This is a genomic window from Ascidiimonas aurantiaca (assembly GCF_037646345.1).
Lineage (GTDB): Bacteria > Bacteroidota > Bacteroidia > Flavobacteriales > Flavobacteriaceae > Ascidiimonas > Ascidiimonas aurantiaca.
Map to the genome: position 1 here is coordinate 1 of NZ_JBBEWR010000019.1, position 47,270 is coordinate 47,270.

47 protein-coding genes are annotated in these 47,270 nt (G+C 39.7%); 30 read left to right on the forward strand and 17 right to left on the reverse strand.

Features of this window, described 5'->3' with window-relative positions; all coding sequences use genetic code 11:
* Nucleotides 1–74: 74 nt before the first annotated feature.
* Together WAO84_RS16140 and WAO84_RS16145 are read right to left on the reverse strand one after the other, a co-directional pair.
* Nucleotides 75–2,141 carry a M16 family metallopeptidase gene (locus WAO84_RS16140; RefSeq protein WP_340067112.1) on the reverse strand — a complete coding sequence of 689 codons (2,067 nt, stop codon included), beginning with the start codon at nt 2,139–2,141 and terminating at the stop codon, nt 75–77.
* A 5-nt stretch (nt 2,142–2,146) separates the two neighbouring features.
* Nucleotides 2,147–3,469 (reverse strand): M16 family metallopeptidase, encoded by a 1,323-nt coding sequence (locus WAO84_RS16145; RefSeq protein ID WP_340067113.1) that lies wholly within the window; start codon nt 3,467–3,469, stop codon nt 2,147–2,149.
* 213 nt (nt 3,470–3,682) lie between these two features.
* Between WAO84_RS16145 and WAO84_RS16150 the strand changes: the two genes are divergently transcribed.
* The 6 genes from WAO84_RS16150 to WAO84_RS16175 all read left to right on the forward strand — a co-directional run bounded on the left by WAO84_RS16150 (nt 3,683) and on the right by WAO84_RS16175 (nt 11,204).
* Nucleotides 3,683–4,147, forward strand: a complete 465-nt coding sequence (locus tag WAO84_RS16150) for a DUF4199 domain-containing protein (protein WP_340067114.1) — start codon at nt 3,683–3,685, stop codon at nt 4,145–4,147.
* Between the two features lie 167 nt (nt 4,148–4,314).
* Nucleotides 4,315–5,004 carry a 50S ribosomal protein L21 gene (rplU, locus tag WAO84_RS16155; protein WP_340067116.1) on the forward strand — a complete coding sequence of 230 codons (690 nt, stop codon included), beginning with the start codon at nt 4,315–4,317 and terminating at the stop codon, nt 5,002–5,004.
* A gap of 58 nt (nt 5,005–5,062) precedes the next feature.
* Complete coding sequence (gene rpmA / locus WAO84_RS16160; protein ID WP_340067118.1) at nt 5,063–5,323, forward strand: 50S ribosomal protein L27; 261 nt, start codon at nt 5,063–5,065, stop codon at nt 5,321–5,323.
* Between the two features lie 175 nt (nt 5,324–5,498).
* Nucleotides 5,499–7,094 carry a tetratricopeptide repeat protein gene (locus WAO84_RS16165; RefSeq protein ID WP_340067119.1) on the forward strand — a complete coding sequence of 532 codons (1,596 nt, stop codon included), beginning with the start codon at nt 5,499–5,501 and terminating at the stop codon, nt 7,092–7,094.
* A gap of 171 nt (nt 7,095–7,265) precedes the next feature.
* A complete protein-coding gene (locus WAO84_RS16170) occupies nt 7,266–10,127 on the forward strand; it encodes a TonB-dependent receptor (protein ID WP_340067121.1) in 2,862 nt (953 codons plus the stop codon).
* Nucleotides 10,128–10,136: 9 nt separating this feature from the next.
* Nucleotides 10,137–11,204 (forward strand): phytase, encoded by a 1,068-nt coding sequence (locus WAO84_RS16175; RefSeq protein WP_340067122.1) that lies wholly within the window; start codon nt 10,137–10,139, stop codon nt 11,202–11,204.
* Nucleotides 11,205–11,304: 100 nt separating this feature from the next.
* On the opposite strand, the gene ahcY is transcribed toward WAO84_RS16175, so the two are convergent.
* Nucleotides 11,305–12,621 carry an adenosylhomocysteinase gene (gene ahcY, locus WAO84_RS16180; protein WP_340067123.1) on the reverse strand — a complete coding sequence of 439 codons (1,317 nt, stop codon included), beginning with the start codon at nt 12,619–12,621 and terminating at the stop codon, nt 11,305–11,307.
* Between the two features lie 73 nt (nt 12,622–12,694).
* On the opposite strand from ahcY, the gene WAO84_RS16185 reads away from it, so the two are divergent.
* The 7 genes from WAO84_RS16185 (at nt 12,695) to WAO84_RS16215 (ending at nt 19,789) form a co-directional block, all read left to right on the forward strand.
* On the forward strand, nt 12,695–13,363 hold the full coding sequence (locus WAO84_RS16185; RefSeq protein ID WP_340067124.1) for a 4'-phosphopantetheinyl transferase family protein: 669 nt from the start codon (nt 12,695–12,697) through the stop codon (nt 13,361–13,363).
* Complete coding sequence (locus tag WAO84_RS16190; RefSeq protein ID WP_340067125.1) at nt 13,360–14,097, forward strand: phosphoglycerol geranylgeranyltransferase; 738 nt, start codon at nt 13,360–13,362, stop codon at nt 14,095–14,097. Before WAO84_RS16185 ends, WAO84_RS16190 begins: the two co-directional genes overlap by 4 nt.
* Complete coding sequence (locus tag WAO84_RS16195) at nt 14,094–14,354, forward strand: thiamine-binding protein (RefSeq protein ID WP_340067126.1); 261 nt, start codon at nt 14,094–14,096, stop codon at nt 14,352–14,354. The genes WAO84_RS16190 and WAO84_RS16195 overlap by 4 nt, the downstream gene beginning before the upstream one ends.
* A complete protein-coding gene (gene pnuC / locus WAO84_RS16200; RefSeq protein ID WP_340067128.1) occupies nt 14,338–14,967 on the forward strand; it encodes a nicotinamide riboside transporter PnuC in 630 nt (209 codons plus the stop codon). The genes WAO84_RS16195 and pnuC overlap by 17 nt, the downstream gene beginning before the upstream one ends.
* Nucleotides 14,931–15,509, forward strand: a complete 579-nt coding sequence (locus WAO84_RS16205; protein ID WP_340067130.1) for an AAA family ATPase — start codon at nt 14,931–14,933, stop codon at nt 15,507–15,509. The genes pnuC and WAO84_RS16205 overlap by 37 nt, the downstream gene beginning before the upstream one ends.
* The gene (locus tag WAO84_RS16210) at nt 15,499–17,055 is read left to right on the forward strand and encodes a DUF4301 family protein (RefSeq protein ID WP_340067131.1); all 1,557 of its coding nucleotides are present in this window, start codon (nt 15,499–15,501) and stop codon (nt 17,053–17,055) included. Before WAO84_RS16205 ends, WAO84_RS16210 begins: the two co-directional genes overlap by 11 nt.
* 307 nt (nt 17,056–17,362) lie before the next feature.
* Nucleotides 17,363–19,789, forward strand: coding sequence for a TonB-dependent receptor (locus tag WAO84_RS16215; protein ID WP_340067132.1), 2,427 nt, complete (start codon nt 17,363–17,365; stop codon nt 19,787–19,789).
* Between the two features lie 42 nt (nt 19,790–19,831).
* Here WAO84_RS16215 and WAO84_RS16220 read toward each other — a convergent pair whose 3' ends face one another.
* On the reverse strand, nt 19,832–20,287 hold the full coding sequence (locus WAO84_RS16220) for a Rieske (2Fe-2S) protein (RefSeq protein WP_340067134.1): 456 nt from the start codon (nt 20,285–20,287) through the stop codon (nt 19,832–19,834).
* A gap of 110 nt (nt 20,288–20,397) precedes the next feature.
* On the opposite strand from WAO84_RS16220, the gene greA reads away from it, so the two are divergent.
* Together greA and WAO84_RS16230 are read left to right on the forward strand one after the other, a co-directional pair.
* Nucleotides 20,398–20,874: a transcription elongation factor GreA gene (greA, locus tag WAO84_RS16225; RefSeq protein WP_340067136.1), complete on the forward strand. Its 477-nt coding sequence runs from the start codon at nt 20,398–20,400 to the stop codon at nt 20,872–20,874.
* Between the two features lie 82 nt (nt 20,875–20,956).
* A complete protein-coding gene (locus tag WAO84_RS16230) occupies nt 20,957–21,349 on the forward strand; it encodes an HIT family protein (RefSeq protein ID WP_340067138.1) in 393 nt (130 codons plus the stop codon).
* Here the strand turns inward: WAO84_RS16230 and WAO84_RS16235 are convergent.
* Both WAO84_RS16235 and WAO84_RS16240 read right to left on the reverse strand, forming a co-directional pair.
* Nucleotides 21,342–21,710 carry a hypothetical protein gene (locus WAO84_RS16235; protein ID WP_340067139.1) on the reverse strand — a complete coding sequence of 123 codons (369 nt, stop codon included), beginning with the start codon at nt 21,708–21,710 and terminating at the stop codon, nt 21,342–21,344. The two genes, WAO84_RS16230 and WAO84_RS16235, sit on opposite strands and share 8 nt — an antisense overlap.
* 9 nt (nt 21,711–21,719) lie before the next feature.
* On the reverse strand, nt 21,720–22,868 hold the full coding sequence (locus tag WAO84_RS16240; protein ID WP_340067141.1) for a sensor histidine kinase: 1,149 nt from the start codon (nt 22,866–22,868) through the stop codon (nt 21,720–21,722).
* Between the two features lie 120 nt (nt 22,869–22,988).
* Here WAO84_RS16240 and WAO84_RS16245 point away from each other — a divergent pair, with 120 nt between their 5' ends.
* From WAO84_RS16245 to aat, 4 genes are all read left to right on the forward strand, one after another.
* A complete protein-coding gene (locus WAO84_RS16245; protein ID WP_340067143.1) occupies nt 22,989–23,864 on the forward strand; it encodes a flavin reductase family protein in 876 nt (291 codons plus the stop codon).
* A 5-nt stretch (nt 23,865–23,869) separates the two neighbouring features.
* Entirely contained in the window at nt 23,870–24,244 is a 375-nt protein-coding gene (locus tag WAO84_RS16250) for a DUF3127 domain-containing protein (protein ID WP_340067144.1), read from the forward strand.
* Nucleotides 24,245–24,335: 91 nt separating this feature from the next.
* Nucleotides 24,336–25,715, forward strand: coding sequence for a short-chain fatty acid transporter (locus WAO84_RS16255; protein WP_340067145.1), 1,380 nt, complete (start codon nt 24,336–24,338; stop codon nt 25,713–25,715).
* 204 nt (nt 25,716–25,919) lie between these two features.
* Complete coding sequence (aat, locus tag WAO84_RS16260) at nt 25,920–26,564, forward strand: leucyl/phenylalanyl-tRNA--protein transferase (RefSeq protein WP_340067146.1); 645 nt, start codon at nt 25,920–25,922, stop codon at nt 26,562–26,564.
* On the opposite strand, the gene WAO84_RS16265 is transcribed toward aat, so the two are convergent.
* From WAO84_RS16265 to WAO84_RS16275, 3 genes are read right to left on the reverse strand one after another with little or no spacing between them, the layout of a single operon-like run.
* Nucleotides 26,544–27,185, reverse strand: coding sequence for a DUF2490 domain-containing protein (locus tag WAO84_RS16265; protein WP_340067147.1), 642 nt, complete (start codon nt 27,183–27,185; stop codon nt 26,544–26,546). The genes aat and WAO84_RS16265 overlap by 21 nt on opposite strands.
* A gap of 28 nt (nt 27,186–27,213) precedes the next feature.
* A complete protein-coding gene (locus tag WAO84_RS16270) occupies nt 27,214–27,792 on the reverse strand; it encodes a hypothetical protein (RefSeq protein ID WP_340067148.1) in 579 nt (192 codons plus the stop codon).
* Nucleotide 27,793: 1 nt separating this feature from the next.
* Nucleotides 27,794–28,369 carry a DNA-3-methyladenine glycosylase I gene (locus WAO84_RS16275; protein WP_340067150.1) on the reverse strand — a complete coding sequence of 192 codons (576 nt, stop codon included), beginning with the start codon at nt 28,367–28,369 and terminating at the stop codon, nt 27,794–27,796.
* Nucleotides 28,370–28,488: 119 nt separating this feature from the next.
* Between WAO84_RS16275 and WAO84_RS16280 the strand changes: the two genes are divergently transcribed.
* The gene (locus WAO84_RS16280; protein ID WP_340067152.1) at nt 28,489–29,085 is read left to right on the forward strand and encodes a thioredoxin family protein; all 597 of its coding nucleotides are present in this window, start codon (nt 28,489–28,491) and stop codon (nt 29,083–29,085) included.
* Here WAO84_RS16280 and WAO84_RS16285 read toward each other — a convergent pair.
* The 5 genes from WAO84_RS16285 to WAO84_RS16305 are packed head-to-tail and all read right to left on the reverse strand — an operon-like array spanning nt 29,082 to nt 32,591.
* A complete protein-coding gene (locus WAO84_RS16285) occupies nt 29,082–29,846 on the reverse strand; it encodes a hypothetical protein (protein WP_340067153.1) in 765 nt (254 codons plus the stop codon). The two genes, WAO84_RS16280 and WAO84_RS16285, sit on opposite strands and share 4 nt — an antisense overlap.
* A 56-nt stretch (nt 29,847–29,902) precedes the next feature.
* Entirely contained in the window at nt 29,903–30,595 is a 693-nt protein-coding gene (truB, locus tag WAO84_RS16290) for a tRNA pseudouridine(55) synthase TruB (protein WP_340067154.1), read from the reverse strand.
* An 8-nt stretch (nt 30,596–30,603) separates the two neighbouring features.
* Nucleotides 30,604–31,401, reverse strand: coding sequence for an undecaprenyl-diphosphate phosphatase (locus WAO84_RS16295; RefSeq protein WP_340067155.1), 798 nt, complete (start codon nt 31,399–31,401; stop codon nt 30,604–30,606).
* Nucleotides 31,402–31,408: 7 nt separating this feature from the next.
* Nucleotides 31,409–31,681 carry a DUF3098 domain-containing protein gene (locus WAO84_RS16300; RefSeq protein WP_340067157.1) on the reverse strand — a complete coding sequence of 91 codons (273 nt, stop codon included), beginning with the start codon at nt 31,679–31,681 and terminating at the stop codon, nt 31,409–31,411.
* 31 nt (nt 31,682–31,712) lie between these two features.
* On the reverse strand, nt 31,713–32,591 hold the full coding sequence (locus WAO84_RS16305; RefSeq protein WP_340067158.1) for a cell division protein FtsX: 879 nt from the start codon (nt 32,589–32,591) through the stop codon (nt 31,713–31,715).
* Nucleotides 32,592–32,662: 71 nt separating this feature from the next.
* Here WAO84_RS16305 and WAO84_RS16310 point away from each other — a divergent pair, with 71 nt between their 5' ends.
* Both WAO84_RS16310 and leuS read left to right on the forward strand, forming a co-directional pair.
* Nucleotides 32,663–33,595, forward strand: coding sequence for a ketopantoate reductase family protein (locus WAO84_RS16310; RefSeq protein WP_340067159.1), 933 nt, complete (start codon nt 32,663–32,665; stop codon nt 33,593–33,595).
* 151 nt (nt 33,596–33,746) lie between these two features.
* Nucleotides 33,747–36,584 (forward strand): leucine--tRNA ligase, encoded by a 2,838-nt coding sequence (gene leuS, locus WAO84_RS16315; protein ID WP_340067161.1) that lies wholly within the window; start codon nt 33,747–33,749, stop codon nt 36,582–36,584.
* 126 nt (nt 36,585–36,710) lie between these two features.
* On the opposite strand, the gene WAO84_RS16320 is transcribed toward leuS, so the two are convergent.
* Nucleotides 36,711–37,277 (reverse strand): fasciclin domain-containing protein, encoded by a 567-nt coding sequence (locus tag WAO84_RS16320; protein ID WP_340067162.1) that lies wholly within the window; start codon nt 37,275–37,277, stop codon nt 36,711–36,713.
* A 298-nt stretch (nt 37,278–37,575) separates the two neighbouring features.
* Between WAO84_RS16320 and WAO84_RS16325 the strand changes: the two genes are divergently transcribed.
* From WAO84_RS16325 to WAO84_RS16350, 6 genes are all read left to right on the forward strand, one after another.
* Nucleotides 37,576–38,748 (forward strand): DmpA family aminopeptidase, encoded by a 1,173-nt coding sequence (locus tag WAO84_RS16325; protein WP_340067163.1) that lies wholly within the window; start codon nt 37,576–37,578, stop codon nt 38,746–38,748.
* Between the two features lie 794 nt (nt 38,749–39,542).
* A complete protein-coding gene (locus WAO84_RS16330) occupies nt 39,543–40,328 on the forward strand; it encodes a sporulation delaying protein family toxin (RefSeq protein ID WP_340067165.1) in 786 nt (261 codons plus the stop codon).
* A complete protein-coding gene (locus WAO84_RS16335) occupies nt 40,300–40,881 on the forward strand; it encodes an SdpA family antimicrobial peptide system protein (RefSeq protein WP_340067167.1) in 582 nt (193 codons plus the stop codon). The genes WAO84_RS16330 and WAO84_RS16335 overlap by 29 nt, the downstream gene beginning before the upstream one ends.
* Nucleotides 40,878–41,768: a sporulation-delaying protein SdpB family protein gene (locus tag WAO84_RS16340; RefSeq protein WP_340067169.1), complete on the forward strand. Its 891-nt coding sequence runs from the start codon at nt 40,878–40,880 to the stop codon at nt 41,766–41,768. Before WAO84_RS16335 ends, WAO84_RS16340 begins: the two co-directional genes overlap by 4 nt.
* Nucleotides 41,743–42,099, forward strand: a complete 357-nt coding sequence (locus WAO84_RS16345) for an SdpI family protein (protein WP_340067170.1) — start codon at nt 41,743–41,745, stop codon at nt 42,097–42,099. Before WAO84_RS16340 ends, WAO84_RS16345 begins: the two co-directional genes overlap by 26 nt.
* A gap of 140 nt (nt 42,100–42,239) precedes the next feature.
* A complete protein-coding gene (locus WAO84_RS16350) occupies nt 42,240–42,941 on the forward strand; it encodes a zinc metallopeptidase (protein ID WP_340067171.1) in 702 nt (233 codons plus the stop codon).
* Between the two features lie 57 nt (nt 42,942–42,998).
* Here the strand turns inward: WAO84_RS16350 and WAO84_RS16355 are convergent, their stop codons facing one another.
* Nucleotides 42,999–43,469, reverse strand: a complete 471-nt coding sequence (locus tag WAO84_RS16355; protein ID WP_340067172.1) for an Lrp/AsnC ligand binding domain-containing protein — start codon at nt 43,467–43,469, stop codon at nt 42,999–43,001.
* 52 nt (nt 43,470–43,521) lie between these two features.
* Nucleotides 43,522–44,892: a saccharopine dehydrogenase family protein gene (locus WAO84_RS16360; RefSeq protein WP_340067173.1), complete on the reverse strand. Its 1,371-nt coding sequence runs from the start codon at nt 44,890–44,892 to the stop codon at nt 43,522–43,524.
* Between the two features lie 91 nt (nt 44,893–44,983).
* Between WAO84_RS16360 and WAO84_RS16365 the strand changes: the two genes are divergently transcribed.
* Both WAO84_RS16365 and pckA read left to right on the forward strand, forming a co-directional pair.
* Nucleotides 44,984–45,373, forward strand: coding sequence for a DUF423 domain-containing protein (locus tag WAO84_RS16365; protein ID WP_340067174.1), 390 nt, complete (start codon nt 44,984–44,986; stop codon nt 45,371–45,373).
* A 78-nt stretch (nt 45,374–45,451) separates the two neighbouring features.
* The gene (gene pckA, locus WAO84_RS16370) at nt 45,452–47,062 is read left to right on the forward strand and encodes a phosphoenolpyruvate carboxykinase (ATP) (RefSeq protein ID WP_340067175.1); all 1,611 of its coding nucleotides are present in this window, start codon (nt 45,452–45,454) and stop codon (nt 47,060–47,062) included.
* The last annotated feature ends 208 nt before the right edge of the window (nt 47,063–47,270 follow it).

Genomic DNA, 47,270 nt, shown 5'->3' on the forward strand with positions numbered 1-47,270 from the left:
AGCTAGCTTCACAGGACTAAATTAAATCTTTAAAAACTGTCAACCTATTTTAGGACGACTCACGCAAACCTTTTTTATTTAAAATCTTCTTCTGTTACGCCTTCATTCACTTTAATCTCTTTCACCATAAAGTCGATACTTTGCGGCCCAAAGGACTGACTTAGTGTAAAAGGGAAAAGAATGCCTGAAACTTCTTGGTAATTGTCAAGAGCAACTGCCTGGGTTACGGTTTGCCCCTGCGCCTCCATAGTAATTACTTCTTTTACCTTAAGGCCACTTTCCACATCGTAGAAATTGGTCCGTGAATCAGAAACTTTTACGGCATATGCTTTTTTACCATTTACCTCCTGGATGCCTTCAAGACTGAGATCACTACTGTTTTGTAGTTCAAGTTCAGGGAAAGGTACAGATTGTTTTTTCATTTCTCCAATTTGATCTTCAGGGATAGGCTGTTTTTGCCCCTGGGCAATTATAAATCCTTGTGAACCGTCGAATACCTGACGCATCATAGAGTTACCGCCCATTTTCATATCCATAGAGAACTTATTTGAAGAGGTGGTCTTAAGCTCCAGGTTTAAGACCATGCCTTGTGTGGAAGCTTCTGCATTAATAAGTACAGAATTCACAGCTTTTAGCTTTCCTTCTCCGCCAATAGCATTAATGTAATTCTGGATTATAGAACCGGCACTAACCCCTTCAGGAACTGAAGCAGTGTAATCTGGCTTTTCAACGCTGGTGGCATATTTGTCAAAATAACTTACGGGTATCTTTTTCCCGTTGTACTGAAAGTTTTCCAGCGATTCAATCACATCACTACCTTTTCCTGTAATTACAATACGCGCATTGTCAATGGTAAAATATTTGCGAGCAGCTTCCTGAACCTGCTCGACAGTTACCGCATTTATTTTTTGAAGGTACGTAGTGTAAAAATCGGCTGGCAGTTTATTGGTTTCAATACTAAGGGCATAACGGGCTATGGTAGCAGGTTGCTCCAGGGCCATAATGAAATTTCCCGAGTAGTCTGCTTTAGCAAGCACGAGATCCTGCTTAGATACTTTTAGATCGCGTATTTTGTATATCTCATCTAAAAAGGCAGTCACAGCACTATCGGTCACTGCATTCCTTACGCTGGCACGAGCGGTGAAGCGAGCGATATATTTATCTGCTCCTATTCCTGAATAAGCCCCGTATGTAAAGCCTTTGTCTTCTCGCAAGTTTGCAAAGAGCCTGCCTTGTGAACCACCGCCCAGAATATTGTTGGCTATAAGTGCCGGGAAATAGTCGGGGCTGGTCATTTTAAGGTCCACTACATTTTGTACCGTGATCTCAGACTGTACTGCATTTGGCATATCTACAAAATTGATCTGGGTGAATTGTGCATTGGCCGGTTTTGAATAGCTTACATTTAACGGTGTATTAGGTTTCCAGTTGCTAAAAAGCTCGGTTACATTTCTTTTCAGGTCTTTATAATCAACATCTCCTACTACAACCAGGTAAGCGTTCTTAGGCAGAAAGAAATTGTTGTAAAAGCTTTTTACATCAGAAAGAGTTACGTTGTTTACAGTTTCCTGAGTAACAAACTCTCCGTAAGGATGATTTTTACCATAGGCAAGTGCTGCCTCTACTCTCCTGGCGGCTGATGTAACACTTTTCTCATCAGATTTAAGATTGTCAAGGAGAATGTTTTTTTCTTTTTGGAATTCTTCTTCCGTGAAATTGGGATATATAGCAGCTTCTGCCATTAATTCCAGAATCCTGTCTGCATATCTTGAAAGACCCCTGGCGCTACCTCCTGTAGGACCAAAATTAATGGAAGCTCCCATGTAATCAACTTCTTCGTTAAAAGCATCTTTATCAATGTTTACAGAGCCCTTACCCAACAGGTTACCCATTAAACTTGACATTCCTGCTTTATCTCCTTCAGCATACGGAGGGTTATCAATAGTAAGTGTATAGGAAACTCTTGGTAATTTGTGGTTTTCTACCAACAGTACTTTTAAGCCGTTTTCTAACTCAAAAGACTGAGGGGTTCCCAGTTTAATCTTAGGAGCAGGGCCGGCCACGGGTTGTTTGCTTCTGTCAATTTGGGCCTGGGCCACAAGTGCACAAACCATAAATAAACTAAAAAATATTTTTTTCATCACAATTACTGATTTTCTTGTTCTTTAGGCAAATATTCAAGTATAAGCCTTTGGTTAGGCTTAAGGTATTTATTAGCAACTTCTTTTATGTCTTCCCGGGTAATAGAGCGGTAAATGTCTATTTCGGTATTAATAAGATTGGTATCACCGTAAAGAAGGTAATAAGTAGCTAAAGAACCTGCGATACCCTCTAAACTTGCATTTGAATTTACAAACTGGTTCTCAAATTGGTTTTGAAGTTTCTCAAGATCTTTTTCAGAAATAAGTTCGGTCTGGAGTTTGGTGATTTCTTCATCAAAACCTTTTACCAGATCTTCCAGTGAAGTCTCTCCTTGAGGAAGTGCAAACAGGGCATATACTCCATAGTCTTCCTGGCTTAGGTTTACGGCTTGTACCACAAGTGCCTTTTTCTCTTCATCTACCAGTTTTTTGTAGAGTTTTGAACTGTTACCACCGCTTAAATAGGTAGAGATCATATCTAATATACGTGCATCTCTGGTGGTAAAAGAAGGAGTTCTGTAGGTGGCTACCACGGCAGGGATCTGGATATTGGGATCATATGCCTTTGCTCGAAACTCTTCAGTTATAGGATCTTCTTTGGGATAGTTTCTGGTAATGTCTGCTCCTCTTGGAATAGGGCCAAAATAGTCTTCCACCATTTTTTTGGTTTCGGCAATGTCAATATCACCTGCTACTACCAATACACCGTTATTGGGAACATAGAACTTGTCGTTAAAAGCGAGGAACTCTTCAAGAGTAGCAGCATCCAGGTGATCCATAGAGCCTATGGTAGTCCATCGATACGGATGTTTTTTAAACATTTCTTTCTTGATAGCTTCCAGAATGCGCCCATAAGGCTGGTTATCTATTCGTAATCTTTTTTCTTCTTTCACTACTTCATTTTGCGTATCGACCCCTACCTGTTCAATAACCGGGTGCAGTAAACGCTCAGACTCTAACCATAAACCTACTTCCAGTGCATTAGAAGGAAATACTTCGTAATAATAGGTACGGTCATCATTCGTAGTAGCATTATTTCTTCCTCCGTTAGAAGTAACTATTTTGTCCCACTGCCCTCTTTTAATGTTTTTGGTACCCTCAAATAAGAGGTGTTCAAAAAAGTGTGCAAAACCCGTACGCTCAGGATCTTCATCCTTAGCACCTACATGATATGCAATAGAAGTGACAACAATAGGAGCGGTTTTGTCCTGATGCAAAATAACGTGTAAACCATTGTCGAGCTTATACTCTTCAAAGGTTACCTGTTGCGCCGGAGCCGCCACGCACATTAGGAAGGTCAGAAAGACCAACAGAATCTTGTTTTTCATTTTTGTTTTAGCTTTAAATAATTTTAATATCGGTTTGACATAAAAATGCACAATTTGTTACAGATTTTGATAAATTTTCTGAAACTGCTCAAAAGTAGGGAATATGGTAGGTAAAAAGAAACATTCATTAAAATTAATGGATTCTAATGGGATTATTTAAATTTTTTGTACCTTATTGGTTACTAATGGGTAATAATCAAACCAATGTAAATCATGAATGTAAAACGAATACATATACGATACGGCTTAATTGTAGCAGTAATTCTGATTTTTTATTTTCTTTTTGTAAAACTTTTCGGACTTCATGAGAATCCGTGGTTGCGCCTCTTGAACGGGGCGATCGTGGCTTATGGTATTTATGCATCGATAAGATTTCGAAGACTGGTGGAGGGCAGTAAATTTGATTATTACGGAGGTTTTAAAACCGGCCTTTATACAGGTTTTATCGCCACTTTTGTTTTTGTAGGCTTTATGGCCATATATATGTTTCATTTAAACCCCGGTTTTCCGGAGCTCATTATGGAATCCTGGATCAAGGATTATTATCAGGGGCCAGGGATTCTTATTTTTGTTCTCGCCATAGAAGGAATTACCTCTTCACTGGTACTTACTTTAACTTTTATGCAAAAATTTAAACCCAGTTGGAACACCTCTAAGAAAGCAACTCAAAACAGCTAATCAAGTACCTGTTTGAAGTGAAATTATACAAAATACGTATCAAAATCCATTTTTTTATAAAATGGAGTTGTTTAGCCTTTCAAAACATTTGCAGTTTAACGATTTAGCATTATATTTGCACCCGCCTTTAAAATAAGAAGGCAATTATAAAATTTAATTTATAAGCTATGTATGCAATTGTAGAGATAGCAGGGCAGCAATTTAAAGTGCAAAAAGACCAAAAGGTTTATGTGCACCGTTTGGCTGAGGAAGAGGGTAAACCGGTTTCTTTTAACCACGTACTTCTACTCGATGACAACGGTAATGTAACCATAGGCGCCCCGGCTATAGACGGTGCTTCAGTAGAAGCAAAAGTCCTGAAACACCTTAAGGGTGATAAAGTAATTGTTTTTAAGAAAAAAAGACGAAAAGGTTACAAGGTAAAAAGAGGTCACAGGCAATTTCTTACACAGATCCATATCGAAGACATTCTGACTTCGGGAGCTAAAAAAACTGCCAAAAAAGCAGCGCCTAAAAAAGCTGCAAAAACAGAAGAGACTGTTGCAAAACCTGTAGCCGAAACGGCTAAAAAAGAGCCTACAGCGGCAGTAAAGACCAAAGAAGCAGACGATCTCAAGAAAATAGAAGGTATTGGCCCTAAGATTGCCGAATTACTGGCTGCTGCAGGTATAGATACCTATGCAAAACTTGCAGATACCTCTGTAGAAAAATTAAAAGAAGTCCTTACCGAAGCAGGATCCAGATATGCCTCTAAAGTTCCTGATACCTGGCCTCAGCAGGCAGCACTGGCCTCAGCAGGAAAGTGGGATGAGCTTGCTAAGTTACAAGACGAACTTAAAGGAGGAATCGCTAAGTAAAATAAAAGTATAACAAAGCTTCTGTATAAAGAAGCTACCATATTAAAACCGAAACAAAATGGCACACAAAAAAGGTGTTGGTAGTTCCAAAAACGGTAGAGAGTCAGAATCGAAACGTCTGGGTGTTAAGATTTTTGGCGGACAGGCTGCCATAGCTGGAAATATCATCGTAAGACAACGTGGTACCGCTCACTATCCTGGTGAGAATGTGTACATGGGTAAAGATCATACATTACATGCCAGAGTAGATGGTGTTGTAAAATTTGAAAAGAAAAAAAACAATAAGTCTTATGTCTCTATAGAACCTTTTGAGGCATAACACAAGTTTATTTTTTTAAGTATATAAAAGCCTTTTGTCAAAACAAAAGGCTTTTTTTATGGTCGATCTTCAAATTTTTTACCTGCCTTTTCTTAACAATCTTCTAATACACTCATAATACATACTCCTTTTATATTCAATACCTTGCCCTATGTAAATTTCAATCTTCTGCTATTTGAAAAGTATTTTTCATCGTGAAAATTTAGGGAGCTTATTTTTTTTTGCTTTTTTACAGAGTATTTTTTGCCAAAATATAACCACAGACTCCGTTTTCCTGAAAAGAATAAACGATACTTTTCTAAAACTCAACCATCAACTGGAAGTTGCTAAAAGTGCAAACAATGAAAATGCTTTGGTACACAACCATCTTATGCTGGGAGATTTTTATAAAAGTATTGAGGTTTTCAATGAGGCAATATACCATTACCATGAAGCCCTGCTTCAGAAAGGGGCTGTAGATACCTTAACAATACGTATTTACCAAAACCTGGGAACAGTTTATTTCATGCAGGAACAGTTTGTGAAAGCAGAAATGCATTTTAGGGAAGCCTACCAGGCTTCTATGGAAATTGCCTTTTTGCCCGGTCAGGCTGCAGCATATGGGGCTATAGGCAGTTGTTTTGAAAAAGTAGAAAAATATAAGGAAGCTCTCAAATTTCAACATAAAAGCCTCGATGTTTTTACACTTTTAAAAGATAGCACCGGCATAGCACTGGCATTTGAAAACCTGGGAAGTATTTATGAGGATCTTGCGCAATACGATGAAGCTTATATATACTTTAAAAAAGCAGTAAACTACATTATAAACAGCCCGGATACTAATCGATATATTAATATTCTAAACAACCTGGGAGACGTAAACCGAAAAAGAGGCGATTTTGAAAAAGCCTTTTTTTATACCCGTCAGGCTCAGGAATTTGCTGTAAAAACAGAGAACCGTTACCAGTTACAAAGTGTACTCAAGGATCTTGCCAAAACCTACCGATTACAGGGGGATCATGAAAACGCCTATAGCATGCTCGAAGCCTCTAATAACGTTCACGATGAGATCCGGTCGTTCAAAAATATAAGACAGTTAAATACCCTTCAGGTCTTATACGGCGCAAAAGAGAAAAAAAACCAAATAGCCCTTCTTACTAAACAAAATGAAGTAACTCATGCTAACCAGAGACTGTTAGCAGGTAGTATTTTTGTAATAGGGACTATTATGGCGATACTTTTTTATGGTTATAAAAAGAAAAAGCAGCATGATACCCGTATTCAGCAATACAGGCAACAGGCACTAAAAGCAGACCTTGAAAAGAAAATACTGAAAGAAGAGAGCCTCCAAAGGGAGATACATATTAAGACAACCGCCCTTTCCAATTACAGCTTACATCTGGCCCATAAGAACAAAATACTTCGCAGCGTTATGCAAAAACTGACACATTTAAAAGATCGAAAAAACATGGACATGCGTACTTGCCTGGAATCATTAGCTTCAGAAATAAAAGAAGGTCTTTCTGAAAAGAACGATTGGCTGGAAGTAATTCGTTTTTTTGAACAGATACACCCCCATTTCTTTAAAAACCTGAATGCCAAAGCACGTGCTGCCCTTTCCTCAACAGAAGTAAGGTTGTGTATGTTATTACGCCTCAATCTTTCTTCCAGAGAAATTGCCTCTGTTTTGCATGTTACGCCAGATAGTGTTCGTATAGCCCGTTACCGACTTCGTAAAAAACTTCCTCTGGAGAAGGGCGAAGAGTTAACCAGATTCATTTTTGCACTTTAAAGCCCACAAAAGAAAGGTTTTTTAAGCATATGTTAGCTAACTGTTCCTTAATTATAAATGTTGCCTTGTGGTAGAAGGTGTATTCGCAGTTTTTTTACATTTTGTTTTTATCTGCTTTAACCTTTAACCTGCTGTAAATTATAGCTTTGAGTAGTGAAAAAATCTAACTCAATGAAATCAAGCAAACTTTTAAAATTTCTTTTTTTAACGGTCGTAGTAGCCCTTAATACCGCTTCAACCTATAGCCAGAACGGAACCATTACCGGTACCATTTCAGATGAATATAGGATCTACGTTCCCGGAGCTACTATATTTATAACAGACTTAAATAAAGGAGTCGTATCAGATCAGGACGGTAAGTTTATTCTCGTTGATGTTCCGGTTGGCAATCATACCCTTTTAATTAAATATCTGGGATTTGCCGATAAAACCATAGAGGTTATGGTCAATGAAAAAGAAACCACCTCAGTAGAAATTATACTCACAACTCAAGATGTAAAACTTCAAGGAGTAGAAGTAATTGGTAATGCATTGGGGGGTCAGGCCAGAGCGCTTAACACGCAAAAAAACAAACAGAACATTACCAATATTGTATCTACAGATCAAATAGGAAAGTTCCCTGATGCGAATATTGGTGATGCCGTAAAGAGAATTCCCGGTATCACCATGCAGGTGGACCAGGGAGAGGCCCGTAATATCATTATTCGTGGTTTGGCACCACAGCTAAACTCAGTTACCCTTAATGGGAGTCGTATTCCTTCTGCAGAAGGTGATAACAGGAATATTCAAATGGATCTTATTCCTTCTGATATGATCCAGACCATAGAAGTTAACAAAGCTGTAACACCAGATATGGATGCCGATGCCCTGGGAGGCTCAGTAAACCTTATTACCCGTTCTTCCCCCAGAAATTTTCGATTTTCTGCCAACTTAGGTTCGGGGCTCAACTTTATAACCGATAAACGTATCTGGACCGGTTCCTTTCTCCTGGGCGATCGTACAAAAGACGGAAAATTTGGCTGGATGATCTCCGCATCTGTAAATGACAATGACTTTGGTTCTGATAATATTGAAGCAGAGTGGTCTAACGAATTTGAATACAATACCGGTGTGCAGGATAATAACGGTGATGATATCATAGCGTCTGCAGACGTAAATCCGTATGCAGATACCTTTGAAATAAGAACGTATCTCGTGCAACGTGTACGGCGCAGTTTTTCGGCTAATTTTGATTATGCGTTTAATGACAATCACTCTTTTTTCTTTAAATCAATGTATAACTGGAGAGATGATCGTGAAAATCGTTTTCGTTTAGAGCACGAAATACTCGATGCCGAAGATATAGGGCCCGATGATTTTGAGATAAGTAATGGTAACCTCGTTCGGTTTCCGGTAGAATCCAAGCGTCAGACCAAAGGAGGTATCCCGGGAGGCAGAATACAAAATACCCGTTTGGAAGATCAGCGTATGCAAAACTATACGTTGGGAGGAAATCATTTATTTGGAAATGTAAAGCTGGACTGGATGACCTCTTTTGCGAAAGCGTCCGAAGAGCGTCCTAATGAACGTTATATTACTTATGAAAGTGAATTTCTCATCAATAATGACCGCAGCACCCGTTTCCCGCTCCATAGTCCGGTAAATGCCTCTTCATTAGATCTCGATAACTTTGAACTGGATGAGATCTCAGAAGAGAACCAATTTACCGAAGAAGAAGATATTAACTTTTTTGCCAATGTAGAGTGGCCGGCCGACTTATTTGGTAAAGGAAATGGAAACGTTAAAGCAGGCCTAAGAGCACGTTTGAAATCCAAAACAAGAAATAATGAATTTTTTGAGTTTGAGCCTCTATCCGGTTTTGAAACTATGGCTGATGTAGCCACCAGAGACTATACAGACCCTAATTACCTGGCCGGAAGCAAATATCGAGCCGGGTTTTATGTAACTCCTGAGTTTTTAGGAGATCTTGACCTGGGCAATACCGATCTTTTTGAAGGGGAAAGTATTCCCGATGAATTTCTTACAGCCAATTTTGACGTAAACGAAGACGTATATGCCGGATACCTCATGACAAACCAAAAACTCTCAGATAAACTGAGTGTGCTGGCAGGGATAAGACTGGAGCATACACAAATTGAAAGTATTGGTAATGAGATTGTGTTTAACGAAGATGGCGATTTTGACGGAAGCAATCAGTTAAGAGATCAGAGTTCATATACCAATATTCTACCCGGCTTGCATTTTAAATACGATATTACCCCCAATACGATCTTGCGATTTGCCTGGACCAATACCCTTGCAAGACCTAACTATGTAGATCTGGTGCCATTTAGAGAAGTAAACAATGAGGATGAAGAGATCGTTTTGGGAAATGCGACTCTGGAGCCTACTACTTCCATGAATTTTGATTTTATGGCTGAGCATTACTTTAAGTCAGTAGGGATCTTGTCCGGAGGTGTTTTTTACAAGCGCCTTAACGATTTTGTGTATGTATTTGTATCCAGGGATGAAGAATCCGATTTTGAAGTATTTCAACCCTTAAACGGAGACGATGCCACTATTTTTGGCGCAGAAGTAGCTTTCCAGCGCCAACTGGACTTCCTTCCCGGTTTTGCTAAAAACTTTGGTATCTATCTTAATTATACATTTCTTACCTCCAGCGCCAATGGTATAAGAAACGAAGATGGCGATGAACGAGGCGATCTGGAATTGCCGGGTACCGCTCCTAATATGTTTAACGGCTCTTTAGCATACTCTACCGATAAGTTCAGTGCACGACTATCAGTGAATTTTTCAGACGCATATCTGGATGAGCTTGGAGGAAACAGCTTTGAAGACCGTTTTTATGATGAACAGTTTTTTCTTGATTTCAACATATCACTGGCCATTAACAGAAACCTGAGGTTATATGCAGATCTCAATAATATAGCTAACCAGCCATTGCGTTATTACCAGGGAACCAAAGACAGGACCATGCAACTGGAATACTATGACAGGCGACTTACTTTTGGTTTGAAATACGATCTTTTCTAAATAGCGCATATGGATTTTAATAATACGAAAGAAGAATTCAGGTTAGTGAAAAAGAATATGCTTTTTTATATATTCCTGGTTTTGGTGGTTTCCTGCAAGCAGCTAACAGATGTTAAAATAGAACCCGACGTTATTACAGAAACGACCGCATATGACGCAGATGATCCTGCCATATGGATAAACAGAGATGACCCTTCAAAAAGCATTGTTTTTGGAACAGACAAAGATACCAACGGGTCTATCTATGCTTTTAACCTGAAAGGTAAGATATTAAGAGATAAAACCATTGAAAATGTACGAAGGCCCAACAATGTAGATCTGCGATATGATTTCAGATTAAACGATTCTACAGTTACTGATATCCTTGTTTTTACCGAAAGAGAAAAAAAGCAGATACGCATATTTTCTGTTCCCGATATGACACCTTTGGACAACGGAGGAATACCGGTATTTGCAGATGAAAATAATCCCGGTTTCTCTTTTCCTATGGGAGTGAGTTTTTATAAATCACCTAAAGACCAAACGTTTTACGTGATCGTGAGTAGAAAAGAAGGCCCGCTTACCGGATATCTATATCAATACAGATTGGCGGCCAATGACAGTGTGCCGGGAGTAACCGCTACATTTGTGAGGAAGTTTGGTAACTTTAGCGGGAAAAAAGAAATTGAAGCTATAGCGGTTGATGATGAAATGGGATACGTTTATTATTCAGATGAACAGCATTGTATTCGTAAATATCACGCAGAGCCTTCTATGGGAGGTACCGAGCTGGCGTGTTTTGGAGAAACCACTTTTACCGAAGATATTGAAGGCATAGCCATAGCCTCTTTTCCCGGAAATAAAGGGTATATTATTGTCTCCAATCAACAGAAAGGAACTTTTAATTTCTTTTCCAGAACTACCAATGAATTTGTAAAAGAGCTGAACCTTTCAACTCTGGAAACAGATGGTTGTGATATAGTAACCGTTCCGCTGGACAGTACTTTTAGTAAAGGCCTTTTTGTTGCGATGAATGATGCCAGGAACTTTTACTTTTACAATGTGGATAAACTTGGTATCACTCATGATGCAAAGTAAGTAATAAAAAAAGCCTTAAAGGTCAAAAAATGCTTTAAGGCTTAGAATTTAATTTGTTTTGAAATAAAAAAGGGTTCGGGTTAAGAACCCTTTTTTTAATTTAGTATCTGTAATATTCAGGCTTGTATGGCCCCTCAACCGGTACACCTATATAATCTGCCTGTTCTTCATTAAGTGTTTCCAGCTCTACCCCAATTTTCTCAAGGTGTAGTTTGGCTACTTTCTCATCGAGATGTTTAGGTAGGGTATATACTTTGTTCTCATAGTCTTCGGGATGGTTCCAAAGTTCTATTTGTGCAAGGGTTTGATTGGTAAATGAATTACTCATTACAAAACTGGGGTGTCCTGTAGCGCAACCAAGGTTTACCAGTCGTCCTTCGGCCAATAAAATGATATCGTTACCATTTATGGTAAACTTGTCAACCTGAGGCTTTATATTTACATGTGTGTGGCCATGGTTAGACTTTAGCCAGGCAACATCAATTTCATTGTCAAAATGTCCAATATTGCAAACAATGGTCTTATCTTTCATTTTCTCAAAATGAGAACCGTTTACAATGTCTTTATTTCCTGTAGCGGTTATTACAATATCAGCCTTGCCAATTACAGTATCCAGCTTTTTTACCTCGTAACCGTCCATAGCTGCCTGTAAGGCACAGATGGGGTCTATTTCGGTAACAGTTACGATGGAGCCAGCACCTCTAAACGAAGCAGCACTTCCTTTACCTACATCACCATACCCGCAAACCACTACTCTTTTACCGGCAAGCATGACATCGGTAGCTCTTCTTATTGCATCAACAGCACTTTCACGGCATCCGTATTTGTTATCAAATTTTGATTTGGTAACCGAGTCGTTTACATTAATGGCAGGCATAGGCAGGGTACCTTTTTTCATACGGTCATAAAGCCTTAATACACCCGTAGTAGTTTCTTCCGACAATCCTTTAATTCCCGATGCCAGTTCGGGATAATTATCCAGTACCATGTTGGTAAGATCACCTCCGTCATCCAGTATCATATTAAGAGGTTGTCTGTCTTCTCCAAAGAAAAGGGTTTGTTCTATACACCAGTTAAATTCTTCTTCATTCATTCCTTTCCAGGCATAAACCGGTATTCCGGCAGCGGCTATGGCAGCTGCTGCGTGGTCTTGTGTTGAAAATATGTTACATGAACTCCAGGTAACTTCTGCTCCCAGATCTATTAATGTTTCTATAAGTACCGCAGTTTGGATAGTCATATGTAAACATCCTGCAATACGGGCGCCTTTTAGAGGGTGTTTTCCTTTATATTCTTCTCGGAGCGCCATAAGCCCCGGCATTTCAGCTTCGGCAAGTTCAATTTCTTTTCTACCCCACTCAGCTAAAGACATATCTTTTACTTTATAAGGTACGTAAGGGATGGTTTTTGTGCTCATATCATTATCTTTGTTAACCTTTTACATCAGTTCAAAATGTGCATGCAAAGGTACGTAATAACTTTGAAAATCAATGCCTCTCTATAAAACAATACCCGTGAATACGGCTACTACCGTATATATATGGAAAATAGAAGAATCAGTACAAGAACTCGAAAAAAATATTGAGCTTACATCAAGGTGTCGGTCACGTATTGACGATATGAGATCTGAGATCCATCAAAAGGGGTTTTTAAGTGTGAGGCAACTTTTAAAAATAGCCGGCTATAAACCATCCGATCTTTTTTACAATACCTCGGGCAAACCACACCTTACAAACGGATATCAGATATCCATCACGCATTCTTTTATTTTTTCGGCCATTATTATAAGTTCAGAGAATGAAATAGGTATCGATATTGAGAAAGAGCGTGAAAAAATACAAATCATTGCACCCAGATTTATGAGATATGAACTTAACTACCTCAAAAATGGTAATTTGGTAAAACCTATGAGCGTGATTTGGTGTGTTAAAGAAAGTCTTTATAAGGCATTTGCTGCCAAAGGACTCAGTTTCAGGCAACATATTAAAGTGGTACCTTTTTTAGGATCCTCGGAAAATCAAGGAGTAGCCTGGATACATTATGGGAAGTCAGTTGAAAAATACCGGTTTTCACACTTTTCCTTTGAAGGTTTTACCTGTGCGTATGCCTTAAAAGAAAAGTTTGAACGACCTTTACAGCAGAAGAGAAATTTTTCATGAATGCAGTGTATGAGAATATTTTAGAAGCGGTTTCCGCCGGAGAAAAACTATTGGCCGTACTCATCGATCCCGAAAAAACCACTCCGCACCAGGTGCCTTTCCTGTTTGAAAACATTCAACATACTCCCGTAACGCATGTTTTTTTAGGAGGGAGTGAGGTAGAAAAAGGAAAAACAGATATACTGGTCAAAGTACTAAAAGAAAATACAAACCTGCCGGTGGTTTTGTTTCCCGGGTGTGAAAACCAAATAAGCGAAAATGCTGATGCATTGTTGTTTCTTTCCCTTCTTTCGGGACGAAACCCTGAATATCTAATAGGAAAACAAGTGCAATCTGTACCCAGACTGCACAAAACAAGACTGGAGATCATACCTACGGCATACCTTCTTATTGACGGCGGGAAAAAAACATCGGTTCAACGGGTTAGTAAAACCGAGCCAATCAAACCATCATCTGTAGATGAAATAGTTCATACAGCTCTTGCCGGTCAGTTTCTGGGGATGAAACTTATTTATCTCGAAGCCGGGAGTGGAGCCTTGCAGAGTGTCCCGCAACAGGTGGTTCGGGAAGTGAAGAAAAATACAAACCTACCTTTGATCGTTGGTGGAGGCATAAGGACAGTTACAGGTATTACATCAGCTTATCGTGCCGGCGCAGATATAGTGGTCATAGGTACTGCTTTTGAAAATAACCCTCATTTTTTTAATCAGTTAAAAACAGTTAGATCATCATGAATATTTCGGTTGAATTAACATTAAGCCCGCTTCAGGATACTTTTGAAGAGCCTATCATTCATTTTATCAAACGGCTCAGAGAATCAGGGTTTACAGTTATGGAAAATCCATTAAGTACTCAAATTTACGGGCCGTATGATGAGATTATGTCATTTCTTACTACCGAAATACGGTTGGCTTTTGAGCGTTCGGAAAATGTACTTTTACACATGAAAATTGTAAAGACCGACCGAAGCGATTATGAGCCCAATTATTGATTTTTTTCTCGAGGCATATCAGGAGGTTCCCGTATTGTATATTGTACTGGAGGGCATTGCTTTCGTTTTTGGAATACTGAGTGTGTTTTATGCGAAAAAAGAAAACATTCTTGTCTATCCTACCGGGCTAATTGCCACCGTAATTACAGTGTACCTGCTTTATAAAGCAGGATTTTTAGGAGATATGACCATGAATGTATATTATTCCTTAATGAGTATATACGGTTGGTATAACTGGTCCAGAAAGAAAGACAATCGCCGTGCGGTGCCAATTTCAAGAACTAATTTTAATGAAAAAGTGATAGGAATTGCATTTTTTTTCCTGACTGTAGGGGTGACCTATATGGTATATGTGCTTTTTGATCATACGATACAAACAGAGAACTATATAGATATTTTTACCTCGGGCATTTTTTTCACAGGCATGTGGTACATGGCGAATAAGAAAATTGAGAACTGGACCCTCTGGATCATAGGAGATTTGATAACTGTGCCTTTATATGCTTACAGAGGATTAGGAATGTTATCTTTGCAGTATTTAATTTTTACCATTCTTGCTATTCAAGGATATCTGGCATGGAAGAAAAGCTTAAACAGCAACCTGGCAACATAGTAAAAATTGTGTTATACGGGCCGGAATCAACCGGAAAAACCACATTGGCACAACAGTTGGCTACTCATTATCATACTTTATGGGTGCCGGAGTACGCCCGTGAATATTTACAGGATAAGTGGGATCGCGAAAAAAAAATATGTGAACCTGAAGATCTGTTACCCATTGCCATAGGGCAGATGAAATTGGAAAATGAAATGACCCCCAAGGCAAACCGTTTGCTCATTTGCGATACTGATCTTTTGGAAACCAAAGTGTACTCTGAAGCCTACTATACAGGCTCCTGTGACCCGTTATTGCACAAATATGCACTGGCAAACATCTATGATCTTTATCTGCTTACCGATATTGATATTCCCTGGGTACAGGACGATCTCAGGGATAAACCCGACCAGAGAGAACATATGTTCGCCTACTTTAAAAAGGCTTTAGATATGTACAAACGCCGGTACGTAATTATTAAAGGAGATAAAAAAAGCAGATTTGATAACGCAGTAAAAGCAATTGATAAACTCTTAACCCACCAGGAACATGATCACTAATACAGACTTTGACCTTATTAAAAAGAAGGGTATAAAGAAAGAAGAAATAGAAAAGCAAATAGCAATATTTAAAAAAGGAATACCCTTTGTTACCCTGGAAGATTCGGCAACCGTGGGTAACGGGATATTAAAATTTACTTCTGAAGAGGAGACTACATACGAGAAAATCTTTAATGAAAAGGCAAAAAAAGCCTCTCTGCTTAAGTTTGTGCCTGCTTCTGGTGCAGCATCACGTATGTTCAAAACCCTTTTTAATTTTCTCGAAGAGTTTAAAGTACACGAGGAAACTCTGGAGGTGTATGTCAAAAGAACTCATTCAGATAGTTTACCGGTTTTTTTTGATCACGCGGAAAAGTTCCCTTTTTATAAACCTGTACTGGAGGCTATGGGGGAGAGAGATAAAAACGCTGCCGGGCTTGCTTCAGACGAGCAAAAACATAAGTTTATAAAACAATTACTTTCAGAAGAGTATATGGGCTTTGGTGCTTATCCTAAAGGGCTTCTTCCCTTTCATACATATAAAAATGAAACCAGAACTGCATTTGAGGAGCATTTGTATGAAGCGGCAGCCTATGGTGTTTCTAACGGTGTGGCAAAATTGCATTTTACGGTTTCTGAACATCATATGGACAAGTTCAAAGCGAAACTCCAGGAAGAAAAACAGAAAATAGAAAAACAGACCCAGGTCCAGTTTGAGGTTTCCTTTTCGGTTCAAAAACCATCAACCGATACAATTGCTGTAACACCGGCTAATGAACCTTTTCGCAATGCTTCAGGAGAACTAGTGTTCAGGCCTTCCGGCCATGGTGCTTTGATAGAGAACCTCAATATGCTGGATGCGGATATTGTTTTTATAAAAAACATTGATAATGTAGTAGTCGAAAACAGGGCCAATGTAATACACAATAGCAAGAAAGTATTAGCAGGAAAGCTTTTTGAGCTTCAGGAGAGAGCGTTCTCGTATATGCGTATATTGAAAAATGAGGCTCCTGATGAAGCCCGGATATATGAAATAAGAGATTTTGTGAAAAATGAGCTGTATGCACATATCCCTTCCGCATTTAACACCTGGCCCCAGGAAGATAAGATACAGTTTTTGTGCCATGAAATAGACAGGCCTATTCGTATTTGCGGAATGGTCAAAAATGAAGGAGAACCCGGAGGAGGTCCTTTTTGGGTAAGGGACAATAAAGGTGAGATATCACTGCAGATCATAGAATCTGCCCAGATAGATAAAAGCGACAGCAAACAGCTAAAAATACTGGAAACTGCCACTCATTTTAATCCGGTAGATCTGGTTTGCGGGATCAAGGATTATGAGGGTAAAAAGTACGATCTTTTAAAATATACAGATCCTGCGCAGGGTTTTATAAGTTCAAAAACCTATGAGGGTCGTGAATTAAAAGCCTTGGAGCTACCCGGGTTATGGAACGGGGCTATGGCAGGCTGGCACACCGTATTTGCAGAGGTTCCGCTGGCTACATTTAATCCGGTAAAAACAGTAATAGACTTGCTAAAACCGGCGCATCAGGTACAAATACCTTAGGCGTTTTATAAACGAGCCTTTAAGTAGATAATAAAGTTTCAAAAAACGATTGGTTTTTTCTGCTATTTTGTACTTTTGCACCGTCTCAAAGGGGTGCTGGATCTTTTTACAGTAAAAGTGAAAGCTGAGATCATACCCAAAGAACCTGGGCGGGTAATGCCGCCAAGGGAATATAAGCAGGAACCATTTTGGTAAACCTGTTTGCAGAATACCAATTTGTTCGGTATGCCGGCTATTACCGAACAACTAAAATCATTTATTAACTTTAGAATAATCACCCCTTTTATTCGTAAACATAACTTTACGGATGAAACGTTTATTCATTTTTTTCTGCCTTTTGGCCACTGCTGTGCAATCGCAGGATTCAGCAAAATTCAAACTTTACGGTACCTTTAAAGATACATATGGAGACCCTCTTCCGGGGGTTAATATACTGCAAGAAGGTACTGCTAACGGAACACAAACCGATAAAAACGGTTATTATGAACTGTTTCTCCCGCAGGGAAACCATACTATTGTGTATAGTTTTCTTGCTCCAAAACCTTTAATACGAGAAGTTAGTATTACCAAAGATACCCGTCTCGACATTACTTTGGGAGAAAGAGATATACTGCTGGATGAGGTGCTGGTATCGGCATTACGGGTAACAGCCCAGTCGCCTGTTACTTTCACTAACCTTAGTAAAGAAGAGTTTGCTCCCCGAAACCTGGGGCAGGATATTCCCTTTATGGTAAATTTTTTGCCATCCGTAGTTACTACCAGTGACGCAGGAGCGGGAATAGGCTACACGGGCATTCGGGTTCGGGGAAGTGATGCAACCCGCGTGAATGTTACCATTAACGGAATTCCGTATAACGATGCCGAGTCTCAGGGTACTTTCTGGGTGAACCTTCCCGATTTTGCTTCTTCGGTCGAGAATTTACAGTTGCAAAGAGGAGTAGGGACCTCTACCAACGGGGCCGGCGCTTTTGGTGCCAGTCTTAACCTTCTTACGGATGCCGTGCAGGAAGAAGCCTATGGCGAAATCTCAAATTCCTTCGGAAGTTTCAACAGCAGAAAGCATACCGTTAAATTCAGTACAGGAAAACTCGGTAATCATTTTGAGCTTACCGGACGATTGTCACTTATCAAATCAGATGGTTTTGTAGAGAGGGCATCTTCAGATTTGCGTTCCTATTTTTTACAGGGTGCCTACAGTGACGAAAATACTCTTATAAAAGCACTGGTATTTGGAGGTCACGAAATCACCTATCAGGCCTGGTTTGGTGTAGATGCCGAAACATTGCAGACCAATCGCAGATTTAATCCTGCGGGACAGCAGTTTGACGATGAGGGCAACCCTACAGGCTTTTATGAAGATCAGGTAGATAATTACAAACAAGACCATGCGCAGTTACTGTGGAATGAGAAATGGAGTGATAGCTGGAGCACAAACCTTGCTTTGCACTACACATTGGGAAGAGGTTTTTTTGAAGAATATATAGATGACTGGTATCAACAAAATGTAGCTTTTGGTCCGGATGCCGATCTTGATTTTCTCGGGCTTGATCCCATTGAAGTAAACGGAGAGCCCATTACCACCACAGATAATGTGCGGCGTCGCTGGCTGGATAATGATTTTTACGGTACTACATTCTCTGCAAACTATAAAAAGGGGAAAGCCGACCTCGTTTTGGGTGGGGCCTGGAACCGTTATATAGGAGATCATTTTGGTGAACTTATATGGGCGCGTTTTGCTGTAAATTCAGAACCGTTTGATCGCCTTTATGAAAATGTGGCTTTTAAAACTGATTTTAACGTTTACGGAAAGCTCAATTACCAACTCTCTGAAAAAATATCTCTGTTTGGTGATTTGCAATGGAGGCAGGTTAATTATGAAGCCAATGGTGAATTGCTGGGGGGTGATGTCTTTTTTGTTGACGACCGTTTTAGTTTTTTTAATCCCAAAGCAGGGATTACTTATACGGTTAATACAAAGAACAATATTTATTTTTCATATGCCCGAGCCAACAGGGAACCCAACCGGTCTGATTATGAGAATGGAAACCCCAGGCCGGAAAAACTCAATGATTTTGAGTTGGGCTGGCGGTATATAACTCCTAAAGCGCAGATAAGTACTAACCTGTATTACATGCGATATAAAGATCAATTAGTACTTACGGGAGAGTTAGATAATTCAGGTTTTCCTATTAGAGCTAACAGTGGTGACAGTTACCGTTTAGGTATTGAGATTGATGCGGCTGTACAAGTTTCAGATAAGCTTGATCTAAGGCCAAATATTGCCTTGAGCAGTAATAAAAACATTGACTTTTTTTTCCAGCGAGACGGGGTACTTCAAAACTTAGGGAATACCAATATCTCCTATTCTCCTGAAATAGTAGCCGGAAATCAGCTTACCTATAGACCCCTGGAAGGCTTGCAATTATCATTTCTTTCCAAGTTTGTTGGCGAGCAGTATATGGGGAACATAGATGCTGAGAGTTCTATACTTGACAGCTATTTTGTAAACGATATAAGCATACAATACCAAACAGGTAAAATAGGCTTTTTCAGATCTATGACTTTTAGTCTTCTGGTGAACAATGTATTTGATGAGCAATTTGAATCAAACGGTTTCTTTTTTACGTTTGATGATGATTTTACCAATCCGGGAACTGTTACTACAAGAGAGGGTGCTGGGTTTTATCCACAGGCGGGTATTAACTTTCTGGCGGGTATTACCTTAAGAATGTAATATGTTTTGTGCCTTCCGGCAACAAACCCCGGAAGGCTCTTTTTAATTAAAAACGGTTATTATATTGCCATTTACCCGGGTTTGATAGTTGAGCAAACCAAAGGTGCGTTCTTCACTAACCGGTTCACTTAACAACTGGCCCGTGAACAACGTATATTCATAGCCTTCACACGAGCAAACACAATTAGTGCCTCCTTCAATGGTCATGGTTGAGCAGTTGTTAGGAGTATGATTGGGGCAGCTTGCTTCCCAGGCAAGATAGCCATTGTTTCCCAGGCCGCTACCGGCATTAATTACAAAGATACCTCTGGAGCCTACACCGGTGTTTCCTATATAAACAGCATTCCCAATAGTAGTAAGCCCACTGTAAAGCGGGAGATTTAAATTAATCTCAAAGCTAAAGGCTATTTCTCTCAGAAAAGGGTTTCGGTCCCCGCCACCTCCATTGTCACAAGATAGAACTATAGCCAAACCCAGAACCCATAAAATCTTCTTCATATTTTTATTTTGATGCAATTTACAATAAAATAGAACTTGAATAAAATTTTGTATATTTGTTTGAAATCCTCTCTTTGAGGGGATTTTTTCTATTTATAAACGATGAAGTTATGAGTAACGTATCTTATTACACAGAAGAGGGTTTAAAAAAATTGAGAGACGAACTGGATCACTTAAAAAATGTTGAAAGGCCCAGAGCCTCACAGGCAATTGCTGAAGCCAGAGATAAAGGAGATCTTTCTGAAAATGCAGAATACGATGCGGCTAAAGAAGCCCAGGGGCTTCTGGAGCTAAAAATATCGAGATTAGAAGAGACTTTAGCGGGAGCACGGTTAATAGATGAATCGCAATTAGACACCTCTAAAGCACTGGTACTCTCAACAGTACGGATAAAAAATAAAGCTAATGGTATGGAGATGAAATATACTCTGGTAGCAGAAAGTGAAGCAGATCTTAAAACAGGAAAGATATCTGTGAGTTCTCCTATCGGAAAGGGTCTCCTGGGGAAATCTGTAGGAGATTTTGCAGAGATCAAGGTTCCTAACGGCACCTTAAACTTTGAAATTCTGGAGATTACCAGAAATTAGTATCTCATACTTTTAAAAAGCGTAACCTTTTCTGTTTTTCAGAAAAGGTTTTTCTATTTTTATATCTGTTAAAATAAAAAATATGGCTACTATTTTTACCAGGATCATTAACGGGGAAATACCCTGTTATAAAATTGCAGAAGATGATAACTTTTTTTCATTTTTAGATATAAGTCCCAATGCCAGGGGGCATGCTTTATGCATACCCAAAAAAGAGGTAGATAAATTATTTGATCTTGATGATGAAACCTTCACGGGCCTGATGCAATTTTCTAAAAGAGTAGCTCATGCCATACGCACGGTAGTGCCCTGTAAGCGGGTGGGAATGGCCGTGGTAGGTCTGGAAGTTCCGCATGTACACGTACACCTTATTCCGTTAAACGATATGAAAGAGATGACATTTCAGCATAAAGTTAAAATGTCTCAGGAAGAGTTCCAGGATCTTGCATCCCGCATAGCCCGGGCCTTTACATAGAAACCTTTTCGTATCCAAACCATAAAATCAACGCAGCGGCAGTAATTACTATTAACAGTAAAATCAAAGACAAAACACTTAGCCGGAACGATGTTTTTCGGGCCACCACCGTTTTGTTATAGTAGTCAAACACACGTTCAATATCATCTGTCCAGTTTACAGGGTATATGGTAGAATCGCATTTTTTGCACCTAAGTGTAGGTGTTATTTTACCGGTTACTTTGGTGAAAAACCGGTTGCGAACAACTTTTTGATGAAAATAGAGTATCAGGTCACTATTCGAAAAGCATACCGGGCAATTATTGGAGAGTTGGTTTTCCTTTAGTAACAAAGCTTTCTCTTTAGCAGGTTTCGCAGGCATGATCTGTTTTTACATTACGGTTTTTAAAGTAATTTGCATAGTCGTTCCCTTTTTTAAGGTAGAGGAGAGTACCTTAACCTTTCCGCTGTGATAGTCTTCTACAATACGTTTTACCAGAGAAAGACCAAGCCCCCAGCCTCTCTTTTTAGAAGTAAATCCCGGCTCGAATATTTTGTTAAAATCAGCTTTGGCAATACCTTTCCCTGTATCGGTAATATGTATATGTACATGACTCTCTGCGGGAATAACACGTACAGACAGGGCTCCTTTTCCTTTCATGGCATCAATAGCGTTGATCACCATATTTTCAATGATCCAGCTATAAAGCTTCGCATTTAAATTTACAAATATGGGTTTTTCAGGGGCATGAAATTCAAAATCTATAAGTTTTGAGCTTCGGTCTCTAACATAGGTATATGCTTCGCGGGTCTCGTTTACCACATCGGTGCGGGTAAGGGTAGTTTTTGAGCCTATTTTTGAAAAGCGTTCTGTTATGATCTGAAGCCTGGCAATATCTTTTTCAATTTCAGTAGTAATGGAGGGGTCCACCCGTTCACTTTTAAGGATCTCTGCCCACCCCAGTAAAGAAGAAAGGGGAGTGCCTATTTGATGGGCGGTTTCTTTTGCCATACCGGCCCATAATTTGTTCTGTTCAGAAGCTTTAGAAGTACGATAGAAAAAATAAACCACGGCCCCGAATAAAATAATGATAAGCAGTAAGGCTAGCGGGTAGTATTTTAATTTGTTGAGTACTTCCGAATTACCATAGTATAAAGTAGCCAGTTTTTTCCCTTCATACGTAACTTCTATAGGCTTATTTTCTTTGGAAAACTGAGTAACTTTTTTGCGAATAAACAGGCTGTCTGTTTGTTTTCCTTTTTCAAAATTACTGGTAAAAACACGCCCTTCAATGTTCACCAGGATCATGGGGTTAGAATGATTAGAGGCCAGTATTTTTAGGGGGAGTTCCAGATTGCTGTTCTCCGCAGCAGTGATCACTGTTTTTTGAGCAGCAGCCCACACCTCCATTTTGGTGCGCTCTTCTTCTTTAAACTTTTGAAAAAAAGCATACGTATTCCATAATATCAGAGATACAATAGTAAATGACGAAATAATTAATATCCATCGTATGGTACCTTTTTGAGTACTCATGGGCATAAACAAAAACTTACTGCGTTAAATATAAAGTAAAAGCTTCAAAATTATTGCGTGCATACCCCAAAATGATTTTTCAGGCTCTTATAGTTTACCTATTTTTGTCATGCAAATTTTGTTAAGATGCTGTCAATAGACCCTAAAGATATTCCCACCGCAAAACTACATGGTTATTTATTGGGGGCCGTAGCTCCCAGGCCTATTGCTTTTGCAAGTACCGTTGATGAAAATGGAAGGCCTAATCTGTCACCATACAGTTTTTTCAATGTTTTTAGCTCCAATCCTCCATTAATGATCTTTTCACCTAACCGGAGGGTACGTGATAATACGACAAAACATACTCTTGAGAATGCCAAAAGAACAAAGGAAGTGGTTATAAATGTGGTTAACTACCCCATTGTTCAACAAATGTCACTCTCCAGTACCGAATATCCCGAGGGGGTTAACGAGTTTGAAAAATCGGGACTTACCATGTTGCCTTCAGAAGTTGTAAAACCTTTTAGAGTGGCGGAGTCTCCGGTACAGTTTGAATGCAGGGTTCGTGAAGTAATAGAGTTAGGAACTACCGGAGGTGCGGGGAACCTAATTCTATGTGAAGTTTTGAAAATGCATATAAACGAAGAATATCTTGATGCTAACGGAGTGATCGATCAACATAAAATAGACCTGGTAAGTCGTATGGGCGGTAACTGGTACTGCCGGGCCAATATGGGAATGTTTGAAGTGCCCAAACCACTGTCTTCCCTGGGGATAGGGGTAGATGCCATACCCATGCACATACGAAACAGCAAAGTGCTTACCGGAAATGATCTGGGAATACTTGGTAATGTAGATAAATTACCTACTGAAGAAGAAGTACGGGCTTTCGTAAATAACTCTATGGAAACACGAGCTGTACTAAGTACAGAAGATGAGGAAGCTATTCATCAAAAAGCAAAAGAATTTTTAAACAATGAAGAAGTGCTTTCTGCATGGAAAGTGCTGCTGGCAAAACACTAACAGATATGGAAGTAGAAGGTAAAATAAAAATGATTGATGAAACCAAAACATATGGAAGTAATGGTTTCAGAAAAAGAGAAGTAGTTGTTACTACCGAAGAGCAATATCCGCAACACCTGTTAATAGAGTTTGTACAGGATAAGTGCGACCTTTTGAATAATTTTCAGGTAGGGCAACCTGTAAAAATAAGTATCAACTTAAGAGGAAGAGAGTGGGTAAATCCCCAGGGAGAAACCAAATACTTCAACTCTATTCAGGGATGGAGGATCGAAAGCCTTCAGGCCGATACATCACAACCTACCCAGGAAGTACCTCCTATGGATGCTTTTGAACCGGCAAACGATTTTAAAGAAGAAGATTATGACGATCTTCCTTTTTAAAAAAGTTACAGCCTGAATAAGATAGAAAAGAGAGGCGGCACCTCTCTTTTTTTATTTTATCGAATACGAAGGGTACAGTAAAACCAAAAATATGCGACTTACAAATGCGGTAGAATCCCTTTTTAAAAAGTACCTCCCTTCTCCGTTTACCATTGCAGTATTGTTAACACTGTTTACAATGGTGATGGCCTTTTTCTTTACCTCATCTCCCGAAGGCGAGAGCCATATAGTGACTATCCTGAAATATTGGGAAAACGGGGTTTGGAATAATGCACTGCTTGTATTTGCCTATCAAATGATGCTTATTCTGGTGTTAGGGCATGTTCTGGTGTTAAGTATTCCGGTAAACAAACTTATCCAGGCACTGGTAAAACATGTGCATAGTACCGCCGGCGCTGCTGTATTGGTAAGTGTCACTACCATGCTGGTTTCTTTTTTTAACTGGGGGCTGGGACTCATTTTCGGCGCTATTATGGCCCGAAAGGTAGCCGAGTATGCTCATAAAAACCAGATCCCCATTAATTATCCTCTAATCGGAGCATCAGGGTATGTAGGATTAATGGTATGGCACGGAGGCATTAGTGGCTCTGCTCCGCTTAAAGTGGCTGAAAAAGGACATCTAGCCCAGCTTATGCAATCCGTAACATCACCGGAGATCGTTGCTCGCCTTCCAGATGTTATTGCCACGCAAGAAACAGTATTTAGTTGGTGGAACCTTTTTATCTTTGGTATTATACTTGTGGTGATCCCTTTTATCCTTTACCGTATAGGTAGAAAGGTAAAACCAACCCCTATTGATCTTGAACCTTATGAAATTTCGCGAGATAAAGAGCATAAACCCGTAGGCTCGGAAAAGATGGACCGTTCTCTGTGGCTGGCTGTAATTTTTGGATCACTCATTTTACTGGCTTTTGTTTTTCAATACCACTCGCTTCTGGCCGGTTTTACCATTACTCCCAATATGCTTAATTTTTTTATGCTGGGACTGGCCATATTGTTACATGGCAATTTTAAAAGGTTTCTCAGGGCTTTGGAAGAGGCCATTAAAGGAACATCGGGAATACTTATACAGTTTCCCTTGTATTTTGGAATTATGGGTATAATGGGCGGCAGTGGTATGGTGAATGTAATTTCCGGTTTTTTCGTGTCTGTTAGTAATGAAGTAACCTTACCGGTTTTTACGTTTCTCAGTGGTGCTCTGGTAAACATTTTTGTGCCCAGCGGAGGGGGCCAGTGGGCCGTTCAGGGACCTATTGTCATAGAATCTGCTCTTGCATTGGGAGTACCTTTGCCTAAAGCGGTCATGGCACTTTCATACGGAGACCAGATTACCAATATGCTACAGCCCTTCTGGGCGCTGCCCCTTTTGGGGATTACCCGCCTCAAGGCAAGAGAAATACTCCCATATACTGTTATTTTGATGGTTGTAGGAGGGGCGATCTATATAGGAGGATTGTTGCTGCTGGCTTAAATAAAAAAGCTCCGACAGGCTGTATCGGAGCTTAATGTTGTGGTTTTAGGTTTTGTCTTTACAACAAACTCAAAAAGCAATGATGAAAAATAAATTGAAGTGTAAAGACATAACACAAATTTGAATAAAAAAAATAACATAACAAAGAAATACAAGTGTTTTTTTAGTGCTTACATGAGCATTATCATTTTTTAATTGGTCTCTATGTTTTTTTTAACCGACAAACTGGAATTTCCTCCTGCACAAAGTGCTTCTCCGGAAGGTATTGTAGCCGTGGGCGGTGATCTTTCACCTGAAAGAATATTGCTGGCTTATAAAAAAGGTATATTTCCATGGTTTGAAGATGATGCCCTTATCTTATGGTGGAGTCCTGATCCCCGTATGGTATTGTTTCCTCAAAAGTTGAAAATCTCATCGAGTATGCAAAGAATATTGAAAAAAAGGGTTTTTACGATTACCTATAACCGTTGTTTTGATGAGGTTATTGAGAACTGTGCCCAAATATCACGAAAAGACCAGTCAGGGACCTGGATCACTCGTGAAATGATAAAATCGTTTAAAGAGCTTCACAAATTAGGGCATGCTATCTCAGTTGAGGTGTGGCAAAATGAGAAGCTTGTAGGAGGGTTGTATGGCATAGACCTGGGATCTGTTTTTTGTGGAGAAAGTATGTTCTCCAAAGTAAATAATGCATCAAAAGCCGGATTTATATGGTTGGTACAAAAACTGGAAAGAAAACAATACAGGCTTATAGATTGCCAGGTATATACCCCTCATCTGGCCAGTTTTGGCGCCGAGAACATTTCCCGGAAAGCGTTTCTCAATATTTTACAGGGAAAAGATAAGTGAAGAAAGCAGAAAAGCTACGTGGTCTTTTCCGTTAGTATAATCTTCAATACGGTACTCTATACCTGTTTGAAACCGTAACTCCTTGGCAAGAAGCCATCCCATTTGAATAGTAACCCTTTGGTCGTACTCAGGAGAAATATCACCAGCTACACTTAAAAGGGCTTCTGTAGATGCAACTACATAAGCTTCACCTACATCGGTGGTTTGACCATTCAAAGGGCTGTCTATTGCAAATCGATAACGGAAACGGTGAACCGTTCTTTCAGAAGTAATGCGTTGCTCAGCACGAATACGGTGTCCAAAACGTATATGTAGGGGCCGGTATGCATAATTAAACTGTTGGGTTAACCGCAATTCGTCACTTCTCCCGTTGTCAAACTCTTCTCTAAAACGGTACATAATACCAAAACTGGCATCTACATTTCTGGAGAGTTTAAAACCTGAGAAATGAGACACATCTATTTGCCGAACATCAAATACGGTGTTACCCTCTTTACGGATAAAACTTCTTTTACGTACACTGAAATTGTGTTTGTAGCCTTCTTTTACCTTGTAATTAACAGCCACTTCAGGTTCCCAGAAACCGGTAAGGTCTGATTGTCCCTGGACTTTAATGATCATAAATAAGAAGAAGGTAAAGAGAACTCTTTTAATAACGTACATGGTCATAGCTGCTCACAAAACTTCGCTCGGATACAAAATCACCCTGATGGTCAAAAGTGAACTCTGCCCTTCCTGAAGTGTCTTTTTTGGAAATCCAAATAACCATTTCGTAATTAATAAATTCAAAAGAATGATCATTTAAAGCACTTTCTAATACATCTGCACTATTGATATCCGAAGTGTTTACATATTGTTTTTGAATGCGTTCAATGTGATATTTTCGCGTATTTTTTTTCAGATAGGCTTGGATTTTTTCCATAGTGTTAACAGGCACCTCTTCTTTGCTTATGAGCACTTCTACATCTTCCAGATCCCCTGTTTTGCTAAACTCTACACTGTACCTCCGCTCTTTTAATTTAAACTTGGCCTCATAACTCATTTTGAGGCTATCGGTTTCTCTGTAATATTTAAGGTTTTTGGGGTTCTTAATGTGATCACGTAACAATTGCAGGGCTATTTTAGGAAAGACATTTTCCCGAATACGCTCCTCTTTTTCATTTTTTTGTTGTGCATTGCCTAGGTTACAAAAACACAGAATACCGAAAAGCAAAGTTATTCTTTTCATGTCATGCTATTTTTTTTATTTCTTCGTATCTGAAACAACCCGTTTCATGGTCATTTACCATACCTGTTGCTTGCATATGGGCATAAACTACAGTACTTCCCACAAATTTAAAACCCTGTTTTTTGAGGTCTTTACTAAGTGTATCAGATATGTGGGTACGTGCCGGGGCGTCTTTATAATGCGCAAAACGGTTTTGAACGGGTTTCCCGTTTACAAAAGACCAGATATACTTGCTAAAACTCCCGTGAGTTTCCTGTATTTTCATAAAAGCCTGGGCATTGGTGATAGTAGCCTTTATTTTGAGTTTATTTCGAATAATACCCGGATCTTCCAAAAGTTCCAGATACTTGGCTTCCGTATAGTTGGCTATTTTTTTATAGTCAAAATTGTCAAAAGCCGCTCTGAAGTTCTCTCTTTTCCGCAAAACAGTAATCCAGCTTAACCCTGCCTGAAAAGTCTCCAGCATCAGAAATTCAAAAATTGTATCATCATCATAAACAGGTACACCCCATTCATGGTCATGATACGCTTCATATAAGGTGTCTCCCTCGCACCAGCCACATCTGTGTATTTTCATTAGGCCAGGATTTAAGATAAAATATCAGGTTGTAAGTTTTACTTAAAACGACTACTAAGGTACTAAGACTTATAGCTATAATTTCTATTTTTAGAACTATTTTTGATAAAATTAATAATATGATCACATACCCCGAAATACAGGAGAGCATACAGAATGCCATGAGCTATGAAACCTATAAAAAGCTTGTGTCTGCAATGATTTCAAAAGGGTTATCAACCGGAGCAGAACAAAGCGAAGCCCTGAGTAATTATACCATACTAAATGAAAGGAGAATGCAGCGTTGGGATAAGGTTTTAAAAATTTCTGATCCCGTACGTGAAAAAATAGAGAGTTTTCAGGGGAATGTCACCTGGCTGGTGCTTACCGAGAGCTGGTGTGGTGATGCGGCTCATGCTATTCCCGTTATAGGTAAACTGGCCTCCCTTAATAAAGGTATTACCTTTAAACTGGTATTGCGGGATGAGAATGATGCATTGATGCAACGATATCTTACCAATGGCGGGCGGGCGATCCCGAAACTGCTGGTCATTGATAATACGACAGCAGAGGTTATGAACACCTGGGGCCCAAGACCATCAACAGCAACGCGTATGGTAGATGAATTTAAAAAAGAGTATGGTGCACTTACACCGGAATTTAAGAAAGAACTCCAATTGTGGTACAATAAAGACAAAGGGCAAACCATTGCCCGGGATCTTTCAGAGTTGCTCTAATGATTTTGAAACAAATAAGTGATAGAACCCAGTTGCTGGGGGGTACTTCCCGATTCAAACTTAGATCGCAATGCATAAGCAATAGCATTATCTATAAGGCAACCATTGGTTGATGTGGAACTGGCTTTATTGAAGTAGGCTTCGGTTACATTTCCTGAGGCATCTACCTTTATGTTGATTACAATTTTCCCGTTTTCTTCACAGGTATAAATAGGATTGGCAAGTTTTAAATGCATGCGGTCTTTTAAGGAGTAGGATATAGTGGTATTACGTCTAAAAACATTCGATTTTTTAAGGTCTTTAGATGTATCATCCCCCCGGGAAGCTTCGGCACGCTCCTTTTTCTCTGCTTTGGCCTCCATACCCGTGTTACCGGAAGAGGTGAGGTAACGATCGTTTTCATTGTTGGTAACGTCTTCTTCACTGTTATTAGATTTGCTGTCATCAGAACTTTTATCCCGGGCATCGTTGTTTTTAGCCTCTTCTCTAAGTTCATCCAGTGTTTTAAAAGTTTCCAGCTCCTTATCAAAACGGCTTTTTACAGCTTCATTGTAAGCCATATGTGTTTTTGCAATATCCTGTTGCTGTGTTTGCTCGTCCAGTAATTTGAGTTCTTCTTCAAGCTTTTCATCTACAACCATTTCAAAAAGGTATTCAGGCTCCTGCATTCCGCTCATTTGAATATTGAATACGGTAAGCGTAACTATACTCATGATGAGAAAAGTAATAATAAATGATAATTGACGGCTATTGAGGTCCATACACTAGTAACTCTTTTGGGGCTAAATTATTTTAAATATAAAAATAAGAATTAAATTTAATCATGTAATTGGTTTTCAAATTCTTCCGGAGATATAGCATTAATTACGTGAAAACTCCCTATTTTGGTTCTTCTCAATTTTGACAAATGTGCTCCGGAGGCTAATGCTTTTCCAAGATCATGGGCCAAAGACCGTATATATGTACCTTTACTGCAAATTACCCTAAAATCTATTTCCGGAAGCGCTATGCGTGTTATCTCAAACTCATGAATCGTTACCTGCCTGGGTTCGAGGGAGACATCTTTTCCTTTGCGTGCGTATTCATATAACCGTTTCCCGTCTTTTTTAAGAGCAGAGAATACAGGAGGTAACTGTTGTATAGTGCCTGTAAACAAATTTACGGCTTCATGGATCATGGCTTCCGTAATATGGTCAACGGGAAAAGTGTGATCTGGTAAAGTTTCCAGATCATACGAAGGAGTTGTACTACCCAGTGTAAATGTTCCCGTGTATTCTTTCTGAAGCCCTTGGAGATCAGGTATTTTTTTAGTGAACTTTCCCGTACAAATTACTAATAGCCCGGTAGCCAGAGGATCTAGCGTACCGGCATGGCCCACTTTAATTTTTTTAAGATTGAATTTTTTGCGAATGGCCCACTTCACTTTGTTAACCGCCTGAAAAGAAGACCAGGTTAAGGGCTTATCTATTAAAACAATCTGTCCTTCTTTAATGTTATTCTCGGTGTACATTAGTGGGGTTAACTATTGAAAAATGCAAAAACGATAGCAGCTACACCCACTGTTAAACAATACACAGCAAACCAGGTTAGTTTACTCTTTTTAACCAGTTGTATCATCCAGGTGCAGGCGGCCAGCCCAGAAATAAAAGCGGCTGTAAATCCAAGTGCCATGGGGGTAAATTGGCTACTTTCTAACGAAAGTTCTCCTTCCATCAGGTTTTTGGCAATACTCCCAAAAATAAGTGGTACCACCATTAAAAAAGAGAAACGGGCCGCTTTGGTTTTATCTATTCCCAGTAAAACCGATGTAGAGATGGTAGCACCACTTCTGGAAATACCCGGTAAAATAGCAATAGCCTGAGAAAGACCTATGATAAAAGCATTGTAATACGTAACATTTTTGGTAGTGTCTTTTGCTCTGTCTGCCAGAAAAAGAAGCAAAGCTGTGATGATAAGCATAAAACCTACCAATTGTATGTTCTCACCAAACAATTTTTCAAGTTCGGTTTCAAAAAATATCCCGACAAAGGTAGCAGGAACCATAGAAACGATAATTTTAAGCGAAAAAATGGTTTGCTCGTTCCATGCAAACTGAAAGAGCCCTTTCAAAATATCTATTACCTCTTTACGAAAAACGACCAGAGTACTTAAAGCCGTGGCAAAATGAAGTACGATAGTGAAGAGTAAACTTTCTTTGGGAATAGAATCTTCCCCAAGGAGTGCTTTTCCCAATTCCAGATGACCGCTGGAAGAAACGGGTAAGAATTCTGTAAGCCCCTGAATGATACCGAGGATAATTGCGTCAATGTTATCCATAGGGTACTTAGGCGTCTTTTTTCTTATCCGGATTCAGAAGGATAGCATAAACTTCAATCGCAAAACCTATTAAAACCAGTGTAGGTGCGAGACGTATTCTTCTAAAATTAAAGATCTCCGGATTAAAAACATTGGGATCATCTACACCGCCACCACTCATAAGAAGGAACCCGATCGTAATAAATGCGAGTCCTATGAACATAAACAGGTAATTCTTTCTTTTAAAAATGAACTCCGGCTTAGCTGATGCTGGTGGTTTTTGTGCTTTATTTTTTTTCATAATATCTATGTACAGGTGCTATACTGCTTTTTTAATAATACAAATCATCTGTTCTTAAATTCAGGAACCTCTGTGTGGCAAAAAAAGTACTTATCCAGGTAATGACGACTCCCAACACAAAAATACCGGTAAATATAAAAACAAGCAAAATAGGGTCCTGTAATAAATTAAGTTCAGAAAAATACATGTCCAGATAATACAATATAGCCGCCAGGGCTATTAATGCCAGCGTAGCCCCTATCATGCCCAGTTGTATACTTTTAAGAATAAAAGGTTTTCGTATAAAACTTTTGGTAGCACCCACCATTTGCATAGTTTTAATAATAAAACGTCTGGAATAAATAGACAGGCGAATAGAGCTGTTAATAAGCAATACGGCAATAATGGTAAATACCCCGCTAATGATAAGTATCCATACCCCTACTTTTTTCACATTATCATTAAGAAGGGAGATTAAAGGTTTATCATACGACACTTCAGATACATATTCCTTAGAGCTGATATCCTGAGCTATCTGCTCCAGTTGTTCAGGTGCTACGTATGTCGCATTAAGATATAGGTCTATTGAGTTTTGGAGCGGGTTATAGCCCAGATATTCCATAAAATTTTCCCCGATCTCAACACTGTGTTCCTCGGCAGCGGTTTCTTTTGATATAAAAGTCACAGATTTTGTATATTCGGCAAGTGCAAGGGTTTTTTGAAGTTGATTGATCTCTACTTCCTTGGCATTGTCCTTAATAAAAATGGAAATGGCAACCTGCTCTTTAAAGTGATCGGCCAGTTTTTTGGTGTTGAGCACCAGCAGTGCTAGTACTCCCAAAAGGAATAGTACAAGTGCAATGCTAAGCGTGACCGAAAAGTAAGAGGAGATCAGTTTTCTTCGCTGGTACTTTTCAAAAGATTTGCTCATATCTTTAGTCCTGCATAAGTTTTGTGTAAAAGTACTAAAGTAAATCTATTTAATAACTATAAGAACTGTTAATGCGAATTGTTGTTTATGGAATAGGCGGTGTAGGCGGATATTTTGGCGGGAAGCTGGCGAAATCGGGAGTGCATATCACATTTATTGCCAGGGGAGAACACTTACATGCCATCACAACTTCAGGTTTGCAGGTTCGCAGTATCTATGGAGATTTTATAGCCTATCCTGATAAGGTTACTGCTAACATTGCAGAAGTTCAAAGCCCTGACCTTATACTTTTGGCAGTAAAAACATGGCAATTAGAAGAAGTTGCCAGATCCATACAACCGCATCTGGAAGATCACACCCTGGTAATGCCTCTCCAAAATGCTGTTAATAACATAGAAAAATTGCAAAGCATACTTCCGCCAAACCAAATACTGGGAGGGCTCTGTCGCATTATTAGTTTTGTGGAAGGTCCCGGGCGCATATGGCACAAAGCTTTTCATCCGCAAATACTCTTTGGGGAGGTTAACAATGAAAAAACCAAAAGAATTGCAGAGGTACAGAAAGCATTTAATACAGCAGGTATTGATAACAAGATCCCAGATAATATACAATTGGCCATATGGCAAAAGTTCCTTTTTATTGCTACCCTTAGCGGGTTAGGAGCACTTACACGTGCAGAAATTGGGGTTATGCGAAGTACACCACAGGTGCGGGAACTCATGTTACAGGTAGCAGGAGAGATCTGTTTGCTGGCAAGAGCTAAAGGAATAGGGTTAAACGAGCAAGATGTAGCCCGGGTAATGGCAACTATTGATAAGCAGGACCCGCATACTACCGCATCTATGCAACGTGACCTTATGGAAGGTCGGCCTTCAGAACTGGAAGATTTTAACGGGTATATAGTTAAAGAAGCCAGTAGGTGGAAAGTGCCGGTTCCCGTAAATCAGTTTATATACAGTTGCCTTCTGCCTATGGAATTAAAGGCCAGGCAACCCAACCCGTAAGTTCCAGGTATTTTTTGTCTGCCCTTTTAAACGTTTCCTTGCTAAAACGCAACAGCGAAGCTTTTCCCTTTCAGTCATTAACACTATTTTTGCGGCTTATTAGTAAGTTGACCGGCAAAAATATGTGCCGTTTTGAAAACAAACTATCCCTATGAAGTACCTTTTTAATGAGATCGAACAAAAATGGCAGCAATACTGGGCCAAAAACCATACGTTTAAAGCAGAGGACCGCTCTGAAAAGCCCAAATTTTATGTTCTCGATATGTTTCCGTATCCCTCAGGGGCCGGCCTGCATGTAGGACACCCGCTGGGGTATATTGCCAGTGATATCTATGCACGATTTAAAAGGCATGAGGGATATAATGTACTTCATCCGCAGGGATATGATTCCTTTGGGCTTCCTGCCGAACAATACGCGATACAAACCGGACAGCATCCGGCGATCACCACTGAAACCAATATCAAAAGATATCGGGAGCAGCTAGATAAAATGGGCTTTTCTTTTGACTGGAGCCGTGAGTTGCGAACTTCAGATCCTTCGTATTACCAATGGACACAATGGATATTTATTCAGCTTTTCGAATCATGGTACAATATAGAATCTGACACCGCAGCGCCCATTGCAGATTTGATACACATATTTGAAGAAACCGGTAATACGCAAGTACAAGCTGTTTGTGATGAAAATGTAAAACCCTTTACATCAGAACAATGGCGTGCATACAGTGAAGAAGAAAAAGAAAACATACTTCTTAAATACCGTCTTACCTACCTGGCAGAAGCCGAGGTAAACTGGTGTCCCGCCCTGGGTACCGTTCTTGCCAATGATGAAGTGGTAAACGGTGTTTCCGAAAGGGGGGGGTACCCCGTAATACGGAAAAAAATGACCCAGTGGAGCATGCGTATAACTGCATATGCTGAGCGATTGCTTAAGGGGCTTGATACCATAGATTGGCCGGAGCCGCTTAAAGAGAGTCAGCGTAACTGGATAGGCCGTTCCAAAGGAGCTTCCGTACGTTTTCAGTTAGATGGATCTGAGGCCGATATAGAAGTGTTCACTACCCGCCCCGATACTATTTTTGGAGTAACCTTTATGACCCTTGCACCCGAGCACGAGCTGGTTAGTAAAATTACCACAGATGCGCAGAGAGAAGCAGTGAACGCTTATGTAGAAGCTACAGCCAGACGAAGCGAGCGCGAACGTATGGCAGATGTAAAAAGCATATCGGGCGTCTTTACGGGAGCATATGCATTGCACCCGTTTACCGGAGATAAAATACCGGTCTGGATAGGAGACTATGTGCTGGCGGGTTACGGTACGGGAGCGGTAATGGCCGTACCTTGCGGAGACCAGCGCGATCATGATTTTGCCAATTATTTTGCAGGTGAACCGGGAATGCCCCCTGTCAAAAATATTTTTAAAGGAGTAGATGTCACAGAAGAGGCATTTAATGATAAGGAAACTACCATTATTGCCAATTCCGATTTTCTCAACGGTTTGGCGTATGAAGAAGCCACGCAAAAAGCGATTGAAAAATTGGAGGCCCTTGGGCGCGGAGAAGGTAAAATCAATTATCGCCTTCGCGATGCCGTATTTAGCAGGCAGCGTTATTGGGGAGAGCCCTTTCCTGTATATTACGTGAACGGAATGCCCCGTACCATAGCTTTTGAGCATTTGCCACTCGAGCTACCGGAAGTAGAAAAATATCTGCCAACAGAAACGGGAGAGCCTCCCCTGGGCAATGCTGAGATATGGGCATGGGATACCCGTAAAAACAAAGTGGTACAAAATACACTAATTAATGAAAAAGAAGGAGTGTATCCGCTTGAGCTCAATACTATGCCCGGATGGGCGGGCAGTTCATGGTACTTTAACCGATATATGGACCCGCATAATCCTGAACAATTCGTATCACAGGAAGCAGTCAATTACTGGAAAGATGTAGATTTGTACATAGGGGGCAGCGAGCATGCAACCGGACATTTGTTGTACAGCCGTTTCTGGCAAAAATTCTTATTTGACAGGGGTTGGGTACCTGTAGAGGAATATGCCCGAAAGCTTATTAATCAGGGAATGATTTTGGGTACCAGTGCTTTTGTGTACCGTATAAGCGGAAGCAATAAACTGGTTTCAAAAGGTTTAAAAGATGCCTATACTACCGAAGCGATCCATGCAGATATCACATTTGTCAATTCATCTGATGAACTGGATATAGACGCCTTTAAAAAATGGCGGCCTGAATTTGCCAATGCCGAGTTCTTATTAGAGAATGGAAGGTACATAGTAGGGCGTGAACCGGAGAAGATGTCAAAGTCCAAATACAATGTGGTAAATCCAGATGATATTTGCGAACAGTATGGTGCAGATACCCTTCGTTTGTACGAAATGTTTCTTGGGCCTCTGGAACAGGCAAAACCCTGGAATACTTCCGGTATTAGCGGTGTGTTCGGATTTTTGAAAAAACTCTGGAAATTGTATCACAATAGTCCTGACGGTAGTTTTTCAGTTTCAGAAGAAGCTCCTCCTGCGGCTGCTTTAAAAACCCTTCATAAAACCATCAAAAAGGTAAAAGAAGATATTGAAAACTTCTCCTTTAATACATCGGTGAGTTCTTTTATGATCGCGGTTAATGAACTTACTGCACAAAAATGTAATCACAGGGCTATTTTAGAACCGCTGGCCATAACCATTTCACCTTATGCACCACACATAGCCGAAGAGCTCTGGGAAAAACTCGGACATGAAAAGACCATAGCCTACGAAACATTCCCGGCATACGATGAAAAATACCTGGTAGAAAGTACCAAAGAATATCCCGTATCTTTTAATGGAAAAATGCGTTTTAAAATAGAACTTTCACTGGATCTCGATATTGCACAAGTAGAGAAGGCTGTACTGGAAGATGAGCGCACCCAGAAACAGTTGAACGGACGAACCCCTAAAAAAGTAATAGTGGTTCATGGAAAAATCGTGAATGTAGTGGGCTAACAAATGATTATTGGCCATAAGAGAACGTACAGGGCAAAAACCGGATGTCCGGGCTTTTTTTATAAAAATAAAAACCGTTACTAATCGAGTAACGGTTTTTAAATAATGTGATGGGTGCTTTACTTTTTATTTAGGCATTACTACCGTATCAATAGCATGTATCACCCCGTTAGATGCTTCTACATCCGTAATAACTACTGTAGAATAATTGCCTTTCTCATCTTTTAAAACTACATTTTCGCCTTTTAAAGATGCTACCAGCTTACCCCCCTGTACAGTAGTAATCGTAAAACTACCCTTGTTAGCCTTAATGGCTGCAACTACATCGGCAGCTTTAAATGTGCCGGCAACCACATGATAGGTAAGGATAGCCGTAAGAGTACCTTTGTTTTCTGGTTTAAGAAGATTGGCTACAGTACCTTCCGGTAATTTGTCAAAAGCAGCATTGGTAGGTGCAAATACAGTAAAGGGCCCCTCACCGCTTAATGTTTGCACCAGCTCCGCTGCTTTAACAGCGGCTACCAGTGTAGAAAAATCCTCATTACCTGCTGCTACCTCCACAATGTTAGGGTTTACTGCAGTTTCTGCCTTTTCAGTTTCAGTTTTTTTGTCATTACCGTTGGTGTTGGCAAATGTTGTTGCAAATACCATTGCAGATAATGCAAAAGCCGTGGTTAAAGTCTTTAATTTCATTTTTAAATGGTTTTAATTTTTTCTAAAGGTATGGCAAGCATTTATCAAAGCATTCTTTTTTTGTTTAAACTTTCGTTAAAAAAGATAAACAAAATATTAAAACCTTTTATTCACCGGGTTTAACAGATATGATCTAACAGTATCAATTTGGATATTACCGAAAGAAATATCTTCATTTTCAGGTAAATAGTACTAAAAAAATGATTAAAGTGAACCCGAGAGTAGCGTATGCCTGCCCGGATAGCTTCTTAGAAATTAAGAAAATATTTATATTAGTAATAGGATAATATTACTAAATATGAGAAAACTGTGGATTGTATTGCTTTTACTAGGTGCAATAATTACGTATGGTCAAAAACCCCGTGCCCGGGACCTGGGTATTCCATTTACAGGATTACCTGGTTTCTACAATGCTATTACCGATGTACCGGGAGTTGAGATAGGACATAGTACAATAATAGAAGGAAGCGGCGAAAATTTTGCGGGAAAAGGTCCCGTGCGAACAGGAGTTACGGCCATATTTCCGCGTGGAAAAAAATACAGTCCGGTTTTTGCCAACTGGTACAGTTTAAATGGTAACGGTGAAATGACCGGAACGACATGGGTAACAGAGTCCGGATTTTTGGAAACCCCTGTTATGGTCACTAATACCAATAGTGTGGGTGTTGTTAGAGATGCTGTACTTAAATGGTATGTAGATACAGACTGGTACCGGGGAGAAAAAATGTGGTACACGTATCCGGTAGTTGCAGAAACCTATGACGGGTATATGAATGATATTTATGGATTTCACGTAAAAGAAAAACATGTATTGGAAGCCATAAGTAACGCCTCAGGCGGAAAGGTAACCGAAGGGAATGTTGGGGGCGGTACCGGTATGATGTGTCTGGGGTTTAAATGCGGTATTGGCACTGCTTCCCGGGTTGTGCAAATTGGAGAAGCTACCTACACCATTGGTGTATTGGTACAAGCCAATTTTGGCGCCAGAAGAAATCTTACCATTGCAGGTATTCCCGTAGGTAAAGAACTTAAAGATACTTTGAGATATATAATACGCAAGCCACCTGCCTCCAGCCGTGAAGAAGGTGACGGTTCAATAATTGTTGTGGTTGCGACCGATGCTCCTTTACTGCCACATCAGTTAAAACGGGTTGCACAAAGGGTGCCCATAGGTATCGGGCTTGTGGGGGGTCGTGGAAGTAATGGTTCCGGTGATATTTTCCTGGCTTTTTCAACCGCTAATAAAGATGCTTTTAATCGCAAAAATGAAACGCAGGTAGCCATGTTGCCCAACGACCAGCTTTTGGCAATTTTTGAAGGTACCGTATGGGCCGTAGAGGAAGCAGTTATTAACTCAATGATCGCTGCCGAGACCATGGAAGGTATAAATGGAAATACAGCCTATGCCATACCGCATGACCTTTTGGTCAAGGCTCTGAAAAAATACAATCGTATTCAGGATAAAAAGTAAATAAAGGCTTATTTGTTTTTCTTGCAAAAATTTCTGAGCTACCTCAAAAATTTACTTTGAGTAGCTTTGTAAGTACAATACTTCGCATATAGAACACTAATATTCTTTTTTATAAATTATTTTCTTTTTTATAAGGGGGTTTTCGCTTGTTAAAATACAGTTAATAATTATGTTAACTTTCTGACAACCATTAATTTTAGAATGTTAAATTAACATTGCTATGAAAAAAAGAAAGCTTAAGGACTTTGTTCTTTTACTTACAAAAGAAAAAGTTTCCAACCTGTCTCATCGTTCAATTCTGGGAGGCAAATCATACACTTGTGATATCCCTTTGCTTGCGGGCAGTTATAACTGTCCCCCGGAAGAATCTGTTAACATTAATGGAGGATACTCAGCACACCAGAGTGAATTCAGTATGTATGCACCAGCGCCGGTCAGTGCATCTGTGTGCCTGAGGCCACATCTGCTTTAACATGTTGGCTATATACAAAGAACGTTTATCAGCCTTTCCAGATCATAATCAGTAAAAAAATCAGATTTAAGTAATAAGCCGGTTTTTTTATGACATAGCTGCTATGCTATTGATTTGTAGATCATGGTAACCAGTTGTGATCTTGCCATAGGGCTTTATACAATATATAAGTTGTTTTTTAACGTGTTTATAAGGTTTAAAACAGGGCTGACCTCCCAAAATCGGAAAATGTGAAAGTTGAAACCGAAATAAAACAAGAAGTAAACCGAGTTACCGAAAATCGAGAGAGTAGGATAATTAACTAAAGTAAAACTAAATGAATATGAAATCTAGAATTTTATTGTTTTTGGGCATTTCTGCCATGCTTTTATCATGTTCACGTGATGATGAGCAAACAGATGCCAATTTAACAGATGGAGTGAATTTTACCGGTTCTCAACAGGTTTCGGCGATAGAAAGAAGACTGTCATTAGATGAAAAATCACTTTTTAAAGAGATCTTTTTTGGGCGTGCAGCTACTTCAGAGTTATCTCATGTAAATGACCTTATAGCCGTTAAAAGTAATCTTGAGGAAAGTGAAATAGCCGAGGTAAACCGGGTAGAGAACCTTATCTTATCTAATATTGACGGATTAGACAGTTCGTTTTTTGCCAGTTTTAATGCAAATATTACCAGTGGTGATCATTTATTGGTTCAACAAACTTTAAAAGATGGCGGAGTAATGCTGGAGAAAGCACTTTTAAGTACTCCCGAAATTGCCGAAGAAGTTATGCTGGGTAAAGAGCTGGCTGAAAAAATAAACATCCAAGATTTCACAAATGCCGATGGAACTCTAAATCAAGCTCGCTTAAACGAACACATAAACAGCCGCCACCAGGAGTTCGCAGCTCTTTGCGGTCCTACGTTCTGTTTTGCAGCCGTTGTTATTGTGGTTGCACAAACCGTTGCAGCAGCAGTTAACTATGCGGGTGCTGTTAATGTATATGTCTGGTTTAACGTATTCCGATGGGTTAATGGCCCCAAAAAGCAGGCGCAGGAAGTGCTTGCAGAAAGTGAGTTGCAGGAAGAGATCATGATCGATGAAATTGTCACTCATTATGGAGTATGATACATCTGGAAGCAAAATGAAAATATTCACTCTTAAAAATTTACGAACGGTTATTTATGTTTCCATTGTTTTTAGTGGTGTTTATATTTCGTTCATAGTTTCCAACAGGGATAATCCTGTACGCTTGTCTTATACAAGCGTACAGGAATTGTATTCGGTTTTTCCTCAGGGCTGGGCATTTTTTACCAGAAACCCAAAAGAAGAAGTATTACAGCTCTATAAAATGGAAGGGGATAAACTGGTTTTAGTAAATAACAGTGCTTCTTTGTCGTTTAAAGATTTTTTCGGGTTTAAAAGGCAAACCAGGAAAGTAAGTGCAGAACTTGCAGAGATCATTAAAAAAGTACCCACCCAAAGCTGGAAGGAACACAGGGGCGGAGAGATTTCAGAAGTACTAAAAAAGCTGGTTCTTTCAGATACGGTTTCTAATATTTTCACAGAAAAACTTCTTTCGGGAGAATATATAATTTACAGAAGTAAACGTGTACCGTGGGCCTGGTCTAAATCGAACGTAAAATTGCCTTACAGGGCCGTTAAAATATATGTAAAATGACTTTGGATTTTAAATGGACAAATACATTAGGGTTAGCAAGGACCCTGCTGGCTTTGGGAACTGTGTTTACATTACTGGTAAACTCTAATGCTGTGCTGTTTAATACACTGGCCCTTAATGAAAAACCAAGTTTGTTGCAGGGTTTCGGACTTTTTTACCTTCTTAAGGATTATCTGGTTCTTGCAAAAACCATAGCAATCTTCGCTTTATTACTGGTATTGTCAGGATACTATCCACGCTATACAGGCATCATACACTGGTATATATCCTATTCTTTCTTTTCTTCGTGTAATTTGATTGATGGAGGAGATCATATTACCGCAGTAATCACCTTTCTGCTACTACCCATAACAATTACAGACTCCAGAAAATCGCATTGGGACCCGCCGGTTTACAGTAAAAATACAATTCGTTCCATACTGGCAAGATCATTTCTAACATTAGTAAAAATTCAGGTCTGTGCCATCTATTTTCATTCTTTTGTAGGCAAAGCTGCAGCTACAGAATGGGTAAACGGAACCGCTACTTTTTATTGGCTCACTCATGAATATTTTGGTATTCATGCCACCTTACGCCCCCTTTTCTTATGGCTTCTTTCAAATGCATTTGCAGTTACGATCGTTACCTGGGGTACACTGGCGGTAGAGTTCTTATTGTCCGCAGGAATTGTTTTAGATAAAAACAGCCCTAAGAGAAAATGGTTTCTGATAACCGGCATCCTGTTTCACTTCAGTATAGTGATCGTTCACGGGCTTGCCAGTTTTTTCTTTGCAGTAAGTGCGGGGCTTATTTTATACCTTTTGCCTAATGATTATGTGATTAACATCACCTCTCTTTTAAAAAAGCGAAAATTAAAATTTTATGTTAGGAGCCATTCTCGTTTTTGATACATTGATACTGTTGTTCCCTTTATTGCTTTACTATTTTCCACCTAAGGAAATCAATGCACTTTACGGTTATCGTACCAAAAGATCATCTAAAAACGAGACCAACTGGCGTTTTGCTCAAAGACATTTTGCCCGTAACTGGATAAAGATACCATTTATTGTATTTCTCACTCAGCTTGTATTGATACTTTCGGGTGTATCAATAGATGTCAACTCGTCAGTATTGCCATTGGTATCATTATCGGAGTTTGTACTGGGATCGTTTGTGTGTGCATACACTACGGAAAATGCTTTGAAAAGACTTGAGAAGGAAAACAATACACCTGTCTGAGTTGTAATATGGGTGCCGGCGGGCTAAAAAACAGAAGCTGATAACTTGTACTGACAAAAGATCACAAAGTTAAAACCCTGCTAAATTTGGCGGGGTTTTTGCTGTATTTATTGTAATTTTATGATCAAATTAAAAAGAGTATGTTTGGAATAGATCCTTTATATTGGATAATTATAGGAGGCTTTATGCTGGCGAGTATGCTGGTGAGCCAACGTTTAAAAAACAAGTTTAAAAAATACTCAAAGGTACATCTGAGAAATGGCATGAGTGGGGCCGAGATTGCCGAAAAAATGTTGGCAGATCACGGTATAAATGATGTGAAAGTAATATCAACTCCCGGTATGCTTACAGATCACTATAACCCCATGAACAAAACAGTGAACCTTAGTGAAGGGGTATATACCCAACGTAACGCCGCTGCCGCTGCCGTAGCTGCTCATGAATGCGGACATGCCGTACAGCATGCAAAAGGCTATGAGTGGTTGCAAATGCGTTCTAAATTGGTGCCGATAGTGAATGTGGCTTCCGGGCTTTCCACCTGGTTAATCTTTGGTGGTTTTATCCTGGGAGTAACTTCGCAATTTGGATATGCAATAGCCGTTGCAGGTGTGGTGTTGTTTGGCTTCGGTACACTGTTCAGTTTTATAACACTTCCGGTAGAATACGATGCCAGTAACCGTGCTTTGGCCTGGCTTAAGTCTAAAAATATCGTGAGCCAACAAGAGTATGAAGGTGCGGAAGATTCCCTCAAATGGGCCGCTCGTACCTATGTAGTAGCTGCTTTGGGTTCGCTGGCAACTTTATTGTATTTTGCATTAAGAGTATTGGGGAGCAGAGAATAAATAAAAAGTACAGCATTCAAATATAAAAAAGGCCCTGAATACAAACAGGGCCTTTTTTTAGATCTGTATTTGCCTTTCTATTTGTTGATTGAGCGAGATAAAAGTTTCCGTTCTCGAGACGCCTTCAATAGTTTGAATTTTATGATTCAGAAGATTCATAAGGTGTTCGTTATCCCTGCATAGCAATTTTATAAGAATGCTCCAGTTGCCGGTGGTATAATGGCATTCCAGCACTTCCGGTATATCCTTTAGCTGTTTAACAGCTTCGGGATTTCGCATGGCCTTGTCCAGATAAATACCAATAAAAGCCATGGTAGAATATCCTAAAACCTTCGGATTTATGATAAATCTTGAGCCTGATATAAGCTTTGATTCTTCCAGTTTACGTAAGCGCTGATGAATAGCTGCCCCGGAAATGCCTATCCTTCTTGCAATTTCCAGTATAGGCTTGCGTGCATCTTCCATGAGATAGCGTAAAATCTCTTTGTCAATACCGTCAATCTCAACGATTTCGTTAGCTATTTTCATCTTTTAGCATTATTTTGAATTCAATATACTAAAAAAGCTATCATATTAGTAGTTATCCTGCAATATTGTCTGGGTTATAACCCAAATACGACACTTCTTTTTCCTTAAAAGTAATGTCATAAGTCTTTAACTCCTTTAGTATAGGGGTGTATATTTCTTTATTTATGGGAATACAAACTCCCGGTGTATGAATAGTGCCATCCAGAATATTGAGAGTGGCAATAGCGGCAGGCAGGCCTACAGTTTTAGCCATAGCCGTATAGGTCCTGTCTGCTCCTATGGTAACCATACTGGCATCTATCTGATATTTTTTTCCGTTCATTGTGTAACCAAATTTGTGATACATCACGATCATATCTTTATCATCTTCCTGTAGTGTCCATTCTTGTTCCAGTATTCTTTGCAGCACTTGTGCCGGGGTAGCATTTTTGATACCTGCTTTTTTATGCGGATTGAAAAGATCCAGTTCCAACAATTTCTCCCAAATAATATCGTCCTGGTCAATTTTAAGATAGTGTCTCATTTTTAGCTCCACCGAATCAGTAGGTGAATACGGAAGGAAAGAATTTATAAACTCCCGGTACGACATATTTTCCGAATCTTCTATGGTATAGCTATCATCAGTAAGACCCAATTGAACAAAAACATTCCAGGCTCTTGAAAAGCCTACTCTGCGCATAGTGCCTCTATACAACGTAAGGGCATTATCCAGGCCATAGGCACTTCTGTATTTAAGCGAATCTCGATTGGCATAGGCTTCAAAACGCCCGTAGTTTTCAATATCCAGAAATTCTGTTCGCCTGAAAAGCTTGTGATAAGGAATGTATTTATAAGTACCCTCCTGTATAAATTTGGCGGCACCCCCCTGTCCGGCCAGCACCACATTACGGGGGTTCCAGGTAAACTTATAGTTCCATAAGTTATTGTCACTTTCCGGTGCGACCAGCCCTCCCGTAAAAGATTCAAAAAGAATTATTTTACCCCCGTTACCGCGTATGCGGTCTATCACCTCCATAGCACTCATGTGGTCAATTCCCGGATCTACTCCTATCTCATTTAAGAATACAAGTTTGTTTGCTTTTGCTTCTGTATGTAAAGCTTCCATTTGGTCACTTACATACGAGGCGGTTACCAAATGTTTTTTTAAGGTAATGCAGTCACGGGCTACTTCAATATGAAGAGCCGCCGGAAGCATAGAAACCACAATGTCGGCATTTTTTATAGCATTTTGTCTTTGCTCTTTGTCTAAAACATTTAAGGTGATCGTTTTTCCGGAAGGATGGCCCAGCAAAAGTTTTTTGGCATTTTCAGGGTTTTGATCTGCTATGGTAACGGTTAACTGCTTACGGGCACTTTGCTTTAGAAAATAATCGACCAGGTATGAAGTGGACTTTCCTCCTCCTATAATAAGAATATTTCGCATAGTGGTTTTTCTTCAGTATTTTTGTAAATGGAAAAATGTAACACGAAAGTAGTAAAATGTTACATTTATAAGAAATAAGTAATTTGAAGTTATGAACAAAACAATTCTGGGATTTGGTGCTTTTTTTGGCCTTACCGCTGTTATCCTGGGTGCTTTTGGAGCACATGGGCTTAAACAACAAATAGATGCAGATGCTATTGCCAGTTTTGAGACCGGCGTGAGGTACCAGATGTATCATGCATTGTTACTTTTGTTTTTGGGAGGTACTACCGTGTTTGATAATATACTCACCAAAAGACTGTTTTATCTGTTGTTAATTGGAATACTTCTGTTCTCAGGGTCCATTTATCTGCTGGCTACCAACAGCCTTACGTCTTTTAATTTTACCTCTATTGCACTGCTAACTCCTATTGGAGGTGCCTTTTTAATACTAGCCTGGAGCTTAATGCTTTGGAAGATAATCGTTAAAAAGTATAAATAACTCGTTAGCGAAAACGTTTGAGAGACTATTATTTTTTAATTTTGTACCGTAAAATCGGTATAATTGAAACCTAACTTTATGGAAAACAATGCAATGACAGCAAAGATGATTTCTTTAGAAGAATATGGAATAAAAAAGGCAAAAGTACATTATCAGTTATCATCAGATAAACTGCATGAAATTACAATTGCCCGGGGCCAGGGAGTAGAAGCATCTTCGGGAGCATTGGCAATAAATACAGGAGAGTTTACCGGCCGCTCTCCTAAAGATCGTTTTATTGTAAAAGATGAAATTACAAAAGATAAGGTTTGGTGGGGAGATATTAATATTCCTTTTGAGCCTGAGGCTTTTGACCGGCTTTATGACAAAGTAACCGCATATCTGAAAGAAAAAGAAGTATTTGTAAGAGACTGCTATGCTTGTGCAGATCCGGAGTACCAGGTAAATATTCGTGTAATTAATGAGTATGCCTGGAGCAATCTTTTTGTTTATAATATGTTCCTGAGGCCGGAAACTAAAGATCTCAAAGATTTTGATCCGGACTGGCTTGTTATTAATGCTCCCGGTTTTATGGCAGACCCTGAAATTGATGGTACACGGCAACATAATTTTGCAATCCTTAATTTCACAAGGAAAATAGCCTTAATAGGAGGTACCGGATATACCGGAGAGATTAAAAAAGGGATTTTCTCAGCCCTTAATTTTCTTCTTCCCGTTTATAAAAATACATTGCCCATGCATTGCAGTGCCAATGTGGGAGAAAAGGATGATACAGCTATTTTCTTTGGTCTTTCCGGAACCGGTAAGACCACACTATCTGCAGATGCTTCCAGAAAACTTATAGGAGATGATGAACATGGGTGGACCCATAAGAACAGTGTTTTCAACTTTGAGGGAGGCTGTTATGCCAAAGTAATTAATCTTTCACAGGAAAATGAGCCTGAAATATACGGAGCCATAAAGCGCGGAGCACTCTTGGAAAACGTGATCATAAACGAAAAAGGAGAGGTAGATTTTCAAGACACCTCAATTACTCAAAATACACGGGTAAGCTATCCTATTTATCATATAGAGAACATACAAAAGCCCTCTACAGGGAGCAACCCAAAGAATATATTTTTCCTTACCGCCGATGCTTTCGGCGTTCTGCCTCCTATTTCTAAATTAACCCCGGGTCAGGCTGCATATCACTTTATATCTGGATATACAGCAAAAGTAGCAGGAACTGAAGCGGGTATTGATGAACCGTTACCAAGTTTTTCAGCCTGTTTTGGAGCGCCGTTTATGCCCTTACACCCAACGTATTACGCCGAGATGCTGAGCAAAAAGATGAAGGAGTCAGGTGTAAATGTATGGTTGATCAACACGGGGTGGACCGGAGGTCCTTACGGAGTGGGAAGCCGCATGAAGCTCAAATATACGCGTGCTATGATCAATGCGGCACTTAATGGTGAGCTCAGCAATGAGATCACTCCGGAATATTATCATATTCACTCTGTATTTGGCGTAGCCCAACCCAGAGTATGCCCGGGCGTACCTACAGAAGTACTGAGCCCAAGACAAACCTGGAACAACGATGAAGGTTATTATAAAAAGGCACATCAACTGGCAAAAGCGTTTAAAGATAACTTCAAAAAATTTGAGTCATATGCCAGTGAAGAGATTATTGGTGGAGGGCCGCTTGTGTAAACAGAAAACCTAAAGGGGCGTTACCGGCTCTGCTCTGAAGAGATCGAGAACCCGTATTTCGGGGAGCAGATGCTGCGCTGTGGTAAAATACAGGAAACCATACAATAGGTACCATATTCTAACAGGCGGGGTCCGTTCGTTTTCAGTGAGTCGTCCTAAAATAGGTTGACAGTTTTTAAAGATTTAATTTAGTCCTGTGAAGCTAGCT

Bases quoted from the DNA above. Each gene is read 5' to 3' on its own strand.
- WAO84_RS16140 (WP_340067112.1), bottom strand. From the start codon at position 2,141: ATGAAAAAAATATTTTTTAGTTTATTTATGGTTTGTGCACTTGTGGCC.
- WAO84_RS16145 (WP_340067113.1), bottom strand. From the start codon at position 3,469: ATGAAAAACAAGATTCTGTTGGTCTTTCTGACCTTCCTAATGTGCGTG.
- WAO84_RS16150 (WP_340067114.1), top strand. From the start codon at position 3,683: ATGAATGTAAAACGAATACATATACGATACGGCTTAATTGTAGCAGTA.
- rplU (WP_340067116.1), top strand. From the start codon at position 4,315: ATGTATGCAATTGTAGAGATAGCAGGGCAGCAATTTAAAGTGCAAAAA.
- rpmA (WP_340067118.1), top strand. From the start codon at position 5,063: ATGGCACACAAAAAAGGTGTTGGTAGTTCCAAAAACGGTAGAGAGTCA.
- WAO84_RS16170 (WP_340067121.1), top strand. From the start codon at position 7,266: ATGAAATCAAGCAAACTTTTAAAATTTCTTTTTTTAACGGTCGTAGTA.
- WAO84_RS16175 (WP_340067122.1), top strand. From the start codon at position 10,137: ATGGATTTTAATAATACGAAAGAAGAATTCAGGTTAGTGAAAAAGAAT.
- ahcY (WP_340067123.1), bottom strand. From the start codon at position 12,621: ATGAGCACAAAAACCATCCCTTACGTACCTTATAAAGTAAAAGATATG.
- WAO84_RS16185 (WP_340067124.1), top strand. From the start codon at position 12,695: ATGCCTCTCTATAAAACAATACCCGTGAATACGGCTACTACCGTATAT.
- WAO84_RS16190 (WP_340067125.1), top strand. From the start codon at position 13,360: ATGAATGCAGTGTATGAGAATATTTTAGAAGCGGTTTCCGCCGGAGAA.
- WAO84_RS16195 (WP_340067126.1), top strand. From the start codon at position 14,094: ATGAATATTTCGGTTGAATTAACATTAAGCCCGCTTCAGGATACTTTT.
- pnuC (WP_340067128.1), top strand. From the start codon at position 14,338: ATGAGCCCAATTATTGATTTTTTTCTCGAGGCATATCAGGAGGTTCCC.
- WAO84_RS16205 (WP_340067130.1), top strand. From the start codon at position 14,931: ATGGAAGAAAAGCTTAAACAGCAACCTGGCAACATAGTAAAAATTGTG.
- WAO84_RS16210 (WP_340067131.1), top strand. From the start codon at position 15,499: ATGATCACTAATACAGACTTTGACCTTATTAAAAAGAAGGGTATAAAG.
- WAO84_RS16215 (WP_340067132.1), top strand. From the start codon at position 17,363: ATGAAACGTTTATTCATTTTTTTCTGCCTTTTGGCCACTGCTGTGCAA.
- WAO84_RS16220 (WP_340067134.1), bottom strand. From the start codon at position 20,287: ATGAAGAAGATTTTATGGGTTCTGGGTTTGGCTATAGTTCTATCTTGT.
- greA (WP_340067136.1), top strand. From the start codon at position 20,398: ATGAGTAACGTATCTTATTACACAGAAGAGGGTTTAAAAAAATTGAGA.
- WAO84_RS16230 (WP_340067138.1), top strand. From the start codon at position 20,957: ATGGCTACTATTTTTACCAGGATCATTAACGGGGAAATACCCTGTTAT.
- WAO84_RS16235 (WP_340067139.1), bottom strand. From the start codon at position 21,710: ATGCCTGCGAAACCTGCTAAAGAGAAAGCTTTGTTACTAAAGGAAAAC.
- WAO84_RS16240 (WP_340067141.1), bottom strand. From the start codon at position 22,868: ATGCCCATGAGTACTCAAAAAGGTACCATACGATGGATATTAATTATT.
- WAO84_RS16245 (WP_340067143.1), top strand. From the start codon at position 22,989: ATGCTGTCAATAGACCCTAAAGATATTCCCACCGCAAAACTACATGGT.
- WAO84_RS16250 (WP_340067144.1), top strand. From the start codon at position 23,870: ATGGAAGTAGAAGGTAAAATAAAAATGATTGATGAAACCAAAACATAT.
- WAO84_RS16255 (WP_340067145.1), top strand. From the start codon at position 24,336: ATGCGACTTACAAATGCGGTAGAATCCCTTTTTAAAAAGTACCTCCCT.
- aat (WP_340067146.1), top strand. From the start codon at position 25,920: ATGTTTTTTTTAACCGACAAACTGGAATTTCCTCCTGCACAAAGTGCT.
- WAO84_RS16265 (WP_340067147.1), bottom strand. From the start codon at position 27,185: ATGATCATTAAAGTCCAGGGACAATCAGACCTTACCGGTTTCTGGGAA.
- WAO84_RS16270 (WP_340067148.1), bottom strand. From the start codon at position 27,792: ATGAAAAGAATAACTTTGCTTTTCGGTATTCTGTGTTTTTGTAACCTA.
- WAO84_RS16275 (WP_340067150.1), bottom strand. From the start codon at position 28,369: ATGAAAATACACAGATGTGGCTGGTGCGAGGGAGACACCTTATATGAA.
- WAO84_RS16280 (WP_340067152.1), top strand. From the start codon at position 28,489: ATGATCACATACCCCGAAATACAGGAGAGCATACAGAATGCCATGAGC.
- WAO84_RS16285 (WP_340067153.1), bottom strand. From the start codon at position 29,846: ATGGACCTCAATAGCCGTCAATTATCATTTATTATTACTTTTCTCATC.
- truB (WP_340067154.1), bottom strand. From the start codon at position 30,595: ATGTACACCGAGAATAACATTAAAGAAGGACAGATTGTTTTAATAGAT.
- WAO84_RS16295 (WP_340067155.1), bottom strand. From the start codon at position 31,401: ATGGATAACATTGACGCAATTATCCTCGGTATCATTCAGGGGCTTACA.
- WAO84_RS16300 (WP_340067157.1), bottom strand. From the start codon at position 31,681: ATGAAAAAAAATAAAGCACAAAAACCACCAGCATCAGCTAAGCCGGAG.
- WAO84_RS16305 (WP_340067158.1), bottom strand. From the start codon at position 32,591: ATGAGCAAATCTTTTGAAAAGTACCAGCGAAGAAAACTGATCTCCTCT.
- WAO84_RS16310 (WP_340067159.1), top strand. From the start codon at position 32,663: ATGCGAATTGTTGTTTATGGAATAGGCGGTGTAGGCGGATATTTTGGC.
- leuS (WP_340067161.1), top strand. From the start codon at position 33,747: ATGAAGTACCTTTTTAATGAGATCGAACAAAAATGGCAGCAATACTGG.
- WAO84_RS16320 (WP_340067162.1), bottom strand. From the start codon at position 37,277: ATGAAATTAAAGACTTTAACCACGGCTTTTGCATTATCTGCAATGGTA.
- WAO84_RS16325 (WP_340067163.1), top strand. From the start codon at position 37,576: ATGAGAAAACTGTGGATTGTATTGCTTTTACTAGGTGCAATAATTACG.
- WAO84_RS16330 (WP_340067165.1), top strand. From the start codon at position 39,543: ATGAAATCTAGAATTTTATTGTTTTTGGGCATTTCTGCCATGCTTTTA.
- WAO84_RS16335 (WP_340067167.1), top strand. From the start codon at position 40,300: ATGAAATTGTCACTCATTATGGAGTATGATACATCTGGAAGCAAAATG.
- WAO84_RS16340 (WP_340067169.1), top strand. From the start codon at position 40,878: ATGACTTTGGATTTTAAATGGACAAATACATTAGGGTTAGCAAGGACC.
- WAO84_RS16345 (WP_340067170.1), top strand. From the start codon at position 41,743: ATGTTAGGAGCCATTCTCGTTTTTGATACATTGATACTGTTGTTCCCT.
- WAO84_RS16350 (WP_340067171.1), top strand. From the start codon at position 42,240: ATGTTTGGAATAGATCCTTTATATTGGATAATTATAGGAGGCTTTATG.
- WAO84_RS16355 (WP_340067172.1), bottom strand. From the start codon at position 43,469: ATGAAAATAGCTAACGAAATCGTTGAGATTGACGGTATTGACAAAGAG.
- WAO84_RS16360 (WP_340067173.1), bottom strand. From the start codon at position 44,892: ATGCGAAATATTCTTATTATAGGAGGAGGAAAGTCCACTTCATACCTG.
- WAO84_RS16365 (WP_340067174.1), top strand. From the start codon at position 44,984: ATGAACAAAACAATTCTGGGATTTGGTGCTTTTTTTGGCCTTACCGCT.
- pckA (WP_340067175.1), top strand. From the start codon at position 45,452: ATGGAAAACAATGCAATGACAGCAAAGATGATTTCTTTAGAAGAATAT.